The 55,864-nt window shown below is 66.9% G+C and carries 54 protein-coding genes, 1 pseudogene and 2 riboswitches (1 of these 57 running past the window's edge); of the genes and pseudogenes, 28 read left to right on the top strand and 27 right to left on the bottom strand.

The window, feature by feature from the left end; translation table 11 throughout:
* Positions 1–193: 193 nt before the first annotated feature.
* Positions 194–619: pseudogene (locus tag E4P09_RS26790) on the bottom strand (SRPBCC family protein); the annotation flags it as partial.
* A gap of 21 nt (positions 620–640) precedes the next feature.
* A complete protein-coding gene (locus E4P09_RS19600; RefSeq protein WP_170984517.1) occupies positions 641–1,612 on the bottom strand; it encodes a GlxA family transcriptional regulator in 972 nt (323 codons plus the stop codon).
* Positions 1,613–1,753: 141 nt separating this feature from the next.
* Here E4P09_RS19600 and E4P09_RS19595 point away from each other — a divergent pair, with 141 nt between their 5' ends.
* From E4P09_RS19595 to E4P09_RS19570, 6 genes are all read left to right on the top strand, one after another.
* Positions 1,754–2,650, top strand: coding sequence for a beta-keto acid cleavage family enzyme (locus tag E4P09_RS19595; RefSeq protein WP_205042201.1), 897 nt, complete (start codon positions 1,754–1,756; stop codon positions 2,648–2,650).
* Positions 2,651–2,660: 10 nt separating this feature from the next.
* A complete protein-coding gene (locus E4P09_RS19590) occupies positions 2,661–4,163 on the top strand; it encodes a 3-hydroxyacyl-CoA dehydrogenase NAD-binding domain-containing protein (RefSeq protein WP_137391328.1) in 1,503 nt (500 codons plus the stop codon).
* Positions 4,160–4,924 (top strand): SDR family oxidoreductase, encoded by a 765-nt coding sequence (locus E4P09_RS19585; protein ID WP_239025280.1) that lies wholly within the window; start codon positions 4,160–4,162, stop codon positions 4,922–4,924. Before E4P09_RS19590 ends, E4P09_RS19585 begins: the two co-directional genes overlap by 4 nt.
* 44 nt (positions 4,925–4,968) lie before the next feature.
* Entirely contained in the window at positions 4,969–6,132 is a 1,164-nt protein-coding gene (locus E4P09_RS19580; RefSeq protein ID WP_137391327.1) for an acyl-CoA dehydrogenase family protein, read from the top strand.
* Between the two features lie 9 nt (positions 6,133–6,141).
* Positions 6,142–8,205: an acetate--CoA ligase family protein gene (locus E4P09_RS19575; RefSeq protein ID WP_137391326.1), complete on the top strand. Its 2,064-nt coding sequence runs from the start codon at positions 6,142–6,144 to the stop codon at positions 8,203–8,205.
* 126 nt (positions 8,206–8,331) lie between these two features.
* Complete coding sequence (locus E4P09_RS19570; RefSeq protein ID WP_137391325.1) at positions 8,332–8,604, top strand: hypothetical protein; 273 nt, start codon at positions 8,332–8,334, stop codon at positions 8,602–8,604.
* Between the two features lie 53 nt (positions 8,605–8,657).
* Here the strand turns inward: E4P09_RS19570 and E4P09_RS19565 are convergent, their stop codons facing one another.
* The 3 genes from E4P09_RS19565 to bluB form a co-directional block, all read right to left on the bottom strand.
* Positions 8,658–9,359: a CbtA family protein gene (locus tag E4P09_RS19565; protein ID WP_137391324.1), complete on the bottom strand. Its 702-nt coding sequence runs from the start codon at positions 9,357–9,359 to the stop codon at positions 8,658–8,660.
* Between the two features lie 3 nt (positions 9,360–9,362).
* On the bottom strand, positions 9,363–9,560 hold the full coding sequence (locus E4P09_RS19560; protein WP_137391323.1) for a CbtB domain-containing protein: 198 nt from the start codon (positions 9,558–9,560) through the stop codon (positions 9,363–9,365).
* A gap of 34 nt (positions 9,561–9,594) precedes the next feature.
* Positions 9,595–9,795, bottom strand: a riboswitch (cobalamin riboswitch).
* A 26-nt stretch (positions 9,796–9,821) separates the two neighbouring features.
* A complete protein-coding gene (gene bluB / locus E4P09_RS19555; RefSeq protein WP_137391601.1) occupies positions 9,822–10,505 on the bottom strand; it encodes a 5,6-dimethylbenzimidazole synthase in 684 nt (227 codons plus the stop codon).
* A gap of 16 nt (positions 10,506–10,521) precedes the next feature.
* On the opposite strand from bluB, the gene cbiB reads away from it, so the two are divergent.
* Entirely contained in the window at positions 10,522–11,511 is a 990-nt protein-coding gene (gene cbiB / locus E4P09_RS19550; RefSeq protein WP_137391322.1) for an adenosylcobinamide-phosphate synthase CbiB, read from the top strand.
* Here the strand turns inward: cbiB and E4P09_RS19545 are convergent.
* Genes E4P09_RS19545 through cobU form a run of 3 tightly spaced genes read right to left on the bottom strand, consistent with a single transcriptional unit; the run spans position 11,495 to position 14,121 of the window.
* Complete coding sequence (locus E4P09_RS19545; protein ID WP_137391321.1) at positions 11,495–12,961, bottom strand: cobyric acid synthase; 1,467 nt, start codon at positions 12,959–12,961, stop codon at positions 11,495–11,497. The two genes, cbiB and E4P09_RS19545, sit on opposite strands and share 17 nt — an antisense overlap.
* 19 nt (positions 12,962–12,980) lie before the next feature.
* The gene (gene cobO, locus E4P09_RS19540) at positions 12,981–13,595 is read right to left on the bottom strand and encodes a cob(I)yrinic acid a,c-diamide adenosyltransferase (protein ID WP_137391320.1); all 615 of its coding nucleotides are present in this window, start codon (positions 13,593–13,595) and stop codon (positions 12,981–12,983) included.
* A gap of 7 nt (positions 13,596–13,602) precedes the next feature.
* Positions 13,603–14,121 carry a bifunctional adenosylcobinamide kinase/adenosylcobinamide-phosphate guanylyltransferase gene (cobU, locus tag E4P09_RS19535; protein ID WP_137391319.1) on the bottom strand — a complete coding sequence of 173 codons (519 nt, stop codon included), beginning with the start codon at positions 14,119–14,121 and terminating at the stop codon, positions 13,603–13,605.
* 40 nt (positions 14,122–14,161) lie between these two features.
* Positions 14,162–14,365, top strand: a riboswitch (cobalamin riboswitch).
* Between the two features lie 145 nt (positions 14,366–14,510).
* Here cobU and E4P09_RS19530 point away from each other — a divergent pair.
* The 7 genes from E4P09_RS19530 to cobJ are packed head-to-tail and all read left to right on the top strand — an operon-like array spanning position 14,511 to position 22,741.
* On the top strand, positions 14,511–14,921 hold the full coding sequence (locus E4P09_RS19530; protein WP_205042200.1) for a DUF1636 domain-containing protein: 411 nt from the start codon (positions 14,511–14,513) through the stop codon (positions 14,919–14,921).
* Positions 14,918–15,961, top strand: a complete 1,044-nt coding sequence (cobW, locus tag E4P09_RS19525; RefSeq protein WP_137391318.1) for a cobalamin biosynthesis protein CobW — start codon at positions 14,918–14,920, stop codon at positions 15,959–15,961. The genes E4P09_RS19530 and cobW overlap by 4 nt, the downstream gene beginning before the upstream one ends.
* A gap of 24 nt (positions 15,962–15,985) precedes the next feature.
* Entirely contained in the window at positions 15,986–19,372 is a 3,387-nt protein-coding gene (cobN, locus tag E4P09_RS19520) for a cobaltochelatase subunit CobN (protein ID WP_137391317.1), read from the top strand.
* Entirely contained in the window at positions 19,369–20,637 is a 1,269-nt protein-coding gene (gene cobG / locus E4P09_RS19515) for a precorrin-3B synthase (RefSeq protein ID WP_137391316.1), read from the top strand. The genes cobN and cobG overlap by 4 nt, the downstream gene beginning before the upstream one ends.
* Positions 20,618–21,253, top strand: coding sequence for a precorrin-8X methylmutase (locus E4P09_RS19510; RefSeq protein ID WP_137391315.1), 636 nt, complete (start codon positions 20,618–20,620; stop codon positions 21,251–21,253). The genes cobG and E4P09_RS19510 overlap by 20 nt, the downstream gene beginning before the upstream one ends.
* Position 21,254: 1 nt before the next feature.
* Positions 21,255–21,980 carry a precorrin-2 C(20)-methyltransferase gene (locus E4P09_RS19505; protein ID WP_137391314.1) on the top strand — a complete coding sequence of 242 codons (726 nt, stop codon included), beginning with the start codon at positions 21,255–21,257 and terminating at the stop codon, positions 21,978–21,980.
* Positions 21,977–22,741 carry a precorrin-3B C(17)-methyltransferase gene (gene cobJ / locus E4P09_RS19500; protein ID WP_137391313.1) on the top strand — a complete coding sequence of 255 codons (765 nt, stop codon included), beginning with the start codon at positions 21,977–21,979 and terminating at the stop codon, positions 22,739–22,741. The genes E4P09_RS19505 and cobJ overlap by 4 nt, the downstream gene beginning before the upstream one ends.
* On the opposite strand, the gene E4P09_RS19495 is transcribed toward cobJ, so the two are convergent.
* The gene (locus tag E4P09_RS19495) at positions 22,705–23,472 is read right to left on the bottom strand and encodes a cobalt-precorrin-6A reductase (RefSeq protein ID WP_137391312.1); all 768 of its coding nucleotides are present in this window, start codon (positions 23,470–23,472) and stop codon (positions 22,705–22,707) included. The two genes, cobJ and E4P09_RS19495, sit on opposite strands and share 37 nt — an antisense overlap.
* Before the next feature lie 62 nt (positions 23,473–23,534).
* On the opposite strand from E4P09_RS19495, the gene cbiE reads away from it, so the two are divergent.
* From cbiE to E4P09_RS19470, 5 genes are read left to right on the top strand one after another with little or no spacing between them, the layout of a single operon-like run.
* A complete protein-coding gene (cbiE, locus tag E4P09_RS19490; RefSeq protein ID WP_137391311.1) occupies positions 23,535–24,743 on the top strand; it encodes a precorrin-6y C5,15-methyltransferase (decarboxylating) subunit CbiE in 1,209 nt (402 codons plus the stop codon).
* On the top strand, positions 24,740–25,144 hold the full coding sequence (locus E4P09_RS19485; RefSeq protein WP_137391310.1) for a cobalamin biosynthesis protein: 405 nt from the start codon (positions 24,740–24,742) through the stop codon (positions 25,142–25,144). The genes cbiE and E4P09_RS19485 overlap by 4 nt, the downstream gene beginning before the upstream one ends.
* Positions 25,141–25,908 (top strand): precorrin-4 C(11)-methyltransferase, encoded by a 768-nt coding sequence (cobM, locus tag E4P09_RS19480; protein WP_137391309.1) that lies wholly within the window; start codon positions 25,141–25,143, stop codon positions 25,906–25,908. The genes E4P09_RS19485 and cobM overlap by 4 nt, the downstream gene beginning before the upstream one ends.
* The gene (gene cobA / locus E4P09_RS19475; protein ID WP_137391308.1) at positions 25,905–26,714 is read left to right on the top strand and encodes a uroporphyrinogen-III C-methyltransferase; all 810 of its coding nucleotides are present in this window, start codon (positions 25,905–25,907) and stop codon (positions 26,712–26,714) included. Before cobM ends, cobA begins: the two co-directional genes overlap by 4 nt.
* Positions 26,714–28,063 carry a cobyrinic acid a,c-diamide synthase CobB gene (locus E4P09_RS19470; RefSeq protein WP_137391307.1) on the top strand — a complete coding sequence of 450 codons (1,350 nt, stop codon included), beginning with the start codon at positions 26,714–26,716 and terminating at the stop codon, positions 28,061–28,063. Before cobA ends, E4P09_RS19470 begins: the two co-directional genes overlap by 1 nt.
* Here the strand turns inward: E4P09_RS19470 and hpnA are convergent.
* Positions 28,060–29,055 carry a hopanoid-associated sugar epimerase gene (gene hpnA, locus E4P09_RS19465; protein ID WP_137391306.1) on the bottom strand — a complete coding sequence of 332 codons (996 nt, stop codon included), beginning with the start codon at positions 29,053–29,055 and terminating at the stop codon, positions 28,060–28,062. The genes E4P09_RS19470 and hpnA overlap by 4 nt on opposite strands.
* Before the next feature lie 71 nt (positions 29,056–29,126).
* Between hpnA and hpnK the strand changes: the two genes are divergently transcribed.
* From hpnK to E4P09_RS19450, 3 genes are all read left to right on the top strand, one after another.
* On the top strand, positions 29,127–29,996 hold the full coding sequence (gene hpnK / locus E4P09_RS19460; protein WP_137391305.1) for a hopanoid biosynthesis-associated protein HpnK: 870 nt from the start codon (positions 29,127–29,129) through the stop codon (positions 29,994–29,996).
* 64 nt (positions 29,997–30,060) lie between these two features.
* Complete coding sequence (locus E4P09_RS19455) at positions 30,061–30,924, top strand: phytanoyl-CoA dioxygenase family protein (protein WP_137391304.1); 864 nt, start codon at positions 30,061–30,063, stop codon at positions 30,922–30,924.
* A gap of 60 nt (positions 30,925–30,984) precedes the next feature.
* Positions 30,985–33,591 carry an MMPL family transporter gene (locus tag E4P09_RS19450; RefSeq protein ID WP_338049013.1) on the top strand — a complete coding sequence of 869 codons (2,607 nt, stop codon included), beginning with the start codon at positions 30,985–30,987 and terminating at the stop codon, positions 33,589–33,591.
* A gap of 66 nt (positions 33,592–33,657) precedes the next feature.
* Here E4P09_RS19450 and E4P09_RS19445 read toward each other — a convergent pair whose 3' ends face one another.
* Complete coding sequence (locus E4P09_RS19445) at positions 33,658–34,278, bottom strand: ABC transporter substrate-binding protein (RefSeq protein WP_170984515.1); 621 nt, start codon at positions 34,276–34,278, stop codon at positions 33,658–33,660.
* 319 nt (positions 34,279–34,597) lie between these two features.
* Between E4P09_RS19445 and hpnI the strand changes: the two genes are divergently transcribed.
* A complete protein-coding gene (gene hpnI / locus E4P09_RS19440) occupies positions 34,598–35,764 on the top strand; it encodes a bacteriohopanetetrol glucosamine biosynthesis glycosyltransferase HpnI (protein WP_170984514.1) in 1,167 nt (388 codons plus the stop codon).
* Between the two features lie 19 nt (positions 35,765–35,783).
* Positions 35,784–36,776, top strand: coding sequence for a lysylphosphatidylglycerol synthase domain-containing protein (locus E4P09_RS19435; protein ID WP_137391300.1), 993 nt, complete (start codon positions 35,784–35,786; stop codon positions 36,774–36,776).
* Here the strand turns inward: E4P09_RS19435 and E4P09_RS19430 are convergent.
* Positions 36,768–37,928, bottom strand: coding sequence for a DegT/DnrJ/EryC1/StrS family aminotransferase (locus E4P09_RS19430; RefSeq protein WP_137391299.1), 1,161 nt, complete (start codon positions 37,926–37,928; stop codon positions 36,768–36,770). The genes E4P09_RS19435 and E4P09_RS19430 overlap by 9 nt on opposite strands.
* A gap of 258 nt (positions 37,929–38,186) precedes the next feature.
* Between E4P09_RS19430 and E4P09_RS19425 the strand changes: the two genes are divergently transcribed.
* Together E4P09_RS19425 and E4P09_RS19420 are read left to right on the top strand one after the other, a co-directional pair.
* Positions 38,187–38,957 carry an MlaA family lipoprotein gene (locus E4P09_RS19425; RefSeq protein ID WP_170984513.1) on the top strand — a complete coding sequence of 257 codons (771 nt, stop codon included), beginning with the start codon at positions 38,187–38,189 and terminating at the stop codon, positions 38,955–38,957.
* Positions 38,958–38,990: 33 nt separating this feature from the next.
* A complete protein-coding gene (locus tag E4P09_RS19420) occupies positions 38,991–39,590 on the top strand; it encodes a short chain dehydrogenase (protein ID WP_137391297.1) in 600 nt (199 codons plus the stop codon).
* A 98-nt stretch (positions 39,591–39,688) separates the two neighbouring features.
* Here the strand turns inward: E4P09_RS19420 and E4P09_RS19415 are convergent, their stop codons facing one another.
* From E4P09_RS19415 to E4P09_RS19395, 5 genes are all read right to left on the bottom strand, one after another.
* Entirely contained in the window at positions 39,689–40,981 is a 1,293-nt protein-coding gene (locus tag E4P09_RS19415; protein WP_137391296.1) for a multidrug effflux MFS transporter, read from the bottom strand.
* Between the two features lie 241 nt (positions 40,982–41,222).
* Positions 41,223–41,387, bottom strand: coding sequence for a DUF1328 domain-containing protein (locus E4P09_RS19410; RefSeq protein WP_137391295.1), 165 nt, complete (start codon positions 41,385–41,387; stop codon positions 41,223–41,225).
* A 78-nt stretch (positions 41,388–41,465) separates the two neighbouring features.
* Positions 41,466–42,356 (bottom strand): phosphatase PAP2 family protein, encoded by an 891-nt coding sequence (locus tag E4P09_RS19405; RefSeq protein ID WP_137391294.1) that lies wholly within the window; start codon positions 42,354–42,356, stop codon positions 41,466–41,468.
* Between the two features lie 48 nt (positions 42,357–42,404).
* Positions 42,405–43,565, bottom strand: coding sequence for a PQQ-dependent sugar dehydrogenase (locus E4P09_RS19400; protein WP_428977733.1), 1,161 nt, complete (start codon positions 43,563–43,565; stop codon positions 42,405–42,407).
* An 83-nt stretch (positions 43,566–43,648) separates the two neighbouring features.
* Positions 43,649–44,914 (bottom strand): class I SAM-dependent RNA methyltransferase, encoded by a 1,266-nt coding sequence (locus E4P09_RS19395; protein ID WP_137391293.1) that lies wholly within the window; start codon positions 44,912–44,914, stop codon positions 43,649–43,651.
* Positions 44,915–44,964: 50 nt separating this feature from the next.
* Here E4P09_RS19395 and E4P09_RS19390 point away from each other — a divergent pair, with 50 nt between their 5' ends.
* On the top strand, positions 44,965–45,750 hold the full coding sequence (locus E4P09_RS19390) for a pyrroline-5-carboxylate reductase family protein (RefSeq protein ID WP_137391292.1): 786 nt from the start codon (positions 44,965–44,967) through the stop codon (positions 45,748–45,750).
* 19 nt (positions 45,751–45,769) lie between these two features.
* Here E4P09_RS19390 and E4P09_RS19385 read toward each other — a convergent pair whose 3' ends face one another.
* Positions 45,770–47,602: an ABC-F family ATP-binding cassette domain-containing protein gene (locus tag E4P09_RS19385; protein WP_137391598.1), complete on the bottom strand. Its 1,833-nt coding sequence runs from the start codon at positions 47,600–47,602 to the stop codon at positions 45,770–45,772.
* Positions 47,603–47,714: 112 nt separating this feature from the next.
* Positions 47,715–48,836: a GTP cyclohydrolase II RibA gene (gene ribA, locus E4P09_RS19380; protein WP_239025276.1), complete on the bottom strand. Its 1,122-nt coding sequence runs from the start codon at positions 48,834–48,836 to the stop codon at positions 47,715–47,717.
* 143 nt (positions 48,837–48,979) lie between these two features.
* Between ribA and E4P09_RS19375 the strand changes: the two genes are divergently transcribed.
* The gene (locus E4P09_RS19375; RefSeq protein ID WP_205042199.1) at positions 48,980–49,714 is read left to right on the top strand and encodes a RibD family protein; all 735 of its coding nucleotides are present in this window, start codon (positions 48,980–48,982) and stop codon (positions 49,712–49,714) included.
* Positions 49,715–49,779: 65 nt separating this feature from the next.
* Here the strand turns inward: E4P09_RS19375 and E4P09_RS19370 are convergent, their stop codons facing one another.
* The 8 genes from E4P09_RS19370 to E4P09_RS19335 form a co-directional block, all read right to left on the bottom strand.
* On the bottom strand, positions 49,780–50,568 hold the full coding sequence (locus E4P09_RS19370) for a small ribosomal subunit Rsm22 family protein (protein WP_137391289.1): 789 nt from the start codon (positions 50,566–50,568) through the stop codon (positions 49,780–49,782).
* A complete protein-coding gene (locus E4P09_RS19365) occupies positions 50,565–51,620 on the bottom strand; it encodes a glycosyltransferase family 4 protein (protein ID WP_137391288.1) in 1,056 nt (351 codons plus the stop codon). The genes E4P09_RS19370 and E4P09_RS19365 overlap by 4 nt, the downstream gene beginning before the upstream one ends.
* Positions 51,617–52,021 carry a 6-pyruvoyl trahydropterin synthase family protein gene (locus E4P09_RS19360; protein WP_137391287.1) on the bottom strand — a complete coding sequence of 135 codons (405 nt, stop codon included), beginning with the start codon at positions 52,019–52,021 and terminating at the stop codon, positions 51,617–51,619. Before E4P09_RS19360 ends, E4P09_RS19365 begins: the two co-directional genes overlap by 4 nt.
* 13 nt (positions 52,022–52,034) lie before the next feature.
* Positions 52,035–53,027, bottom strand: a complete 993-nt coding sequence (locus tag E4P09_RS19355) for a zinc-dependent alcohol dehydrogenase (RefSeq protein ID WP_239025275.1) — start codon at positions 53,025–53,027, stop codon at positions 52,035–52,037.
* Between the two features lie 62 nt (positions 53,028–53,089).
* Complete coding sequence (locus E4P09_RS19350; protein ID WP_137391286.1) at positions 53,090–53,842, bottom strand: ABC transporter ATP-binding protein; 753 nt, start codon at positions 53,840–53,842, stop codon at positions 53,090–53,092.
* Positions 53,843–54,027: 185 nt separating this feature from the next.
* Positions 54,028–54,615, bottom strand: coding sequence for a glutathione peroxidase (locus E4P09_RS19345; protein ID WP_137391285.1), 588 nt, complete (start codon positions 54,613–54,615; stop codon positions 54,028–54,030).
* Between the two features lie 83 nt (positions 54,616–54,698).
* Entirely contained in the window at positions 54,699–55,829 is a 1,131-nt protein-coding gene (locus E4P09_RS19340) for a glycosyltransferase family 2 protein (RefSeq protein WP_137391284.1), read from the bottom strand.
* Positions 55,830–55,837: 8 nt separating this feature from the next.
* A protein-coding gene (locus E4P09_RS19335; protein ID WP_170984512.1) for a lysophospholipid acyltransferase family protein crosses the window boundary here: on the bottom strand, positions 55,838–55,864 show its end. It continues 771 nt past the right edge of the window; 27 of the gene's 798 nt are visible here — the last part of the coding sequence; its start codon lies off the right edge, out of view; the stop codon is at positions 55,838–55,840.

The raw sequence follows: 55,864 nt of genomic DNA, 5'->3' as shown, positions 1-55,864 counted from the left end.
GCCGGCCCGAATCGAGCGGCGTTGGCGCGGAAGGCGGCGGCCCGGGTTCTGTCGGGGTCTGCGGCGCCGTGGACAGGGTGGTCGCCTGCACCGATCCGGCCGCGAGCGCCGCTTCCGGCGCAGGCGTCGGCACCGTCTGGGCTGGTGCAGCCTCGGCTGGTGCAGCCTCGGCCGGAGCGCGGCCCAGCTTGTCGGCGAAACGGGAGAAGAACTCGTCGGCCATTTTCTTGGCGGTCTGGTCCACCAGCCGCTGGCCGACCTGGGCGAGCTTGCCACCGACTTGGGCATCGACGTCGTAGCTCAGCACGGTTCCCCCGCCATTGCCGTCCGTAAGCGTGACGCGCGCACCCCCCTTGGCGAAACCGGCAGCGCCGCCGGAGCCTTCCCCGCTGATGCGATAGCTGTTGGGCGGGTCGAGATCGCTCAACGTCACCTTGCCCTTGAAGCGGGCGCTCACCGGCCCGACCTTCATCTTGGCGGCCGCCTCCATCTCGGTGTCGCTGAGCTTGGTGATGCTCTCGCAGCCGGGAATGCAGTCCTTCAGCACCTCGGGGTCGTTCAAGGCGCGCCAGACTGTCTCGCGCGGGGCCGCGAGCGCATATTCACCGGTCATCTTCATGCCAACTCTCCCTTCGCTGCGTCATGATTGGACCGAACGCGCCCGCGAGGCAACCCGTCTATGCGCCGACGGGGCATGGCCGTACTCTTCATGGAAGGCGCGCGAGAATTGGGCAAGGCCGGCGAAGCCGCAGGCCAGCGCGATGTCGGTGATGCCCATGCGCGAATAGCTCAACAGGTTTTCGGCCCGTTCGAGCCTGAGCCGCCGGTAGAAGCGATTGGGCGGCATGCCGAGCTCCGCCGCGAACAGCCGCTCCAGCTGCCGCAGCGAAAGGCCGGCCACGGCTGCAAGCTCGTCCAGCGGGACCAGGTCTTCGATATTTCGCTCCATGGCCTCCACCACCGCCAGCAGGCGGGGATCGCTCACCTGGTACCGCACCCGGGCCGGCAGCCGCCCCTCCGGCGCCATGGTCGGCGCGCGGAAATGTACGAGCTGGTCGGCAACGGTGATCGCCAGCCTTGGCCCGTGAATGCGGCCGATATAGTCCAGCATCATGTCGATGGCCGCCGCGCCCCCGGAGCAGGTCATACGGTCCCGGTCGATCTCATAGAGCGTGTGCGTGACATCGATGGCCGGATAGGTCTCGCGAAAGCCGGGCAGGCTTTCCCAGTGGCAGGTGGCGCGATATCCATCGAGCACCCCCGCTTCCGCCAGCAGGAACGGTCCCGTGTCCATGCCGCCCAGCGGAATGCCTTGACGCGCCAACCGGCGCACCTGGGCGACCGTGCTGCGCGAGATCACGTGTTCCGGCTCGAAGCTCGCGCAGAACATGGCGATATCCGGCCGGCCGATCTCGGAAAGCTTGTGGGTGACGGTGACCGGAATCTCGTTCGAGGCGGCCACCGGCTGCCCATCGGCCGAGACGAACCGCCAAGCGAATACCGGCCCGGCGAAGCGATTGGCGACCCTCAGCGGTTCCAGGGCGCCGAACAGGGCGATCATGGAGAATTTCGGGAACAGCACGAAGGCGATCTCCCGTCTTCCCTCGACCATCTTACCCCGCCTCCGAAAAGGGACCTTGGCGGCTCTTATCAAGTGGATGGCGAAAATCGTCAACTGACGGGTTGGCCTTCCGCTATGCTGCGGGCAAAGGCAGGTGCCGAGGCAAACGCACCGGGAACAAGGGGAAGAAACATGATAACGCCGAAGACGATCATCACCTGCGCCGTCACCGGCGCGGGCGATACGGTGGGCAAGCATCCGGCCATTCCGGTCACGCCGGAGCAGATCGCCAATGCGGCGCTCGAGGCCCACAATGCCGGCGCGGCCGTGGTGCATTGCCATGTGCGCGATCCCAAGACCGGCAAGGGCACACGCAACGTCGATTACTATGCCGAGGTGGTCGAGCGCATCCGCGCCGCCAAGACCGACGTGATCATCAACCTCACCGCGGGAATGGGCGGCGATCTCGTCATCGGCGAAGGTGATCGGCCCATGGATTTCGGGCCGGACACCGATGTGGTGGGACCCGAGGAGCGGCTTGCCCATGTGAAGCTGCTCAAACCCGAAATCTGCACGCTCGATTGCGGCTCCCTCAATTTTGGCGACGGCAACACCCTGGTGGTGCAGACGCCCAACCAGCTGCGCGAGCAGGCGCGGCTGATCAAGTCCTATGGCGTCAAGGCCGAGATGGAGATCTTCGATTCCGGCAATCTGTGGTTCGCCAAGCAGCTCTGCGAGGAAGGGCTGATGGACGACCGTCCCCTGTTCCAGCTGTGCCTCGGCATTCCCTGGGGTGCGCCGGTCAGCGCCGCCACCGCCGTCTACCAGTCGCAGATGCTGCCGCCCAACGCGGTCTGGGCGGGCTTCGGCATCGGCCGCTGGCAGATGCCCATGGTGGCCCAGATGGTGGTGCTCGGTGGCCATGTGCGCGTGGGGCTGGAAGACAATCTCTATCTCGACCGCGGCGTCTATGCCTCGAATGGCAGCCTGGTCGAGCGGGCGGTGAAGATCATCGAGCTCCTGGGCTCCAGCGTGGCGAGCCCTGCGGAGGCGCGTGCGATCCTCGGCCTCAAGCAGCCGGCGGCGTGAGGCCTCAGCCATGAGCCAATCCACCCCCATCCGCACCGTCGGCATCATCGGGTCGGGCGTGATCGGCGCCGGCTGGGCGGCCCGCCTGCTGGTGCGCGGCTTCGACGTGATCGCCACCGACCCGGCGCCAGACGCGGAGCAGCGCCTGAACGAGGCGATCGAGACCGCCTGGCCCTCCATGCTGAAGCTGATGCCCGTGGCGCCGGGCCCGCGTGGGCAGCTGCGCTTCACCCGCTCAGTGGAAGAGGTCGCGGCCGCGGCGGACTTCATCCAGGAAGCAGCACCTGAGCGCGAGCAGCTCAAGATTGATCTGTTCGCCAAGATCGACGCCATTGCCCGGCCGGATGTGGTGATCGCCTCGAGCTCGTCCGGCTTCCTGCCCTCCCGTCTGCAATCCGCCTGCGTCAGGCACCCGGAACGGGTGGTGATCGGCCACCCCTTCAACCCGGTCTATCTCCTGCCCCTGGTGGAGCTGGTGCCGGGGGACAAGACCTCGCCTGAAGCCATGGATCGCGCCGCCGCCTATTACGAGCGCATCGGCATGCATGTGCTGCGCCTCTCGAAGGAAATTGACGGCTATATCTGCGATCGCCTGCAGGAGGCCCTCTGGCGCGAGGCGCTGCACATCCTCAACAAGGGCGTGGCCACCACCGCGCAAATCGACGACTCGATCGTCTATTCCGCCGGGCTGCGCTGGGCCTTCATGGGCTCGTTCCTCACCTACCACCTGGCGGGCGGCCCAGGCGGCATGCGCCATTTCGTGGCCCAGTTCGACCCGACCCTCGACCTGCCCTGGACCGACCTCAAATACCCCCCATGGAGCGACGAACTCGCCGAGCGGCTGATTTCCGGTTGCGAGGCACAGGCCGCCGGCCGCTCGGTGCGCGAGCTCGAGACTTTGCGCAACGACGTGCTGGTCGACCTCATGCGCGTGCTGCAGCAGCACAAAATCGGCGCCGGCACAGTGCTCGCCCGCGAAGAGGCCTCAGCCTACCAGTCCCGCGGTACGAAGCGCTGGCAGCCGGGCGATGGGATCGCCGCCCCGCTCGAGCTTTATCAGGGCTATGTCTCGCCGCAATGGGTCGACTACAACAACCATATGAGCGAGAGCTATTATCTCACCGCCTTTGGCGACGCGACCGACGCCCTGTTCCGCTTCATCGGCGATGACGAAGCCTATCGGGCCACCGGCCTCTCCTTCTACACGGTCGAGACCCATATCAACTACCTGAAGGAAGTGGCGGCGAGCGAGCCGCTGCGCTTCACGACCCAGCTCATCGGGCTCGATGCCAAGCGCCTGCACATCTTCCACCAGATGTTCCATGGGCAGAGCGGCGACCTTCTCGCGACCACCGAGCAGATGCTGCTGCATGTGGACACGAAGGCCCAGCGCGCCTGCCCGATTCGCGAGGATGTGTTCGCGGCCCTCAAGGCCATCTGGGCCGTGCACAGAACCATGCCGCAGCCGGCTCAGGTGGGCCGCACCATGGCCGTGCCGGAGCCCGTCTCATGACGGCGCAGCGGGTGATGATCACCGCAGCGGCCGGTGGTATCGGGCGGGCCGTGGCGCTGGCCTTTGCCGCAAGTGGCGCGCGCGTGCACATCTGCGATATCGATGACGAGGCGCTGGAGGAGTTCCGGGCCGAGGCACCGGAGATCGAGGCGGCCTATTGCGACGTCACCGATGAGGACGATGTCGACCGCTGGTTTGCCGATGCGCTGGACGATCTGGGCGGCCTCGACGTGCTGGTCAACAATGCCGGGATCGCCGGGCCAACCGCCGCGGTCGAGAACCTGAGCATCGAGGAATGGCGCCATTGCCTGGCGGTCAATCTCGACAGCCAGTTTCTGTGCGTGCGCCAGGCGGTGCCGGCCATGAAGAAGCAGGGCCGCGGCGCCATCATCAACATGTCGTCCACCGCAGGCCTTTATGGCTATGGCTACCGCACGCCTTATGCCTCGGCCAAATGGGCGGTCATCGGCTTCACCAAGTCGCTGGCGGTCGAGCTGGGGCCGTTCGGCATTCGCGTCAACGCCATCTGCCCCGGCTCGGTCGAGGGCGAGCGCATGGACCGGGTCATCGCCGCCCAGGCTCGCGTGTCGGGGGTGAGCGAGCACGAGATCCGCACCGATTATGCCAAGCAGTCGTCGCTCCGCCGCTTCGTGGACCCGGAGGAGATCGCTGACATGGTCTTGTTCCTCGCCTCGCCCCAGGCCGCCATGGTGTCCGGCCAGGCGATCGCCGTCGACGGGCACACAGAGACCTTTCGCTAACGTTGCTGCGCAAGACAAGCGCGCCGAGTTCGAGGAAACGTCACATGGACTTCTCGCTCACCGACGAACAGAACATGCTCATCCGCACCACACGCGCCTTCGTCGAGCAGGAGCTGTTTCCGTACGAGGCGGAGGTCGAGCGCACCGGCGAGCTCCGGCCCGATCTCGTGGAGGAGATCAAGGCCAAGGCGATCGCCGCCGGCCTCTATGCCGCCAACATGCCGGAGGAAGCAGGCGGCGCTGGGCTCGATACCGTCTCCTGGGTGCTCTACGAGAAAGAGCTGAGCCGCGCCAATTACGCCCTGCACTGGACCTGCGTGGCGCGCCCCTCCAACATTCTCATGGCCTGCACCCCGGAACAGCGGGAGCGCTATCTCTATCCCACGGTCCGCGGCGAGCGCAGCGACTGCCTGGCCATGACCGAGCCCGAGGCCGGCTCCGACGTGCGCTCGATGAAATGCTCGGCGGTCAAGGACGGTGATGACTGGGTCATCAACGGCACCAAGCATTTCATCAGCCATGCGGATGTGGCCGATTTCGTGATCCTGTTCGCCGCATCTGGTGTGGAGGAAACGCCGCGCGGGCCGAAGAAGCTCATCACCGCCTTTCTCATCGACAAGGGCACGCCGGGCTTCGAGGTGCTGCCCGGCTATGAGAACGTGTCCCATCGCGGCTACAAGAATTCGATCCTACGCTTCGAGAATTGCCGGGTGCCATCGTCCCAGGTGCTGGGCGAGGTGCACAAGGGCTTCGAAGTCGCCAATGACTGGCTGGGCCCGACGCGGTTGCAGGTGGCGGCCGGCTGTCTCGGCCGGGCCGAGCGGGCGCTTGACCTCGCGCTGCAGTGGGCGGCCACGCGCAAGCAGTTCGGCCAGCAGATCGGCAAGTTTCAGGGCGTCTCCTTCAAGCTGGCCGACATGGCGACACGCTATAAAGCCGCGGAGATGCTGACCCTGAACGCCGCCTGGAAGGCCGACCAGGGCGCCATGACGGACGAGGATGCCGCCATGGCCAAGCTGTTCGCCAGCGAGATGCTGGCCTTCGTCACCGACGAGGCGCTGCAGATTCACGGTGGCATGGGGCTCATGAGCGAGCTTCCCCTCGAACGCCTGTGGCGCGACGCGCGTATCGAGCGCATCTGGGAAGGCACCAGCGAGATCCAGCGCCATATCATCTCGCGTGCCCTGCTGCGGCCGCTCGGTGCCTGAGGACGCTTGATGGCAGCAGAACACAAGTCCACGGCCGATCGCCTGCATCGCCTGTTCCGCCCGAAGTCCATCGCCTTCATCGGCGGCCGCGAGGCGGAGATCGCCTTGCGCCGTACCCAGGAACTCGGCTTTCCCGGGCGGGTCTATGCGGTGAACCCCAAGCGCGAGGAGATGGCGGGCTTGCGCTGCCTCGCCAGCCCGGAGGACCTGCCCGAGGCGGTCGATGCCGCCTTTGTCGGCGTGCCGCGCGGCCCCACCATCGACATAGTGCGCCGGCTAGGGCGTCTCGGCTGCGGCGGTGCGGTGCTCTACGCGTCGGGCTTCACCGAGACGGGAGACGAGGGCGCGAGCCTCCAGCAGGAGCTGCTGCAGGCGGCCGGCGGCATGCCGGTCATGGGGCCCAATTGCTACGGCTATGTCAGCGCGATGGAGCGCTGCGCCTTATGGCCCGACGTGCACAATTTGCGCCTGCGCGACAGGGGCGTGGCCATCGTGACGCAAAGCGGCAATATGGGCCTCAACTTCACCTTCACCCAGCGCGGGCTACCGGTCGCCGCGGTTTATACCCTCGGTAACCAGGCGGATATCGGCATCGCCGACATGGTGGAGGTGTTCGCCGCCGATCCCCGCGTCAATGCCATCGGCCTGCATATCGAGGGCCTTGCCGATCTTCCGCGCTTTGCCGAAGCGGCAGCCCGCGCCCGTCTCGCCCGCAAGCCCATCGTCGTGCTCAAGACCGGCCGTTCGGATGCCGGCGCGCGGGTGGCCAAGAGCCATACCGGATCGCTGGCCGGCGCCGACCGGCTCTATGACGCCATGTTCGAGCGTTACGGCATCATCCGCGCCGCGAGCATGACGGGTTTCGTGGAGACCCTGAAATTCCTGTCCATTGTCGGCCCCCTGCCCGGCAACCGGGTGGTTTCCTTGTCCTGCTCGGGCGGCGAGGCCGCCTTGGTCGCCGATATGGCGGAGGGGAGAGGCTTGACGTTCCCGCCGTTCGGCGACAGCGCAGCTGCCGTGCGCGCCACCCTCAATGACTATGTCGCGATCGAAAACCCGCTTGATTATCACACCTTCATCTGGGGCAAGCCGGACCAGCAGATGGCAACGTTCAGCGCGGCGCTCGCTGGTCCTTTCGATGCCGGCATCCTGATCCTCGACATGCCCACCGGCAGGCTCGAACGCTCCGATTGGGTGGCGGCGGCGGAAATCTTTGCTGGCGCGTCCGAGGCGACCGGCCGGCCCGCCGCCGTGGTGGCGACCCTGCACGAATGCCTGCCTGAAGAGGTCTGCGAGATGCTGGCCCGTCGCGGCGTGGCGCCCATGCTCGGGCTGGATGATGCGCTGACCGCCCTCGAAGCCGCAGCCAAAGTGCATGAAGCCTGGTTGCGGGAGATGCCCCCTGCCCTGCCCCAGCCGGTGCCCGCTGCTTCCGGCCTGGTGCGCAATATCAGCGAGCAGACCGCCAAGGCGCTGCTCGCCCGCTTCGGCGTGCCAGTGCCCTGGGGAGAGGTTTGTCCGGTAGAGCAGGCTGCTGCAGTCGCGGATCGCCTCGGCTATCCCGTGGTGCTGAAGGCCTCCGGTGACGACCTCCTGCACAAGTCGGATGTCGGCGGCGTTGCCATCGACTTGCGCGACCGTGCGGCGGTGGAAGCGGCGGCACAGCGGCTCTCATCCCTCTCGCGCGAGGTGCTGGTCGAACGCATGGTCACCGGCGCGGTCTGCGAGGTCATTGTCGGCGTCATCGAGGACCCGCAATTCGGCCAGGCCCTGGTCATCGGCGCCGGCGGCGTGCTCGCCGAGCTCTTGCGGGACAGTGCTACGGTTCTGCTGCCGACCAGCCGGCAGGAAGTCGAGCGTGCCCTGGACGGCCTGAAGATCGCCAAGCTCCTCGAAGGCTTCCGCGGCAAATACGGGGACCGGCCGGCACTGGTCGAGACGATGCTGAGGATCGCCGATTTCGCCCGCGCCCATGCCGGCCGCCTGGTCGAGCTGGACGTCAACCCGCTGCTGGTGCTGGCGCCTGGCGAAGGCGTCGTGGCGGTCGACGCGCTCGTCCGCATGCGCGATTAAGTGTTCCTTAAGGGGGGAGTCAGCACTCTACAACCGAACAGCGGCCCAGTTCAATGGGTTAGGACGTGGAACCAACCTCACGACCGAAGTGTTGTCCGTCCACACCGCTCTTCGGAGGACCGTCATATGTCGCAGGATTACGATAACACTCCCCCTAGGACGCCGACGCCGCGTGGCAGCAGCAATCTGCTGATCCTGCTGGGCGCGCTGATCGTGGCAGTGGCTGCTCTGGCCTATTTCGTGTTCGGCACGGACGAGGTCGGCAACCAGTCTGCCGAGACCGGCACCGGCACCACCACCGAGCAGATGGAAAACCGGGCAGAGGCACCCGAAACATCACCAGCGCCGACGTCGCCCGCGCCCGGCTCGCCCGCTCCGGCGCAGGGTCAGGCGCAGTAAAGGGCTGAGCGAACGCGACAGCCGTCCCCGCTCGCGGAGGGACGGCTCGTCGTTCAGTCCGCCGTCATGCGCGAGACGAAGAAACCGGCCAGCACTGCCGGGACGATCCAGACGAGCGCCTGCACGACCAGCGAGGCCGAGGCGAAGGCCGCCGCCAGTTCGGCGGGCACGCGGCTCACCGTCTCTTCGGTATGGGGTGCGCCGATCAGATGCGGCAGCACGAGCAGCATCAGCCCGGCAGCCATCCACAGGCCATTGCGGCCGAAGGCGAAGCAAGCGAGCGCTGCGGCGGTGGCGATGGCGGTGCCGGCCCACCACAGCTGGCGCGCTCCCAGATCGACATAGGCGGCGCCCGGCAGCTCCGGGGCGAGGCCAAGGGCCGGGGCGAGCCCTGTGGCAATGAAGCCGGCAATGGCCCAGGGCACGATCGCGCGGGCGGTGATCGCCTCGCCTTTCACCCACATGGCGGCGAGCAGCATCCAGGCATAGCCCACGGCGACCACGCAGGTCATGATGCTGGTCGAGAATAGCCGGGTCAGGTCGTTGCCTGCGCCCTCACCGGCCGTGCCGTGCGCCGGGCCGTGGGCCAGCCAGAGCAGGCCGCCGTTCAGCGCCGTGTGCACGCCCGATTGGGCCACCTCGAACGTTTCGGCATGCAGGATGAGCGGGGTGGTCGTGACCGCCTGAATCGCGGCAACGGCAATCCCCCCGGCGAGGCCTCCGATCAGGCCGCCGGCTAGTATCTTGCCGAACATGGCTCAGTGACAGGGGTAGGACAGCGCATGGCGCGTGTCGTGGGCCGCGTCATGCAGGCTCTGCGCGTGGGAGAACCCCGCGAGGAACACGAGCCCCGCCCCCATGACGAAGAGCAGCGCCGGGGCGGCCAGGCGCGACAGCACCGACGATGATGTTGAGGGGACGTTCGCAGACGCCGTGGTCTGAACATTTCTTGCCATGACTTGCCTCCTGCCGCTCCACCGGCGGCCTTCCGAACAGCTCCACGAACCGGCAGGTCTACTGGCTCGCATCTCCAGCGCCCCGAACCTCCCTTCCCGGCGGCAAGGCCAGTGGTCAACAGGACGGGGCTCGATGCCTACAGTTGCGGGGACAGCCGCGGCTTCTCCGTATCGGTCGATACGAATCACCGTGTTCCCTGTTCGCCCTTGCGGGACCGGTCCGGCTGCGACGCTACTGCACGCTCAATGCGCTGTCGAGCCTCATTTCACGAAGATGCGAGCGGATCCGTCGGTGCGCGCCTGCCAGCCCGCCCGCTCGAGCTCCGGCACCTCCTGGTCGAAGCGCGGGTGGCCCAGGCAGAGATAGCCGACCAGCCGCCAGGACGGGGCGAAGGCGAGCAGCCGGGTGACCGCGTCGGGGTCGAGGATCGAAACCCAGCCCAGCCCGAGGCCATAGGCGCGGGCGGCGATCCACAGGGTGTGGATGGCGCTCACCGCCGAATAGCGCAGCATTTCCGGCATGGTCTGCCGGCCGAGGCCATGGCCTTGGGCGCAGCCTTCCTCCACGAACACGGCGAGCTGCACGGGCGCATCGTCGAGCCCGGCCAGCTTCAAGCGGGCGTAAAGGGCGGCCTGCTCGCCCTCATAGCCGTTCAGCGCCGCGGCATTGGCCGCCTCGAAGCTCGCCCGCACCGCCTGGCGGGCGGCGGCGCTCTCGACCCGCACGATTCGCCAGGGCTGGCTATTGCCGACGGACGGGGCGAGATCGACGAGACTCAGCAGGTGGTCGAGCAAAGCGCCATCGACCGGGTCGCGCCGGAAGTGGCGGACATCGCGGCGCCAGCGTAGCAAAGCTTCGAGCTCTACGCGGAACGCGTCGTCGAAGGCTGGCGCTAACGAAGACTTGCCGGCCCGCGCGTGCCCACCTACACCGCTCATGATCATCACCTGCGCTGTTCTCATGGCCGTTTCCGACAACCTTACATTATTGCTGGCCGGTTTGTTGATCGAGGCAAGCTTCGGCTACCCTGATCGCCTTTTCCGGGCTGTCGGCCATCCCGTCACCTGGATGGGCGCGCTGATCGGCTGGCTCGACCGCGCGCTCAACCGCGATGGCGCGCCGGACCGGGAACGGCGGCTCAACGGCGTGGTCGCTTTGGCGCTGGTGCTGCTGGTCACGGCGGCGGTGGCGGTTCTCGTCGAGCGCGGGGCGCTCGCCTCTCTCCCATTGTTCGCAGCGGTGCTGCTGCTTGGCGCGCTCGCCTCCAGCCTGATCGCTCAGCGCAGCCTGGACCGACACGTGGCGGCGGTCGCCGAGGCGCTGGAGCGCGAGGGGCTGGCCCGTGGGCGCGCGGCGGTCTCGCGCATCGTCGGCCGAAACCCGGCGGCCCTCGATGAAGCGGGCGTGGCGCGGGCTGCCATGGAAAGCCTGGCCGAGAACTTTTCCGACGGGGTGGTGGCGCCGGCCTTCTGGTGCGCCGTGGCGGGCCTTCCCGGGATCAGCCTGTACAAGGCGGTGAACACGGCGGACAGCATGATCGGTCACAAGACGCCGCGGCATCTGGCTTTCGGCTGGGCGGCGGCGCGACTGGACGATCTGGTCAACTTGCCTGCGTCACGCCTTGCCGCGCTCTGGCTGATCATTGCCGCGGCCCACTTGCCCGACTGCCAAGCGCGCGGCGCCTGGCGGGCGGTGTGGCGCGACGCCCGGCATCACAAATCTCCCAATGCCGGCTGGCCGGAGGCGGCGCTGGCCGGGGCGCTGGGCCTGAGGCTCAACGGGCCGAAGGTCTATGGCGATATTCGGCGGGAGGATGCCTGGATGGGCGATGGCCGGGCGGAGGCTACACCGGGCGACATCCGCCGCGCCCTCTCGCTCTACCGGCTGGCCTGCGCGGTCCAGGCCTTTGCGATCGTGCTCCTGCTGCTGGCGGTCAGCGTGCTCGCGTGAGAATGCCGTCGATATCCACATGGCGCTCCAGATGGGCGGCGAGGGTGTCCAGCGCGTCCTCCACCTCCTGGTCATGAGAATGGTTCGACGGACTGCCCCCCAGGCGGCGAATCCAGGCGGCGCGCTGCTCGTCGTCACCGAACAGGCCGTGGACATAGGTGCCCATGATCGTCCCGTCCGGCGACCGGGCGCCGTCCACCCGACCGTCAGCGAAGGTCAGCAGGGGTAACGACATGGCCGGGCCGGTGGTTCGCCCCACATGCATCTCGTAACCGCGAAAGGGTGAGTCGTCCGAATCACTTCGGCCTTCAACTTCGCGCAGCGTCTTATCGCCGGTGAGCACCGTGTCCACCTCCAGCAGGCCAAGGGCTTGCACCTCGCCGGGCGGCCCCTCGATGCCATCGGGATCGGCGATGGTGCGACCGAGCATCTGGAATCCGCCACAGATACCAAGAACTTGGCCGCCCCGGCGCAGATGGGCCTTGAGATCAGCGTCCCAGCCATTGGCGATGAGCGCCTCGAGGTCGGCAATCGTCGCCTTGGAACCCGGCAGCACCACCAGCCGGGCGTCTGCCGGCAGGGGCTCGCCGGGCTTCACCATCACGAGGTCCACGTCCGGCTCGGCGGCGAGCGGGTCGAAATCGTCGAAATTGGCGATGCGCGGCAGAAGCGGCACGGCGATGCGCACTCGCGCGCCCGGCCTGCCGCCGGAATGCCGTTCCGCGAGATCGAGGGCGTCCTCAGCGGGAAGGCGCGCCGCCTGGGGCAAGAACGGCACCAGCCCTAAAGGTGCCCAGCCGGTGCGGGCGGCGATTTCGCGCATGCCATCCGCGAACAAGGTGGGATCACCGCGCATCTTGTTGACGATGAAGCCTTGGATCGTGCCGGCATCATTCGGATCGAGCACCGCCTTGGTGCCGACCAGGCTGGCAATCACCCCGCCGCGGTCGATGTCGCCCACCAGCACCACCGGCACATTGGCGGCGCGGGCAAAGCCCATATTGGCGATGTCGTTTGCACGCAGGTTGATCTCGGATGCACTCCCCGCCCCTTCCACGAGCACGATATCGGCCTCTGCTCCTAGTGTGGCGAAGCTGTCGAGCACGGCACCCATGAGCTGCTGCTTGACCGTCTGAAATTCGCGGGCGCCAGCCTGGCCCCAGATGCGGCCCTGAACGATGATCTGGGCACCCGTCTCGCTCTGCGGCTTGAGCAGCACCGGGTTCATATGGACCGATAGCCGCATGCGTGCTGCGCGCGCCTGCAGCGCCTGGGCGCGGCCGATCTCGCCGCCATCGGCCGTGACCGCCGCATTATTGGACATGTTCTGCGGCTTGAACGGGGCCACTTTGAGCCCACGCCGCACCAGGGCGCGGGCAAGGCCGGCCACCATGAGCGACTTGCCCACGTTCGAGCCGGTGCCCTGGAACATGATGGCCCGCGCGGTCATGGGAATGAGCCCCGCCCGATCAGAACTCGATGCCGGCCTGGGCCTTCACCCCGGCGGCGAAATGGTGCTTCACCTGGCCCATCTCGGTGACCAGGTCGGCCGCCTCGATCAGGGCTGGCTTGGCGTTGCGGCCGGTGACCACCACGTGCAGGTCTGAACGCCGTCCTTTGAGCGCCTCCACCACCTCGTCCAGCGGCAGGTACTCGTAGCGCAGGGCGATGTTGAGTTCGTCGAGAATCAGCAGCCGCAGGTTCGGATCGGCCATCAGCGCGCGCGCCTTGCCCCAGGCCGCCTGCGCGGCGGCAATGTCGCGGGCCTTGTCCTGCGTCTCCCAGGTGAAGCCTTCGCCCATGCTGTACCACTCGACCAGGTCGCCGAAGCGCTCCAGCACGGCGCGCTCGCCGGTGGACCAGGCGCCCTTGATGAACTGGACCACCCCCACCTTGCCGCCATTGCCGATCATGCGCAGGGCAAGGCCGAAGGCGGCGGTCGACTTGCCCTTGCCCGGCCCGGTATGGACGATCAGCAGCCCCTTCTCCAGGGTCTTGGCAGCGACCTCCGCATCCTGAACCGCCTTGCGCTTGGCCATCTTGGCGCGGTGGCGCGCTTCTTCTTCGGGCGTGATCGTGGTCATGGCTTGCTCATTTCACCTTGAGGGGCAGGCCGGCCACCATGAACAGGACCGCATCCGCCCTCCCCGCCATATGCTGGTTGAGCCGGCCCTGCGCGTCGCGGAACGACCGCGCCAGGGCATTCTCCGGCACGATGCCGAGCCCCACTTCGTTCGACACCATTACCACCGGGCCGCTGCGGGCATCGAGCGCGGCTTCGAGGTCGCGCAAGGCGGCCTGGCGGTCATGCTCGCCGAGCATGAGATTGGTGAGCCACAGGGTGAGGCAGTCGATCAGCACCGGCTGCTCTGATAGCAGCTGACGGATCGCGCCGCCGAGATCGACCGGCGCCTCGATGGTCTGCCACCCAGAGGCACGGCGCTGGCGATGCTGCGCGATGCGTGCGCGCATCTCGTCATCATAGGCCCGGGCGGTTGCCACATAGGCCCAGGGCGGGGGCGTGCTCGTCACCAGCTGCTCCGCATGGCGGCTCTTGCCGGAGCGGGCGCCGCCGAGGACCAGGGTGAGCTTGGGAAGTGCTGTCTCCAAAGGCCTGATGCCCGATGTGATTGACAGGATTCCTCAGAGGTCATAGCTAAATGCGGACGGTTCTTCCACCGTGGAAGATGAAAAGGGAATTCGGTGCGATGCCCCAACGGGCCTCAAAGCCGAAGCTGCCCCCGCAACTGTAAGCGTCGAGACCGGGCGCTGTCCCACTGGCCTTAAGAGCTGGGAAGGGGTTCCGGGCGATGGAGGCGCGAGCCAGGAGACCTGCCGTCGAACATGATCCGGGCTGCCGGGCGGGGTGCGCCGGTTGACGGACGACATGAGGCCGAAGCCGCTCGTTTGGCTTAGCCCATGCCGGGATCTCTCGGGGTCATCATTCCGCAAGCCGCACCCATATCGCCCGCTTATGCGCGGGAGGTGCGAGGCAACGCTTGAGCGAGACCGGCCGACCGAAGCTGCATGTCTGCATCACCTGCCGCATGGCCGGCGAGAATCCGGGGCCTGCCGACCGCGCCACGGGTCGCGCGCTCTATGACACCCTGCGCGATATGCTCGCGGACAAGGGTACCGAAGCGCCGGTGGAGCTCGTGCCGGTGGTGTGCCTGGCCAATTGCGACGAAGGCTGCTCCGCGGCCATTTCGCAGCCGGGCAAATGGACCTATCTCCTGCGCCGGCTTTGCCCCAGCATCGGCGCCGATATTCTCGCCTATTGCCAGGCCTATGCGGCCTCGCCCACCGGCGGGGTGTTCCGCTCCCGCCGGCCGGCGTCGCTCAGCGATGCCATCGGCGGCCGCACGCCCTCTCCCGACCAGATTCTGCCAGCCATGGAGACAATCGAATGAGTGTTGCGAGCGCGAAGGTGCCAGCCACGGTGATCACCGGCTTTCTCGGCGCGGGCAAGACCACCCTGGTGCGCCATGTGCTGGAGAATGCGGGCGGCAAGCGCCTCGCGCTGATCGTCAACGAGTTCGGCACGGAAGGGGTGGACGGCGAGATCGTTCGGGGCTGCGGGATCACCTCCTGCCCCGAGGAGAACATCGTGGAACTCGCCAATGGCTGCCTATGCTGCACGGTGGCGGACGAGTTCCTGCCCGCCATGGAAGCCCTGCTCGACCGGCCCGAGCCGCCCCATCACATCATCATCGAGACCTCGGGCCTCGCCCTGCCCAAGCCGCTGCTCAAGGCGTTCGACTGGCCGTCCATCCGCTCGCGGGTGACGGTGGACGGGGTGATCGCGGTGGTGGACGGGCCGGCGGTGGCCGAGGGGCGTTTTGCGGACAACCCGGATGCGGTAGACGCGCAGCGGCGGGCAGATGACAGCCTCGACCACGACAATCCGTTGGAAGAGGTCTATGAGGACCAGCTGAATGCGGCCGACCTCATCGTGCTCAACAAGGCCGACCTGCTCGATCACAACAAGGTGGAAGCGCTCAGGCAGGAGATTGCCGGGAGCATTTCCCGCGCGGTCAAGGTGATCCCGGCACGGCAGGGCCAGATCGATCCGGCCGTGCTGCTGGGGCTTGGCGCAGCGGCGGAGAATGACCTCGCGGCGCGGCCGTCCCATCATGACGCCGTGGATGGCGAACACGAGCATGACGACTTCGACAGTTTCGTGGTTGCCATCGACGAGATCGACGACCCCTATGCCCTGCTGCGCCGGTTGAAGGCGGCGGCGGAAGCCCATGACATCCTGCGCATAAAAGGCTTTGTGGGCGTCAGGGCCAAGCCCATGCGGCTGTTGGTGCAGGGGGTGGGCAGCCGCTTCAGCCACCATTATGACCGGCCGTGGTCGCCGAACGAGGCGCGTGGCGGCAAGATCGTGGTGATCGGCCAGAGCGGCTTCGACAAGGACGCCATCGCGGCGATGATCAGGGAGGGATGACGGCGGCTGCCGTCCGATTGGCCCATGCATCTTCTGGTCCGCGAGACGCATTCCCTGGATGAGGCCGATGCCGCGGTCGACCTCGACCATGCGCCGGCGGACATGGCCTTTCTGTCGTTTTCCGATTCCGATCTCGGGGCGGTGGCGGCCGCCTATGTCCGCGGGGCCCAGGGTCTTCCCGGCCTGCGCATGGCCAATCTCGGCCGCCTGCGCCACCCCATGTCGGTGGATCTCTATCTCGACAAGACGCTCAGGCATGCGCGGGTGATCATCGTGCGGCTGCTGGGCGGGCTCGACTACTGGCGCTACGGCGCGCAGGAGTTGAGCAGCCTCTGCCGCGAGCGCTCCATCGCCCTTGCCCTGCTCGACGGCGACAATCGAGTCGACGACAGGCTGGAGGCCATGTCCACCGTGTCGCCGGAGGCGCTGGACCGGCTGCGCGACTATTTCCGCCATGGCGGGCCGGACAACATGGCGGCGGCCCTGCGCTTGGCCGCCCATCTCGCCGGGATTGGCGCTGACGATGGACCGTCCGCCACACCGTTGCCGGCGGCGGGCGTCCTCGATCTGGGCCCCTGCCCGCTGCCTCCGGAGGCGGCCAAGGCGGCAATCATCCTCTATCGCGCCTATGTGCTGGCCGATGATGTGGCGCCGGTGCACGCGCTGGCGGCCGCGCTGGTTGAGGCCGGCATCGCGCCCCATGCACTTTATGTGACGAGCCTCAAGGATCCGGCGAGCGCCGCTTTCATCGCTGACGAACTGTCGCGACTACGGCCGGATGTGATCCTCAACCTCACCGCTTTCTCGGCCCGGCGGGACGAGGATGGGGTCTCGCCCCTCGATATGGCTGATGTGCCGGTGCTGCAGCTGGTGCTGTCCGGCGCCGCCCGCGCCGCCTGGGCTTCGTCCAGCCGCGGCCTGTCGGAGGCCGATCTTGCCATGCATGTGGTGCTGCCGGAGCTCGATGGCCGGCTTTTGACCACAGCCATATCGTTCAAGGCGGACCAGCCGGTCGGGGCGGGCGTCGATATCACGCGGACGGTCCATGAGCCGGATAGGGATGGCGTCGCGCTGGCGGTGGCGCGGGCCAAGGGCTGGGTGCGCCTTAGGCGGACGCCCTGGCCTGAGCGACGCATCGCTGTGGTGCTGTCGGACTATCCCGGCGCGCAGGGCCAGGTCGCCCACGCGGTCGGGCTCGATGCCCTGGCCAGCACGGCGGAAATCCTGCGGCTGCTTTCAGATGCCGGCTATGAGGCTGGCGCGGATGCGGAAGTGGTCTGTGCGGCCCTGCGCCAAGGCGAGGCGCGGCCGGTGCTCAGTGGCGCGGATTACCGTCGTTTGTTCGCAACCCTTCCCGCAGCGTTGCGCGAGCGCATCGAGGCCGCCTGGGGCGCGCCCGAGCAGGACCCAGCCTATGGCGACGGTGCGTTCCATTTCGCCGTCCATGCGGTGGGCCGCATCACCATTGCCATCCAGCCCGACCGGGGCCAGGGGCTCGACCGCAAGGCCCAGTATCACGACCCGGACCTGCCGCCGCGCCATGCCTATGTGGCCTTCTATCTCTGGCTCAGGGAGGTCGAGCGGGTGCATGCGATGGTGCATCTCGGCACCCATGGCACGCTGGAATGGCTGCCGGGCAAGGCGGTGGCCCTGTCCCGGCACTGCGCTCCGACGGCACTGCTGGGCGGGCTGCCGGTGGTCTATCCTTTCATCGTCAACAATCCGGGCGAAGCGGCGGCCGCCAAGCGGCGGCTTGGCGCGGTCACCATCGGTCACCTGACACCTCCGTTGCAGAGCGCGGGCAGCCATGGGGCTGCCGCGGAGCTCGAAAAGCTCATCGACGAATATGCCGCTGCCGATGGTCTTGACCGGCGGCGCATGGCCCTGCTCAAGCGCGACATCCTGGAGCGGGCCGCCGATCTCGGCCTTCTGGAGGAAAGCGGCGCGTCGGCCGCGGCCGACGAGGACGAGGCCCTGGCCCGGCTCGATGCCTATCTCTGCGATGTGAAGGACCTGCAGATCCGCGATGGGCTGCATGTGTTCGGCCGAGCGCCCGAGGAAGCGCGGCGCGATGCGCTTGCTTCAGCCATTGCCGCCTCCGCGCCGGGCCTTGCGCCTGACGCGATTGTCCGGCGGCTCGATGCCTGCGCCGAAGCCGAGCGGCAGGCCTTGCTTGCCGCACTTGACGGCCGCTTCGTCGCGCCGGGGCCGGCGGGCGCGCCAAGCCGCGGCCGTGTCGACGTGCTGCCCACCGGGCGCAACCTGTTCACCGTGGACCCGCGCGCCATCCCCACCCGCTCGGCCCTCGTGCTGGCGGAGAAGACGGCGCGCGAACTCATCCGCCGGCACATGCAGGAAACCGGGGAGTGGCTGTGCAGCGTGGTGCTCGACCTGTGGGGCTCGACCACCATCCGCACCGGCGGCGAGGATCTGGCTCTGGCCCTGGTGCTGATGGGCGTGCGGCCCTTATGGGATTCCGGCTCCAACCGGGTGAGCGGCATCGAGGTCGTGCCGGAGGCTCGCCTCGATCATCCGCGCGTTGACGTTACGTTGCGGATTTCCGGCCTGTTCCGTGATGCTTTCGGGCAGCAGATCGCCCTTTTCGACCAGGCGGTGCGGACGCTTGCCGATCGGGCGGACGAGGCGGATGGGTTCAACCCCTATGCCGATGCGGCGCGGGGCCTTAAGGGTGAAGCGCGGCTCAGGGCGCTGGTGCGGGTCTATGGCAATGCACCCGGCGCCTATGGGGCGGGGGTGAGCACGCTCATCGAGCGCGGCGCCTGGGAGGATCGCGCAGCGCTCGGCGGCGCCTACCTGGAGGCGTCCGCCCATGCCTATGGGCTGAGCTTCGCGGGCGAGGCGGACCTTTCCGGCTTCACCGCGCGGCTCGAGGCAGCGCAGGCCTTGGTGCATCTCCAGGACCATCGCGAGATCGACCTCCTGGACAGCCTGGATTTCGCCGGGCACGAGGGCGGGTTTGCCGCCGCCGCGGAGAGCCTTGGCCGCGAGCCCCAGCTCTACCACGCGGACACGGCCGACCCGAATGCGCCGAAGCTGCGGACCGTTGCGGAGGAGGTACGGCGCATCGTGCGCGGCCGGGCGGCCAATCCGCGCTGGATCGAGGGCATGATGCGGCACGGCTATCGCGGCGCGGCCGAGATCGCCCGCGGGCTCGACGGCCTGTTCGGCTTTGCCGCGACCTTGGGCAGCCGTTTCGACCGGCAGTTCGAGCTGATCTTCGACGCGACGCTTGGGTGCGAGCCGGTTGATGCATTCTTGCGCCGGGAGAACCCGCAGGCGCGGGCGGCCATGGCGGCGCGCTTCGCCGAAGCCGTCCGCCGCGACCTGTGGCGGCCGCGGCGCAATGCGGTTGCCACCCTGCTTGCGGAACACGAGGAGCTTCGGCCATGAGCCTTGCTGCAGAGGTGAAAGGCTGGTGCCCGACCGTGCTGCGGCCCATGGCCTCCGGCGACGGGCTGCTGGTGCGGGTGAAACCGAGCGCCGCGACCCTTTCGCTCGACCAGGCGAGGCGGCTGGCCGAGGCGGCGCAGCTTTACGGCAATGGCATCATCGAGCTGACCAACCGGGCCAATCTGCAGATGCGCGGGCTCGACGAGGCGACGGTAGCCCGGTTCGCCGCTGAGATCCAGGCCGCCGGCCTTGCGGCTGACGACCCTGCCCTGGAGCAGACCCGCAACGTGCTCGCCAGTCCGCTTGGGTCGCGGGATCCCACGGCCACGTTCGATGCGCATGCGCTGGCCCGCGCGATCGAGGGCCGGCTTGCGGCCGCGCCGCTTGCGGCCGCGCTGGACCTCAAGCGCCTGCCGGCCAAGTTCGGCTTTGTGGTTGACGGTGGCGGTGCGCTGCCGCTGGCCGGCATTGAAGCGGATATCCTGCTGCGCGGCCACGGAGGCGGAATTGCCGTTCGCCTCGCCGGTTGCGACTTGGCCGCCAGGACCAACCCAGCCGATGCACCTGATGTCGCCATCGGCCTTGCCCATGCGTTCCTGGCGCTGGCCTCCGGACAATCGTCACCACCGCGTCGCATGCGCAATCTGGTGGACCAAATCGGGGCGGCGGAGGTGTTCCGCCGTGCAGGGCTCGAGGCGGAGCATCTGACCTCCCCTGCCCCGGCGGCGGAGCGCCCTTTCCGTGGGCCCGGCTGGATCAGCCTCGGCCTGCCCTTCGGCCAGATCGATGCGCGTCTGCTGCAAGAGATGGTTTATCGCGCCGGGGCTGCCGGTGCCAAGGCGCTTCATGCGACGCCCTGGCGCGCCTTCGTTCTGTCCGGCCTGTCCGATGAAAGTGCTGCCGATCTCCTGAACTGGGCCGCAGCCGCCGGCCTGATCACCAGCAGCGAGGACGCCCGCCTCAACATTGCCGCCTGTCCCGGCCAGCCCTATTGCCGCTCGGCAACGGTGCCGACCCGGCGTGATGGAGAGCGTCTTGCGCGCAGCGGCGCGGCGGCGGACCTCGATGTGCACCTGTCCGGCTGCCGCAAAGGCTGTGCCCGCCGCGGGCCCGCCGATTTCACCCTGGTCGGCGGCTCGCAAGCGCGCTATGCGCTCGTTGAGCATGGCAGCGCCGGAGACGAGCCGCTCCTCACCGGGCTGACCCTGGACGAGATCATCAACCATTTGCGTGAGAAACGGGCCCATGCGCCGCGACATGTATGACTATATCCGCGACGGAGCGGAGATCTACCGACAGTCCTTCGCCACCATAAGGGCCGAGGCGGACCTCTCGGGCTTCAGCGAGGACGAGGCCCGGGTGGTGGTGCGCGTCATCCATGCCTGCGGCATGGTGGACATTGCCCGGGACGTCGTGTTCACGCCTGGCTTCTATCAGGCGGCGCGGGAAGCGCTGCTCGACGGCAGGCCCATCCTGTGCGATTCCCAGATGGTGGCGCATGGCATCACCCGCTCCCGGCTGCCCGCGGAGAACGAAGTGGTCTGTACCCTCGATGCGCCTGATATTGTCGAGCGGGCCCGCGCCATCGGCAATACGCGCTCCGCCGCCGCGCTCGACCTGTGGGTCGACTGGCTGGATGGCGCGGTGGTGGCGATCGGCAACGCACCCACGGCGCTATTCCGGCTCTTGGAGCTGATCGACGAGGGGGCGCCCTGCCCCGCGGCCATCATCGGCATGCCGGTGGGCTTCGTGGGCGCGGCGGAATCCAAGGAGCTGCTGCTTGCCCATGGCCGCATCCCGTCGGTGGTCGTGCGCGGCCGCAAGGGCGGCAGCGCCATGGCGGTGGCCGCGGTGAACGCCATCGCCAGCGAGGTGGAGTAGGTTGGTGGCAACGCTCTATGGCATTGGCTTGGGGCCGGGCGACCCGGAGCTGGTCACGCTCAAAGCCAAGCGGCTGCTGGGCTCGGCACCGGTGACCGCGTTCTTCGCCAAGCGCGGCCGCCCCGGTCAGGCCCGGATGATCGCCGAAGGCCACCTCAATCCCGCGACCCGCGAGCTGCGCTTCGACTACCCGTTCACGGCGGATATGGATGTGCGCGATCCGCGCTATCACGAGGAAATGGAGGCATTCTACGACCGATGCGCCATGGAGCTCGCCGCCTGCTTGGACCAGGGCTGGGATGTGGCGGTGCTGTGCGAAGGCGACCCGTTCTTCTACGGCTCGTTCATGTATGTCTTCGACCGGCTGCATGGGCGTTATGCCAGCGAGGTTGTGCCGGGGGTGACGGGCATGAGCGGCTGCTGGACCCGTGCCGGCGCGCCAATCGCCCATGGGGACGACGTGCTGCTGGTGCTGCCCGGCACCCTGCCGCAGGAGGCCATGGTCGCACGGCTCAGAAACGCGGATGCGGCAGTGTTCATGAAGGTGGGGCGCCATCTCGGCACCATAAGGCGTGCGCTTGCGGAGACCGGACTCATTGACCGCGCGATCCTGGTGGAAGGCGGCACCATGGCCCATGAGCGCGTCCAGCCGCTCGCTGCCGTTCATGATGAGAGCGTGGACTATTTCAGCATCGTGCTGGTGCCGGGGCGGCAGCGGGTCCGATGAGCGGAAGCCTTACCATTGTCGGGCTTGGACCGGGCGCGCCCGAACTGCTCACCGCACAGGCGGGCAACCGGCTGCAGACGGCCACCGACATCGTGGGCTACGGCCCCTATGTGGACCGGGTGCCGGAAAGGCCCGGCCAGGAGCGGCATCGGACCGACAACCGGGAGGAACTCGACCGCGCCCGCCATGCTCTCGTGCTGGCCGAGAGCGGCCGCAGGGTGGCGGTGGTGTCATCGGGGGACGCGGGCGTGTTCGCCATGGCGGCGGCGGTGTTCGAAGCGATCGAGCAAGGTCCCGCCGCCTGGCGCCGGCTCGACATCGAGGTGGTGCCGGGCATTTCCGCCATGTTCGCCGCGGCTGCGGCCATTGGCGCGCCGCTTGGCCACGATTTCTGTGCGATCTCCCTCTCCGACAACCTCAAGCCGTGGCCTGTGGTCCTGGCACGGCTCGAAGTGGCCGCCCGCGCCGATTTCGTCATCGCGCTCTACAATGCCCGCTCACAGGCGCGGCCGCACCAGCTGGGGGAGGCCTTCGAGCGGCTTCGAGCGATCCAGGCGCCGGAAACACCCGTGATCTTCGCCACGGCCATCAGCCGGCCCGAGCAGCGGATCGATATCGTCCGCTTGCAGGACGCAGAGCCCGCGCGCTGCGACATGCGTACGCTCGTGATGATCGGCTCCAGCGCCACACGGCTGATCCCGCGGGAGGGCGATGCGCCCTGGGTCTACACTCCCCGCTCGGTCAGGGAACCCGTCACATGAGCGGCAAGCCAGGCATAGGCTTCGGCGGCGGATGCAACCTCCACATCCGCTCGCGGCTTGGGCGGCCGTTCCACCATGATCACCGGCAGCCCGAGGGCGCGGGCGGCGTCGAGCTTCGCCCTGGTGGCCTCGCCACCGGCGTTCTTGGTGACGACCACCTCGATTTGGTGCTCGCGCAGCAAGGCGCGCTCCGCATCCACTTCGAAGGGACCGCGGGACAGCAGCACGGTGGCGCGCGGCGGCAAGGTTTCGGGCGGCGGTGGGTCGACGCTGCGGATGAGATAGTGATGCTGCGGCGCGTGGCGGGCGATCGCCACCTCCTTGCGGCCGGTGGTGAGGAAGACGCGCCTGGGCGCCTCCCCCAGAGCGGCAATCGCGGCTTCGAGGTTCGCCACCTGTTGCCAGGCATCGCCCGGCTGCGGCGTCCAGGCGAGGCGGCGGATGGCGATCAGCGGCACCCCGGTTTGGTTGCAGGCGGCGCGGGCATTGGCCGACATGGTGGTGGCAAAGGGGTGGGTGGCATCGACCACCAGCGCAAATCGCTCTTCCCTCAAGAACCGGGCGAGGCCGGCGCTGCCGCCGAAACCGCCTATGCGGGTCGGCAGTGGCTGGGCGGCCGGGGCCTTGGTTGCGCCTGCCAGCGACAAGAGGGCATCGAGCCGGTGCTCGCCCGCCAGCAGCCGGGCGAGGGCCGCCGCTTCGCTGGTGCCGCCGAGGATCAGAACCTTCATGGCGTTCTGCTGTTCCACAGGACCGGCCGCCTGCCAAGCCCTTTCCTGGCGAGTTCGAGGCGATGACCGCCTGGCTCAGCGTCATCGGCATCGGCGAGGACGGGCGGGCGGGCCTGTCGAGCGCGGCGCAAGCGCTGATCGAGGGCGCCACGCTGGTGGTGGGTGGGGCCAGGCACCTTGCCATGGTGGAAGGCTTGGGGCGCGGCGAGAGGCTTAGCTGGCGCTCTCCGATCGGCGACACGCTGCCGATGATTCTCGCGGCACGCGGGCAGCCCGTTGCGGTCGTGGCCTCGGGTGATCCGTTCTTCTATGGCATCGGCAATCTGCTGACGCGAGCGATCCCGGCCGGGGAAATGCTTGTCATCCCCGCGGTATCCTCGATGTCGCTGGCGGCTGCGCGCCTGAGCTGGCCATATGAAGAGGCTCACATCATCTCCCTGTGCGGCAGGCCGATCGAGAGCCTCGCGCCGCTCCTCCATCCCGGCCGCCGCATCCTGGCCCTGTCGGCGGATGAGCACACGCCCGCCGCAGTGGCGCAGTATCTTTCGGGCCGCGGCTTCGGGCCGAGCGCCATCCATGTGCTGGAGCGGCTGGGCGGGGCCAACGAGCGGGTGCGGCGGGCAGAGGCCGCCGGCTTCGATCTCAGCGGCGTGGCTCGGCTGAACCTGCTGGGCATCGAGGTTGCCGCCGGTCCGGGCGCGACGATCATCCCGCTCGGGCCAGGGCTTGCCGATGCGCTGTTCGTGCACGACGGGCAGCTCACCAAGCGCGAGATCCGCGCGGTGACCTTGTCCAGCCTGGCGCCACGCGTCGGCGCGCTGCTCTGGGACATCGGCTGCGGCTCGGGCTCGATCTCCATCGAATGGTGCCTGGCCCACCCAGCCAATCGCGCCATTGCCATGGAGGAGGACGCGACGCGCGCAGGCAATGCGGCCGGCAATGCGGCGGCGCTGGGGGTGAGCAGCCAGGTGCGCATCGTGCGCGGGCGTGCGCCGCAAGCGCTCGCTGACCTGCCTGAGCCCGATGCGGTGTTCATCGGCGGCGGCATGCAGGACGGGGTGCTGGATCAGGCCTGGGCAAGGCTCAAGCCGGGCGGCCGGCTGGTGGCCAATGGGGTGACGCTGGAGACCGAGGCGATCCTCATCGAGGCCTTTCGCCGGCTCGGCGGCGACCTTACGCGGTTCTCAGTCGCGCGGCTGGACCGTATCGGCAGCCTGCACGGCTTCCGCCCGGCCATGACCGTGACCCAGTGGCGGGTGGTGAAGCCATGATCATTGCCGGCCTTGGCCTTAAGCCCGATTGCCCCCCGGCCGACCTTCTCGTGCTGATCGAACAGGCACGGCTGGCTTGCGCAGAAGGCCGCATCGATGCCCTCGCCGCGCCGGCCTTCCGCCGCGACGCGCCTGGGCTTGCCGCTGCCGCCAAGGCGTTAGCCCTGCCGCTCCTGCTGATCGACGATGCGGCGCTGGCCTCGGTGCAGCCGCTGTGCCCGACGCGCTCAGCACGCGCCCTTGCAGAGACTGGCTTCGCTTCCATCGCCGAAGCGGTCGCTTTGAGCGCTGCAGGCCCTGGCGCCGAGCTCATTCTGCCGCGTATAGCCGGCGGTGCGGCGACCTGCGCCCTGGCCCGATCGGCGGAGGTCGCCTCACCAAGCGCGAGCGAAGGCATATGACCGTCCATTTCATCGGCGCGGGCCCGGGAGCCCCCGACCTCATCACGTTAAGGGCGCGCGATCTGATCGCCGCCTCGCCGGTGTGCCTCTATGCGGGCTCGCTCGTGCATCGCGAGATCCTCAAGCATTGCCCGCCCGGCGCCCGCATCGTCGATACGGCGCCGATGAGCCTCGACGAGATCATGGACGAGATGGTGCGCGCCCATATTGCCGGCGAGGACGTGGCGCGGCTCCATTCCGGCGACCTCTCGGTGTGGAGTGCCATGGGCGAGCAGATCCGCCGGCTCGACGCGTTGGCCATTCCCTACACGGTCACCCCCGGCGTGCCGGCCTTTGCAGCGGCCGCGGCTGCGCTGAAGGTGGAGCTGACCCTGCCGGAGGTGGCGCAGTCCCTGGTGTTGACACGCACACCGGGCCGCGCCTCGGCCATGCCGGCGCGAGAGCGGCTCGCAAGCTTCGCCGCGACCGGCGCGACCCTGGCCCTCCATCTCTCCATCCATCTGCTCGATGCGCTGGTGGAGGACCTGATCCCGCATTATGGGACGGACTGTCCGGTGGCGGTCGTCTATCGGGCGAGCTGGCCCGACGAGCAGATTTTTCGCGGCACGCTCGGCACCATCCTCGACGTGATCGGCGGGCAGAAGCCCGAGCGCACGGCGCTGATCCTGGTGGGCCGAGTGCTCGATTGTGATGACTTTCGCGACAGCGCGCTCTATGACGCCGCCTATCAGCGCCGTTTCCGCAACCGGAGCCACCAGGGATGATCGGCCGGAGCCTCGATATCTCGCCAGCAAGCCTGCCGGCTTTCCCGCCGGGAACCGTGTGGCTGTGCGGCGCCGGGCCGGGCGACCCCGGCCATCTCACGCTTTACGTGGTCTCGGCTCTGCGCCAGGCGGACGTCATCGTGCATGACGCGCTGGTGGACCCGCGGGTGCTGGATTTCGCCCACCCAGAGGCCGAGATCATCTTTGCTGGCAAGCGCGGCGGCAAGCCTTCCATCGCCCAGGACGAGATCGGCGAGATGCTGATCACGCTGGCCCGGCAGAACCGGCGCGTGCTGCGGCTCAAGGGCGGAGACCCGTTCGTGTTCGGGCGCGGCGGCGAGGAAGCGCTGGTACTGGCGGAAGCGGGCGTGCCGTTCCGGGTGTTTCCCGGCATCACCTCGGGTCTCGGTGGCCTTGCCATGGCCTCGATCCCGGCCACCATGCGCGGGGTCAACCAGGCGGTGATCCTGGCCACCGGCCACAGCGCCGATGACCACACTCGGCTCGACTGGGCAGCGCTCGGCCGGCTGAAGCTGCCGCTGGTGCTCTACATGGCGGTGCGCACCCTGCCGGACATCGCGGCGGCGCTCGTCGCCGGCGGCATGGATGCGGACACGCCGGCAGCGGTCATCGAAAACGCCACCCTGCCGGATGAGCGCATCATGGTCTCGACGCTCGACCGGGTGGCAAAGGATCTCGAACGGCAAGCCTTCGGGCCGCCGGCCCTGGTGGTGATCGGCGAGATCGTGCGCCTGCGCGAAGAGCTGCGGCTGCTCGCGCTGCAGGCGGCGCGCGAGGCGGTTTGATGGCGGCCAAGTCCCTGGCGCGCGGGCTGATGGTGGCAGCGCCCCGTTCCGGCTCGGGCAAGACCACGATCACGCTCGCGCTGATTGCGGCCTTCAGGCGGCGCGGCCTCGTGGTGCGCTCTGCCAAAACCGGCCCCGATTATATCGACCCGGCCTTTCATAGCGCCGCCACCGGGCAGCCCACCTGCAACCTGGACAGCTGGGCCATGCCTGAGCCCTTGCTCGACCAGCTCGCCTATTGGGCGGCGCGGGAGGGCGACCTCCTGGTGGTCGAGGCGGCCATGGGCCTGTTCGACCGCATCGAAGGGCCGGTGGGGCGCCGCGGCGCCCCGGCCGATATCGCCGCCCGCTATGGACTGCCGGTGCTGCTCGTGCTCGACGTGACCGGCCAGGCGCATTCCGCCGCCGCCATCGCCCGCGGCTTTGCCGCCCATCAGCCGGACGTCCGCGTCGGCGGTATCATCGCCAACCGGGTGGGCAGCGAGCGCCATCTCCGCATGATCAGGAGCGCCATCGAGGATGTGGGGCTGCCCTTGCTCGGCGCCCTCCCCCGTGATGCGGCCCTGACGGTGCCGGAGCGACATTTGGGCCTGGTGCAGATCGAGGAGCACGGGGACGTCTCCGGCTATCTCGACACGCTTGCCGGGGTGGCCGAGAAGCATTTCGACCTCGATGGCATCCTCGCCGCAGCATCGGCGGTGACCAGGCCGCAGGCGGTGCCTGCTTCCAGCATCATACCGCTGCCGCCCCCCGGTCAGCGCGTTGCGCTGGCGCGGGATACGGCCTTCAGCTTCCTCTATGCCCATGTGGTGGAGGGCTGGCGCGCAGCAGGCGCCGAGCTGGTGCCGTTCTCGCCGCTCGCCAACGAGCCACCGCCGGATGATTGCGACGCCTGCTGGCTGCCGGGCGGCTATCCCGAGCTGCACGCGGGCAGGCTCGCCACCGCCGAGCGGTTCAAGGCTGGCCTGCGGCGCTTTGCCGAAACCCGGCCGGTGCACGGGGAATGCGGCGGCTACATGGTGCTGGGCGAAGTATTGGTGGATGCGGACGGGACAGCCCACCCGATGGTCGGCCTGCTCGGCCACTCCACCAGCTACGCCAAGCGCAAGCTGCATCTGGGCTATCGCAGCGCCCGGCTGCTCAAGCCATCGCCTCTGGGGCCGCAAGGCGCATCCCTGCGTGGCCATGAGTTCCATTATGCCAGCGTGCTCAGCGCCGGCACGGACGAGCCGCTGGCCGAGCTTGCCGATGGCGAAGGGCGGCCGCTGGGCCTGGGCGGCCACCGCCGCGGCCACGTCTCCGGCACCTTTTTCCACGCGATCGCGGTCGAGGCTGAAGCCGGCGCCTAGACCATCCCGGCGCGCTGGAACCATTCCAGCGCATCGGCAATGGCCTCCTGGGCCGGGCGAGCCTGATAGCCCAGCTCTCGGGCGGCCTTCTCATGGCTGAAGAACATCTTCTTGCGAGCCATCTTTACCCCGTCCATCGTGATGAACGGCTCCCAGCCCTTGAACACCCGCGCGGCGAGCTCGCAGCCATAGGCAATGGGCACGACGGCCCCGTTCGGCAGCTTGACCACGCGCCGCCGCGTGCCCTGCAGCGCGGCGATGGTGAGCAGGATCTTCTCCAGGCCCATGTTCTCGCCGCCCAGGATGTAGCGCTCGCCCAGACGCCCTTTAGCATGGGCCAGAAGATGCCCCTCGGCCACATCGTCCACATGCACCACGTTGAGCCCCGTATCCACGAAGGCCGGGATCTTGCCGCGCGCCGCCTGGACCACGATGCGGCCGGTGGGCGTGGGCTTCACGTCGCGCGGGCCGATCGGGGTCGAGGGATTGACGATCACCACCGGCAGGTCTTCCTCGGCCGCCGCCTTGCGCACGGCCTCCTCAGCCAGGAATTTCGAGCGCTTGTAGTGGCCGATCATATCCTCGAGCGTCACCGGCGCGTTTTCGTCCGACAGGGTGCCGTCGCCCTTGAGGCCCAGCACGGCGACGCTGCTGGTATAGACGATGCGGGCGGCGCCCGCCGCGGTCGCGGCCCGGACCAGGGCCAATGAGCCATCCACGTTCGTCTTGTACATGACCTCGGGGTCGGGCACCCAGAGCCGGTAGTCGGCCGCGACGTGGAAAACATCCTCAACCCCCCGCAGAGCCTGGGCATAGCTCGAAGGATCGCGCAGGTTCCCGTGCACGATCTCCGCATCGATCTCCTGAAGGTTGCGGCGGTCCGATTCCGGTCGGGCCAGCAGCCGCACGGTCCAGCCGCGCTCGACGAGCTTGCGCGCCACCGCCGAGCCCACAAATCCGCTCGCGCCGGTCACCAAGGCGATCCGCGCCATGCCATGTTCCTCCGTGCTTTGGTCCAGGCTGTGCCCTTGCTTCGACCTACCAGTTCCAGTAGCTGAGGCCAATGCGCCCGCTCATCTTCACCGCCGATGATTTCGGATTCAGCGAAGAAATCAACGAGGCCGTGGAACGGGGCCATCGGGAAGGCGTGCTTGGCGCCGCAAGCCTGATGGTCACCGGCCCGGCCGCAGCGGATGCGATCGCCCGCGCGCGTCGTCTGCCCGGTTTGCGGGTCGGCCTCCACCTGGTCCTGGTGCAGGGGAAACCGGCCTCCCCTCCAGATAGCATACCCGCCCTGGTCGACGGGCGCGGCCGTTTCCACGACAACCTCGCCAAGGCGGGGGTCATCTGGTTCTTTCATCCGCAGGCACGCCGGCAGCTTCGGCGGGAAATAGCAGCCCAGATCGCGGCGTTCAAGGCCACCGGTCTCCGCTTGGACCACGTGAACGGCCACAACCACATGCAAGTCCACCCCACGGTTTTCGGAGAGCTGATCCGTCAGCTCAAGGCCGAGCCGAAGATTGGACTGCGCCTGCCGCGCGAGCCCTGGTCGGTCACCATAGAGAATTCACCATTGATGACACGCACGACCAGCGCGCTGAGATGGCTGATTATGACGCCGTTCCTGGGTTTGATGCGCCGGCAGTTGTTGCGGAATGGCATCAGTCACAATGAATGGTTACTGGGGATCAAAGATAGTGGCCGTTTGAACGAGGGGAGGCTTCTCGGTCTCCTTGACAGACTGCCGACCGGGGTGTCAGAGATCCACTGTCATCCAGCAACGCGCCGCACAGCGGCCATCGCCGAGTCGATGCCGGGCTATGACAACGAGGCGGAGCTGGCCGCCTTGCTCAGCCCCCGGATCGGCGAGGCGCTCGCACGGCGCGGTCTGCGGGTCGGGGGATTTTTGGATATCCGCGATGAGGCTCCGTAGAAGAGCTATCCTTTCGCTCGCCTCGAGGGCTGCTGGTCGTTTATCTCAAATTTATTGAAGGCTCATGTTACACGCATCGCTGTCATCCAACGGCATATCTCTCCCGGCGAGCGAGCGATATGTCGGCTATCTCGCGGAAGTGTCCGCACGTTCCGCGGCCGAGGATTTGGCAAAGCGTCAGTTTGTGCAAAATGGCTATTTGCTCATGCGCGATATCGTCGATCGCGAGGCTGTCCTCGATCTTCGCGAGGCTTACTTGCGCATGTTCGGCGCAAGCTTCGTCAAGAACGGCGATTTCCGCCGCGGCGAGTTTTCCGGGCTGACGCCGGAGGGCCTGCCGAAGCACGGCTTTCCCGGCCACCCCGCCCATGATTTCGTCCGCAGCAAGACATTTCTCGATTTCGTCGACCTGCCGGCGTTCCGCAAGCTGGCCGAGGATCTCTTGGGCGGGCCGGTGGTGCGCGTGAGGCGCACGCCGTTGCGCCACTTCATCAAGGGGCAGAAGGCGGCATCGCGCGCCCATATCGACCGCACCTATATCGACAGCAGCAAGGATGATTTCGTCACCTTGTGGATCCCGCTGGGCGACTGCCCGGTGGAAGCCGGCGGCCTGGTCTATCTCGAAGGTTCGCACCAGGACGATTCCATGGCGGCGATCAAGAAGGAGACGGTGCCTACGGACCGCCCCAACGACCCGCGGCCGATCACGCACGACCTCAAGTGGATGTCGGACGTGACGGGCAAGCGGTGGCTGGTGACGAACTACCGCGCAGGCGACTTAATCGCGCACTCCCCGGTAATTGTGCATGCATCGCTTGACTCGGCGTCGGATCTGATGCGGATCTCCACCGACGTGCGTTTTATCCGCGCCGGCGCAGCCTGCGATCCACGCTGGCAGCAGGACTGGTCCGCCGACGACGGTTACTGAGATCCGGTAGGCTGTTTGGCAGGACAACTCTCTCCCGTTGGGTCCTCATGGCTCGTTCGCGTGGTGCGGACGAGCATGGATCATCCCTGGTCGGTCATCGTCGCAGCAGTGGTCATCTGCTGCACGCTGGCCGTTTATGCCTATAACACGCTTGGTATCAACGTTGATACCAACGACCTGTTCTCGCGGGATGCGCCCTTCCTCCAGGCGGAAGACAGGTTCAACGAGCTCTTTCCGAGCGAGGCCGACCAGATCCTGGTCGTGATCGATGGGCCCAGCAAGGCCAAGGCGGACCAGGCGGCCAACCAGCTGGTCGCCAGGCTGGAGCCGCACGACCAGTGGATCCTGTCGATCCAGCAGCCCGGTGGCGGTCCGTTCTTCCGTCGTAACGGACTGCTGTATCTCACGCCTGAACAGTTGGCCGGCTTCATCGACCAGTTGACAAAGGCGCAGCCGATCCTTGGCACCCTGAGCGCCAACCCGTCACTGGTTGGGCTGCTGGACGTTGTGTCGCTGATCTTCCAGGGCGCCAGCATGGGCGAACAGGGGGTGGGACAGTCCCACGCCTTTCTCAACCAGGTGGCCACCGGCATCGAGAGCGGGCTTGCCGGAGAGCCGGCGACCCTGGACTGGGGTGCGCTGCTCGGCAGCTCGCTCGGCCCGGACGTCAAGCCGCGCGCATTCGTTCTGGTCCATCCCAAACTCGACCCTCACCAGCTCATGCCCGGCAAGCCGGCATCGGACCTCATCCGAACCACTGCGCGCGAGCTGGGGCTGACCCCGGAGAATGGCTACAGGGTGCGGCTGACGGGTTCGGTTCCGCTCTCGGACGAGGAATTCGCCACCGTCGAGAGCGGCTCATGGACGGCCATCACCCTGTCCGTCGTGCTGGTGACAGTAATCCTCGCACTCGCGCTGGGCTCGTGGAAGCTCATCGTCGCGTCGCTCTTCACCTTGGGCATGGGCCTGCTTGCCACGATGGGCTGGGCGGCTGCCTCTGTGGGCGTTCTCAATCTGATTTCGATCGGCTTCACGGTGATGTTCGTGGGCATCGCGATCGACTTCGGCATTCAGTTCTGCATGCGGCTCAGGGAGGAGCGCTACCGGGTTGACGACTTCCAGGAGTCGATGGTGTCCACGACCCGGCTGCTTGCCCGGCCCTTGCTGCTGGCCGCGGTGGCGACAGCAGCCGGGTTCTTCTCGTTTCTGCCCACATCCTATCGGGGCGTCGCGGAGCTTGGCGTCATCGCCGGCGGCGGCATTCTCATCGCCTTCCTGCTCACCATGACCCTGCTGCCGGCCCTGCTGTCGGTTCTTCAGCCCGGTCCGGAGGCGAGGCCGGTCGGCTTTGAAAAACTACGCCCTCTCGGCACTTGGCTGGTGAACAGGCGAAAGCCCGTCCTGGCGGTGTTCGCGCTCCTCTCCCTGGCGACCCTGGCGGGACTGTTCATGCTCCGCTTCGATTTCGATCCCCTGGATCTGAAAGATCCGGAGTCGGAGAGCATGTCGACGCTCATGGAGCTGGCGGAGGACCCGCTGGCCACGCCCTATACCCTGAACGTGCTCGTTTCGGGCCCCGACCAGGTCCGCCCAATGGTGGAGCGCCTGGAGGCGCTGCCCGAGGTGCGGAACGTGATGAGCATATTCTCCTTCGTTCCCGAGGAGCAGGAGCGCAAGCAGGAGATGCTGCAGAACGTCGGCATGATGATGGGGCCGGCCATGCAGCCGCCTCAGCAGACGGCGCCTCCTTCGGCTGAGGACATCCGAGGTGCGATCGACAGCACTTTGGCGCAGATCCGCACCTATCTCGAATCCGGCCAGACGGAGGAGCCGATCAGGTCGGACGCCCAGCGGCTGCAAGCGGCGCTCAACAGGCTCAGCGCGGTCGAGAACCCCGACCGCCTCCAGGCCATCTCGGCAGAGATGACCGAGGGCTTTGGCCAGGCGCAGCAGATGCTGGGAGAAATGCTGCAGCCGGAACAGGTGACCGTCGACAAGCTGCCCGAAGATCTCCGCAGCAGCTGGATCGCCAATAATGGCCAGTACCGGCTACAGGTGTTTCCCAGCGGAAATCCGCGACAGCCGGACGAACTCGTGCGCTTCGTGGAGGCGGTGCGCTCGGTCGATCCCCAGGCGACCGGCATGCCCATCACCATCTATGAATCGAGCAGCCTCGTGATCAACGCGTTCATCACCGCGGCGATCCTTGCGGCGATCTCGATCACCATCCTGCTCTGGCTCACCTTGCGCAATATCGGTGATGTCGCGAGAACGCTCACCCCCCTGTTCCTGGCCACGCTCTGGACACTGGGCCTGAGCGGCCTCATCGGCATGGAATTGAACTTCGCCAACATTATCGGCCTGCCGCTTCTGCTTGGCCTCGGCGTTACCTTTCCGATTTACCTCGTCCATGCCTGGCGACGTGGCGAAGGCAATCTGATCGCGGCGCCGGTCGCCCGGGCCGTGCTGTTCAGCGCCCTGACGACCCTGGCGTCGTTCGGGAGTCTCGCCCTGTCGAGCCATCCCGGAACATCGCAGCTGGGCCTGCTGCTCAGCCTCGCGCTGGGCCTGCTGCTGATCTCGACCTTCATCTTCCTGCCGCCCATGCTGGGACGGCCGCCGGAGCACCCGGAAGAGGTGCCGGCCGCGCCTGCGGCAGGCGCGTGACCGGTTCGGCTTGGAGCGGGATGACCCTTCTCAGGTCTGTCATCCCGCGCCGATAGTTGCGGTCCGTCAGTTGGCCAGCTGTCGCTCGCTGGTCTTGAGCTTGGCGGCCAACCCCTGGGCGCCCTGCTGCTTCAACACAGAAGCAAATTCCGAGCGCCACTGGGCAAGCTGGCTGACCGAGCCGCTGAGATAGACGTCGACCACCTTGCCGTTCAGCACGCGGTAGCCGAGCTTTACGTTCTGCGGCCGGATCTCGGTCTGCACCACCACCGTGTTGCGGCCGCCATCGGTCACGCCGGTGGTGACGAAGCTCTCGCCCTCCCAGCCGTTGAAGCGGCTGGCGTAATTGGCGACGACCCAGTCGCTGAACGCCGCCACCAGCGCTTGGCGTTCGGCTGCGCTCAGCTTGCTCCACTCGGGCCCGACGATGATCTGCACCATGGTTTCCATGCCGAAGGTGCGCTTCACCAGCGGCTCGAGCTTCTTGTAGCGCCCGGCATAGCCCAGGCTCGACGCCTGCTTCATGGCCGCCAGCAGGCCGGCGTGGAAGTTTTCCACGAGCGATTCGGCCGCGCTGGCAGCCTGAGCCGGAACTGGCGCCAGAGTGTTGATCGAGGCGCCGGCAATCGGAATGGCAATGGCAAGCGCCACCGCCGTGGCGACGCGGGAAAGGTGTTTGCTATACACAAAAGAACTCCATAGCTGAGACATGCTTCCCCTCTCCCCCTTGGCTGGCAGCCAGCGCCCTGGTATTCAGCGGCTGGCCTGTTGCCCTGGGCGGCGGCCACGGAACAAAGCCCATGCCGCCGCGCCGGAATGATATAGGCCCCCAACCATGACCGGGCAACGCAGCGACCCGCTCGTTTCCGCAACCCGGCCATCACGCCCGCGTGTGGCTGTCGCAAGGCCGCGCCGATCATAAAGCGGGCCCATTGGGGAGATACGCCAGACGGGCGAGACATACAACCGAAGGTTAGAGTACTGTCGAGCGAGGAGTCCGGCGGCCGTGATCGAAAATCTCCATGCCATTCTGCTGCTTCCCGTGGTCGGGGGATCGGTGTTCTCGCTGCTGTGTGTCATCGCAACCGCCAGGCTGCTCGCGACATGGCGCCCGGCAAAGGCCGATTTCACGCCGCCCGTGTCGATCCTCAAGCCGGTCTATGGACTCGACCGGGAGCTGGAAGAAAACCTCGCGAGCTTCTGCCGGCAGGACTATCCCTCCTATCAGCTGGTGCTCTGCGTCCAGCGGATGTCCGACCCCGCCTTGCCGATTCTTCGGCGCGTCGCGGCGGCCTATCCAGATCGGGTGGCCCTGGTGATCCGGGAATGCGAGCCGACCTTCAACGGCAAGATCCAGAACATCGCCAATGGCATGGAGGCCGCCCGCCACGACATCCTGGTGATCAGCGATGCGGATGTGCGCGTCTCGCCCGACTATCTCCGCACCATCGTGGCCCCCCTGGCCGATCCCGCGGTCGGCTATTCCTGCACGCTCTATCGCACCGCCGACGCCCGCACCTTTCCTGAGAAGCTCGAGCTGCTCAGCATGAATGCCGATTTCGTGCCGAGCCTCATTTTCACTCATTGGACCAATTCCGCGATCTTCTGCCTGGGCGCAACCGTCGCCGCCCGGCGCAGCGATATCGAGGCGATCGGCGGCCTCGCCTCGCTCGCCGAATATCTGGTCGAGGATCAGGAGATGGGCCGCCGCCTGATCGAGACGGGCAAGCGCATGGCGCTCATCCCGATGAGTGTCGACATCATTCCCGATTATCCCGATTTCTCGGGGTGGTGGCGGCATTTCGTCTACTGGGACCAGAACACCAAGGCCGCCAACCCGGTCGGCTTTGCGCTCACCGTGCTCACCCGGGCAGTGCCCTTCGCGCTGCTCTTTGCCTGCGCCACCGGCTTCAGCACCACCGGCTGGGCGGTTCTGCTCGCAACCGTTGCGCTGCGCATGGCCAGCTGTGGCGCCATCGCTGGCCTATTGGGGGACCGGGAGGTGCTGAGGGCTCTCTGGCTGCTGCCGCTGCGCGACTGCCTCGGGTTGGTCTCTTGGGCTGCGGCCCTCACCAAGCGCACCTTCGTCTGGCGCGGCCACCGCTTCTCGCTCGACCGGCACGGCCGGATCGCGCGGATGCCGGACAAGGCGGCGTCTGCCAGGTCGACATGAGCGCGGACGGGCCAAGACCATGAGGCTGTTCACTGCCCTGGCGCTCGCGGCCGGCGTCGCGCTGCTGGGCTGGCTGCTCTATAAGACCGACATCGAGGCGGCGCTTGCCATTGCATGGCGCATCGGCTGGGAGGGCGCCGCCGCCGTCCTGGCGGTATTCGCCGTTGGCTTCCTTTTCGAGATCATCGCTTGGGCGTTGACCTTCCCGCGGCCGCTTTCGCTGACGTGGGTCCGCCGGCTCTGGGCTGTCAACATGGTGGGTGAGGCCTTGAGCGTGGTGATGCCGTTCGGGGCGCTGGGCGGCGAGCCGTTCAAGGCGCTGCTGCTCAACCGCTACTACCGCGTTCCCTATGGCGAGTCGACCGCCTCTCTGTTGATCGTGCAGACCATGTTCGCCCTGGCGCAAGCGCCGTTCGTGCTGATCGGGCTCGCGCTGGTGCTGGCCATGGGCCTGTTCAGTCCGGCCGTCGAGCGCGCCATGGCTATTGCCGCGGTGGGGCTCGCCCTGTTCATGGCGCTGGCGCTGGTGGCGGTGCACCAGCGCTGGCTGATGCATCTCGCCGCCCGGCTCCAGCGCTCGCCGCGCGGGCGGCTGCTGGCCGGCGTTCTTGCCATGGCCCAGGAGGTGGAGCAGCGCATCTTTGCGTTCATGCGGCAGAGCCCCGAGCGCTTTGCCGGCGCTCTTGCGGGCTTCTTCCTCAACTGGCTGCTGGGCGCGGTCGAGGTCTGGGTCGTGCTGCGGCTGGTTGGCCATCCGCTCGACTTCTGGGACTGCTGGGTCATCGAGGCCGCCGTGGTGCTGATGCGCTCGGCCACCTTCTTCGTGCCCGCCCATATCGGCTCGCTCGAGGCCGCGACTGTCTATGTCACGGCGGCGCTCACCGGCTCGGCCGATGTGGGGCTTGCCCTTGCGCTCATCCGGCGCGGGCGCGAGCTCATCTGGTCGGCGGCCGGCCTTGCCATAGGCGCATGGTACAGCTGGCGCGGACTGCCCGCCGCCGGCTCATGCTGACGCAAGGCTTGCGGCCGCCTTTCCACGCTCGGCCGCCTTCACGGCCGCGATCACCCGCTCGGCTTCCCCGTCCGTCATGCTGGCGAAGATCGGCAGACAGATATGGCGGCTGCAGAGATGCTCCGACTGACCGAGGTCGCCGGTGTCGAGCTTGTGGAAGACGGGATGCTTGTGCAGGGGCGCTTCATAAACCTCACCGGCGCAGATCACGCCGTGTTCCTCCTTCAGCCAGGCCTTGACGGCGGCGCGATCAACCCCCTCGGGCAGCATCACCGGATACTTGTAGTAATTGGCGAAGCAATCGGCAGGTGGCGCGATCGGCGTGAAGGCGGACCGGCCGTTGCCCAGCTCCTGGTCGTAGAACTCGGCAATGCGGCGGCGATCGGTGATCATCCCGTCGAGATGGGAGAAATGCCTGAGACCGATGATGGCGTGCGGCTCCGAGAGGCGCCAGTTGTTGCCCATCTTCACATGCAGGTTCTGGTGGAAGCTCGCCTTGCCCTGGTCACGGAAGATGCGCGCGGCGGCGGCCAGCTCATCGTCATCGGTGACGATCATGCCGCCCTCGGCGCTGGTCATCACCTTGGTGGGATAGAAGCTGAACGAGCCGGCGCGGCCGAAGGTGCCGGCGTGCCGTCCGGCCAAGGTCGAGCCGTGGGCGTGGGCGGCATCCTCCATGATCCACAAGCCTCGCGCGTCTGCCAAGCGGACGATCTCCGGCATGCGGTCGGTGACGATCCCGGCGATGTGCACGATGACGATGCCAACGGTGTCAGGGGTGATGCGGCGCTCGATCTCTTCCGGTGCGGTCGACATGGTGCTGATGTCGCTATCCATCAGGATCGGCTTGCCGCCCGCAGCGATCACCGCCGCGGCAGTGGCGAAGAAAGTGTCGGCCGGCACCAGAACGGACTTGCCGGCAATATCGAGGCCGCGCAGGATGATCTCGAGCGAGCTGGTGCCGCTGCTCACGGCAATGGCGTGGCGCGCCCCGCAATACTTTGCGAAGGCCGCCTCGAAGGCCTCGGTATACGGCCCCAGCGTCAGCCGGCCGGTCTTGAGCACCTCGGTGATTCGTTCAGCGATCCAAGCGGCGTCCTCATCCGAGAAGTCGATCCGGGTGGGCGGAACCGGCGGGGCGTTGCGCAGCATGGTTGAATTGTCCTGTCCGTTTGGCAATTGAGTCACAATTTGTGCTTTTTATGACACGAAACTCCGTACAGCGATGGCGGAGGCCGTTGTCCTGTTTCGCTTGGCACCTGCTATGGGCTAGAGTGCGGTCAGGGATAAGCAGCAGCAACGGTTTGGCTTGGAATATGCCAAGACATCGGCTACGGTTCGACGCGCTGCATACGGGGTTCATCCTATATGAATTTTTGTCTCAGTGGGCTGTCTGTGAGTGCCAGGCGCTTGCCGCGCGTCCTTTCGTTGTTTTCCCTTCTGCTCGCCGCCGTGGCCGTGAGCGGCTGTGCTTCAACACGCCCCATCGTCACCAGCGGTGACGTTACCCAAGCCCCAGACCCGTTCGAGAACGTGAACCGTGCAGCGCTCCAGGTCAATATGGCCGTGGAGAAGGTGGTGTTCCGTCCGGTGAATACGGTCTATCGCACCGTGCTCCCCGTGCCGGTGCGCACCGCGCTCTGGAATGCCTATGCCAATTCGCGCAGCCCCGTCATCTTCGTCAACGATGTGCTGCAGGGCCAGCCGGCGCGCGCCGGACGGACGCTCCTGCGCTTCATCATCAACAGCACCGTCGGCGTAGGCGGCCTGCTCGACGTGGCCAGCGCCAACGGCATCCCGCGCCATTCGGAGGATTTCGGGCAGACACTCGGCGTGTGGGGCGTGAAGAACGGTCCCTATCTGGTGCTGCCGATCCTCGGGCCGACAACGTTCCGCGATGGCGTGGGCTGGGCCGTTGACGTGGTGACGGATCCGCTGTTCTGGCTGTTCGGCGGCTTCGATGAGACCACCACCGAAGGCTGGGCCTATACCGGCTCCGCCATGGTCATCAGCTATGATCGCGGTCGGGACGATCTCGAGGAGCTGGAGCGCACCTCCATCGATTTCTATGCCGCTCTGCGCAGCGCCTATCTCCAGCATCGGCAGTCGGAAGTGCTCAATGGCGCGACCGATCCCGCCGCCCTGCCCGATATCCTGGATAGTCTGCCGCCGATCGAATAGGCTGCGGCAGTCGTCAACATCGGAGACAGCCCCATGAAGATCCTGGTGGTCGGAGCATCAGGGGTGGTGGGCAAGGCCGTGGTCGCCAATCTCTCGCAGCGCCATCACGTGCTGCAGGCGAGCCGATCGCAGTCGCCGTTCAAGGTCGACATGACGAGCCCCACCTCGATCCGTGCGCTCTATGAAGAGGTCGGCTCGGTGGACGCGGTGGTGGCCGCCACGGGCCACGTGAAGTTCGCGCCGCTGGAGAACATGTCGGATGCGGACTATCGCATCGGCCTCAACGACAAGCTGATGGGCCAGGTCAACCTGGTGGTGCTCGGCATTCCCTATGTGGCAAGCGGCGGGTCCTTCACCCTCACCTCGGGCATTCTCACCGACGAGCCGATCCTGGGCGGCACGTCCGCCTCGATGGTCAACGGCGCGCTCGAGTCGTTCACGCGGGCGGCCGCCATCGAGCTGCCGCGCGGGCTTCGCATCAACATCGTCAACGCGACCGTGCTGGAAGAGGCGCTTGGGCGGTATGGCGAATTCTTCGCCGGCATCGAGGCGGCGCCAGGACATCGCGTCGCCCTCGCCTATCAACGCAGCGTGGAAGGCCGGCAGACCGGGCAGGTCTATTACGTCCGTTAGGAGCATTTTCGAGCGAAGTGGACACCGGTTCGCGTGAAGAAAATGCGACCAGCAAGAATTTAGAGCGGATCCGCGATTCGAAGAAGAGCGGAAGCGCTCTAATCCGCGGGGCTGCCCGCCGAGGCTGTCCGATCCGCCACGTCATGGGGCAGCGGCTGGTTCGGCGGCGCCCAGCGGGCGGCGAACAGCCGGCCGCGTTCCGCGATCAGCGCCGCGATCAGCGTGATCACGCCGAAGGCCACATAGCTCGCGAGCAACGGCACCACGGTGCCGTTATAGGCCTGGCCGACGAAATAGCCGAGGATGCCTGCGCCGCAGGTCTGGACGCAGCCGATGAAGGAGGATGCGGTTCCGCCGATCCGGCCCACCGGCTCCATGGCCATGGCGTTGAAATTGGCCATGATGAAGCCGAAGGCCAGGAAATTGGCGCCGAGCAGAATGCAGAACAGGTAGATGTCCTCCGTTTCGGTCAGCGCGATGCCGAGGTGGACGGCCGCGATCAGAATGAAGGCGAGCACGGCGCCGTGTCCGAGCAGGCGCATCCCCAAGCGCTCGACGAGCCGGCCGTTGAGAAAGGATGCAACCGCGAGCACGCAGGCCACAGCGCCGAACACCAGCGGAAAGGCGTCGGTCACCCCGAATATGTCGGCATAGATCTGCTGCGCGCTGTTGATGTATGCGAGCATGCAGCCAAAGATCGCGCTGGTGCCGATGGTGTAGAACAAGGTCACCCGGTTGGTGATCACCGTCTTGAAGTCGCGTACCAGCGATCCCACCGAGATCGGCAGGCGCAGGGCCTCGGCCCGGGTCTCCGGCAGGCGGAGCCCCGACCAGGCCAACAGCAGCACGGAGGCGCCGAACAGCAGCCAGAATATCCACTGCCAGTGGCCGGCAAGCAGCAGCGCGCCGCCGATGCTGGGCGCGATCACCGGCACGATGATGAACACCATGATGACATAGGACATGATGCGCGCCATGTGGCGGCCGGAAAAGCAGTCGCGCACCACCGCAAGCGCGACCACCCGCGGTCCGGCGCTGCCGATCCCTTGCACGAAGCGGGCGAGCAGCAGCATTTCGAAGCTGGGCGCGAAGACGATGAGCACAGAGGCCACCGCATAGATCAGCAGAAAGACCAGCAGCGGCGACTTGCGGCCGAACCGGTCGGAAATCGGGCCGGGAACGAGCTGTGCCAGACCGAAACCGATGACATAGGCGGTGACGACCATCTGCCGGTCGTTCTCGTTCAGCACGTTGTAGGCATCCGCGATCGCGGGCAGCGCCGGCAGCATGATGTCGATGGAGAGGGCCGTCATGGCCATCATGGCGGCAATCAGCACGACGAACTCGCCAAGGGAGATGTTGCGCAATGCCGCGCTTTGGGCTGGGGTCATGTTCGCATCAAGGTCGGCTGAGAATGGGCTTGCGGCGGTCGGTCGGTGCGCGACCATAGTCCAGTGCGACAGGTCGTCCAATTCTTCCTATGTAGCGACTGAACGGCGCCATGCCAGCTGTGGCCGGGCGGGATATTGCGAAAAAAAGTTTATGGCTCCTGCTGCATCAAAAACCCCCGGCGGCGGCCGGGGGTCTGGTTGGTCGGACGCGGCAGGCGCGCCGCGCTTGGGTGTTGCACGGTCAGGCTCGTCTGAACAGATGCATGACCAGAGAGACAACCAGAGCAATCAGGAAGATGAAAAATAGAATTTTCGCAATGGAGGCCGCCGTGCCGGCAACGCCGCCAAAGCCCAGCGCGCCCGCGATCAGCGCGATGATCAGAAACGTCAGAGCCCATCCCAACATGGATGCGTCCTTTCGAAGTTGTTCCTGGCCAGTGAACGTCCGACTTGAGGAAAAGTTTCTGCATATTGCTGGCGACGGCTATTCCGCCGACGACGGTTTCCCGGATGCGGGCTTGCGCAGATATTCGGCCAGCCCCACGCCGATCAGCAGGAAGAACAGGCCGACCAAATAGCCCATGGCCACGTCGGAGAGGTAGTGGACGCCCAGAACCAGTCGGCTGAACCCCATGAGGGCGATCAGCACCGAGGACCAGAACACCACCTCGAATCGCACGCGCAATGTGGCGCCTTCGCGGCTGCAGACATAGGCGAGAAAGCCGTAGGCCGCCATTGCCGCGGTCGCGTGGCCGCTGGGAAAAGACGGCGAGGCTTCGATGACCGTGGTCGAGACCTCGGGCCGCGGGCGTGCAAGCGCATACTTGCCCGCCCAAGTCAGGGCGGTGGCACAGCCGATGGTAAGCCAGAGGGGAATGACATAGATCCCGCGCTGGAGCGAGACGAGCAAGACGGTGACGAGGACCGTTGCCCCGATCATGAAGGGCACGGTGCCGTAGAAGGTGAGAAAGACGAAAATGCCGAGCACGGGCGGCCCCCGCAGGACCGACAGATGTTCATTCACCTGGCGATCGATATCGACGAGATCCTCGGCATCGAGCAGAGCCTGGAGGAGATCGCCTCCCAAAATCAAGACGTACACCGCCGCGATCACGACAAGGGTGAGCGGCAGCCCGGAAAATCGCGTGAGGTTCAGTCGACGCGCAATGAAATCAGCGGTGTGCGGGTATCTGTCGGCGAGTTGCACGCCTGAATCCTTGAGCCAGCGGTAACCGCGCCACTGCCTGCCGGTCTTGAGGACCTGGGGTATGCGGCTCTGTCCGATTTTCAGGATGATCAGCACGAGGCGATGCAGCAGCAAAAGCCCAAGGATCAGGCCTATGGTGAACCAAAGTGGCGCGTTCTCGATGGTCATGCGGGGACGGGGGTCGAATCGGGCCTGCCAAATCGGACCGCCCGCGACTCAGTCCGCAGGCGATATGCGGAGTATCAACCCGTCATCCTCATCCGTCAGCAGGAAGATGTCGCCGTTCGGACCTTGGCGCACATCACGAATGCGCTTTCGCAGGTCTTCGAGCAGCTTCTCCTGGCCGGTCACCTTGTCGCCATCGAGGGTTACGCGCACCAGCTCGCGCGTTTTCAGCGCGCCGACGAACAAGCTGCCCTGCCACTGCGGGAAGGCATCGCCGGTGTAGAACAGCATGCCGGATGGGGCGATCGAGGGGTCCCAGTAGTAGAGCGGCTGCTCCATGCCGGGCTTGTGGGTGCCTTCGCCGATCTTCGCTCCGCTATAGTGCCGGCCATAGGAGATCACCGGCCAGCCATAGTTCTTGCCCGGCTCCGGTTTGTTGATTTCGTCCCCGCCCCGGGCGCCGTGGTCCACGATCCAAAGCTTGTCCTGCTGAGGATGGATCTGTGCCGCTTGCGGGTTGCGGTGGCCATAGGACCAGATCTCCGGCCGTGCGCCTTCGCGCCCAACGAAAGGATTGTCCTGTGGCACGGAGCCGTCGGAGTTGATCCGCACCACCTTGCCGAGATGGGTGGAGAGGTCCTGTGCCTCCTCCGGGAAGGAGAATCGCTCGCCGAGCGTTATGAACAGGGTGCCGTCGGGCGCGAACACCAGACGCGAGCCAAAATGATTGGTGCTGCTCTTCTTCGGCAGCTGCCGGAAGATGACCTGCGTATCGACCAGCCGGTCATTCTCCAGCCGGCCGCGTGCAACCGCCGTGCCGTTGCCATCCTCGCCACGATCAGCATAAGCGAGGTAGACCAGCCGGTTGTCGCGGAACTGCGGGTCGAGCGCCACGTCGAGCAGGCCACCCTGACCGCGCGCATCGACCTCCGGCACGCCTCCCAGCGGTTTTGACAGGCTGCCGTCGGGCGAAACGATGCGCAGGCGGCCAGGCCGCTCGGTGACCAGCGCGCGGCCCTCATCGTCGAGAAACACCAGTCCCCAAGGGTGTGCGAGCCCCTCGGCATAGATGGTCACCTCGGCATCACCGATACGGGCGACCACCTCGCCCGGTTCAGCGTGAGCCGTCCTCGGCCCGGGCCCTAGGGCAAGCGCCGCGATCGCAATGGCTGCTGCCGTCAAAGCCCAATGCCGTGGCATTCGCGTGTGCATCATGGCCTCGCCTCCTCTGCCGCATCTTGCCGATAAATGACCTTAACGACCGGTCGGGCAAAGCTCGGACGTTCACATTCGCGTCAACGTTCTCTATCGAAGCAGGCGACGGTTTCCACATGGGCCGACCACTTGAACTGATCAACGGGGACCACGCGGCTGACCCGGTACCCGCCGCCGGCGAGGACCGCAGCATCGCGCGCGAAGGTGGCGGGGTCGCAGGAAACGGCGATGACCCGGGGAACGGAAGAGGTTGCCAGCGCCCTCGCCTGTGCCTCGGCACCGGCGCGGGGCGGGTCGAACACCACCGCGTCGAAATGGGCAAGCTCGTCGGCCAGCAGCGGCCGCTTGAACAGGTCGCGCATCTCCGCGGAAATCGGCTTCAAGCCGGAGGTGGCGCGTGCCGCCGCCGTGAGCGCGGCGACGGCCGCGGCATCGGCATCCACCGCATGGATCCGGGCACGCGCGGCCAGCCTGAGAGCGAAGGGCCCGACCCCGCAGAACAGGTCTGCGACCCGGCGCATCCCAGCCGTCAACTCTTCAACCAGGGCGCTGAGCGCTGCTTCTCCGGCCGCGGTCGCCTGAAGGAAGCCGCCCGGCGGCAGCTTCACCTGCGCGGCACCCATGGACACCAATGGTGGCCGCCGCTCCGCGATCAACTCTCGCCCGAAGGTGAGGCGCGCGAGATCAAAGGCTTCCGCGATCCGGGCAACATCCATGCGCTGATCGAGGCTGAGCCCACGCAGACCTTTGACATGGCAGTCCAGACCACCGTCCGTGGCGGTGATCTGCACGTCCAGGCTGCGCGTTGCGCCTTGGAACACCTGTCCGATGGCCCGCGCAAGCTCGGCTGCTCCGGCAAGCGCCGGCACCACGATGGGACAGGCGTCGAGGTCGAGCAGCCTATGGCTGCGCGGCTCCATGAAGCCGGCTTGCGCCTGCCCCTTATGGTAGCGCACATGCAGCGCTATCCGGCGGCGACCCTCCCCTCCCGCATCGATCAGCGGCCCGACCTCGGCAGCGATGCCCTGATGGCGCAACGCCGTCGTCACCAGCGCGCACTTCCAGGCTGCATAAGCTTCATAGCGCCAGTGTTGCAGGGCGCAGCCGCCACAGCGGCCGAAATGGCGGCAAAACGGGTCGACCCGGTCGGCGCTTTGCTCCACCAGGGCGGCCAGGAAGCCCCGATCGCCTTCACGCTCGATCAGCACAGTCTCGCCCGGCAGGGTGAACGGGACAAACACGCGGCCTTCCTCGCCGCGCGCAATGCCCTCGCCACGGCGGCCCATGGCGTCGATATACAGGGGTTGGCCCCTGTGCTTCAGGTTTTTCTCGACAGGGTCGGACATGGGGCGGTTATAAGCATTGCACGCTGAGGAAATATAGGGGCTCTCGGTTCATGGCGGGGACAAGTTCTGTCTTGGGGTTCATCGGGGTTGGCGTGTTCGCCGCCTATACGATCAAAGCATTGCGCCGCAGCGGCATGGATGGCCGGATCGTGCTGTCGCCGCGCGGGCGAGACATGGCCGCGGAGCTCGGCGCGAACTGGGGTTGCGAGATTGCCGGCGACAATCAGGCCGTGGCCGATGCGGCCGACATGGTGATCGTGGCGGTCAAGCCCAAGGACGTCGACACAGCCTTGGCGGGCCTGCGGTTCCACTCGGCGCAGACGGTGGTGTCAGGGGTGGCCGGGGTGTCGCTCGCCCGGCTCAAGTCGCTGATGCCGGAAGCCGGCGCGATCGTCCGCATCATGCCCGCAGCATTCGTCGAGACCGGGCTTGGGCTTTTTCCGATTTATCCGGCGAATGAAGCTGTCGAGCAGCTGTTCGCTCCGGCCGGCACGGTGGTCAGTTTCGACACGGAGGAGCAGTTCGGCACCGCCCTGCTCGGGGCCTGCCTGTCCGGCTGGACCTACCGGTTCTGCGAGGAGCTGGTCAGGGCGTTTCGCGCCTATGGCATATCGGAGGAGCAGGCGCGGCTCCTGGTGCTCGGCAACGTGCGCGGCACCGTGAACTACGTGATGGAAACACCGACGCGGAGCCTGCGGGAATTCTCCGACATGATCGCCGCCGAGGGCACCTATACCAAAGCGGGCCTCGATGTGCTCATGGCGGCGGACCCGATGGCCGGCTGGCGCGCGGCGCTGGAGACCGTGCAGACGCTGCGGCGCAAGAACGAGGGTTAGAGCCGCCCGCCCGGCTGCTTCAGCCCTCGATCTCTTCGCGCAGGATTTCGAGCGCGAGCCAGGCCTCTTCGGCTGCAGCCAGCTCGGCCTGTGCCTGCTCGAGTTTCCTCGCTGCCTCGGCGAAGCCGCCGGGGTCCTTGCCATAGAAATCGGGCGATGCAAGCTTCTCCTGCAGACCAGCGGCTTCCTGCTGCAGGGCCTCGATGCGGGCCGGCAGCACCTTGAGGGCGTGCTGTTCCTTGGGCGACAGGCGCCGCCTGGGCTGTGGAGCGGCCGCCGCCGCTGCCGGGCGCGGCGCCGTTGCGGCCGGCTTTCTCTTCTCGGCTGCCGCGGGGCGGCCGCCCAGATCCTCCCCCCGCTGGGCCATCATGTCGGAATAGCCGCCGGCATATTCGAGCCAGCGGCCGCGCCTGCCCTCGGCCAGTGTTTCCGGGGTGATCACCGAGGTCACCACCCGGTCGAGGAAATCGCGGTCGTGGCTCACCAGCAGCACCGTGCCGTCATAGCCGCTGAGCAGCTCCTCCAGCAGGTCGAGGGTTTCCAGGTCGAGATCATTGGTGGGCTCGTCCAGCACCAGCAGATTGGAGGGCTGGGCCAGGGCGCGCGCCAGCATCAGCCGCCCGCGCTCGCCGCCGGACAGGGCGTGGATGGGCGTACCCGCCTGTTCCGGGGTGAATAGGAAGTCTTTCATATAGCTGATGACGTGCTTGGGCTGGCCACCAACGAAAACCGTATCGCCGCGGCCGCCGGTAAGCGCTTCGCTCAAGGTCCAGCTCGGGTCGAGCGCGGCGCGCTTCTGGTCGAGGGTGACCATCTGCAGATTGGTGCCGAGCCGCAAGGTGCCGCTATCCGGCGGGAGCAGGCCGGTGAGCAGGGAGAGAAGCGTGGTCTTGCCGGCGCCGTTGGGCCCGACGATGCCGACGCGATCGCCGCGGGCGATGCGGGTCGAGAAGTCGCGGACAATGGGCACGCCGCCGTAAGCCTTACTGAGGCCAGTCGCCTCGATCACCAGCTTGCCCGAGACTTCCGCCTCGGCGGCGACCATACGGGCGGTGCCCTGGACCCGCCGCTGCTCCCGCCGCTGCCGGCGCAGCGCTTCAAGGCCGCGCAGCCGGCCCATGTTGCGCTTGCGCCGGGCGGTGACGCCGTAGCGCACCCAGTCCAGCTCCATGGCGATCTTCTTGTCGAGCCGCTCGCGGTCGCGCTCTTCCTGCTCCAGCACCTCGTCGCGCCAGGCCTCGAAATGGGCAAAGCCCCGATCGATGCGCCGGGTCACGCCCCGGTCGAGCCACACGGTGGCCTCCGACAGATTGGTGAGGAAGCGCCGGTCATGGCTGATGATGACGATCGCCGAGCGCATGGCGCCAAGCTCGCCCTCCAACCACTCGATCACCGGCAGGTCGAGGTGGTTGGTGGGCTCATCGAGCAGCAGGATATCGGGGGAAGGCGCCAGCACCCGCGCCAGGGCGGCACGGCGCGCCTCGCCACCCGACAGGCTTGCCGGCGGCTCCCTTCCAGTGAGGCCCAAGGCTTCCAGGAGATATTGCGCCCGATAGAGGTCGTCGGCCGGGCCCAGCCCCGCTTCCACATAGGCGAGCGTTGTAGACGCGCCACCGAAATCCGGCTCCTGCGGCAGATAGCGGATGGTGACGCCCGACTGCACCACGCGGTCGCCCCGGTCTGCCTCCACCAGACCCGCCGCGATCTTCAGCAGGGTCGATTTGCCGGAGCCGTTGCGGCCGACCAGGCACAGCCGTTCGCCCGGGCCAATGGACAGATCCGCGCCGGTGAGCAGCGGCGTGCCCCCGAAGGTCAGATGGATGTTCTGCAGAATGAGCAGCGGAGCGGCCATGGTGCCAAAATGATTCAACAACTTTCGCTAAAGCGCGATCCGCTCGGAATGAATTGGATCATCCCGCCGGCGAGCCGATGGTGCGATGGGCCCGAACCCGCCGGCGTGGGGCTCACTTGCCCGATTTCGTGCTCGCACTCAACAGCGTCTTGTCGATCAAATGGCCGGCGCGGTCGCGCTTGGCCAGCAGATAGCTCCGGTTATAGGTGTTGAGCCGACCGGTGAGCCGCTGGGAGCCGACCACGGTGAGCCCTGATTGCTGGAGAGCGGCAATCTTGGCCGGGTTGTTGGTCAGCAGCGTGATGGTCTCGAAGCCGAGCTGCTTCAGCATGCTGGCGGCGAACTCGAACCGGCGCTGGTCCATCTCGAAGCCGAGAATCTCGTCCGCCTCGAAGGTGTCGTGGCCCTCGGCCTGAAGACGATAGGCGCGCAGCTTGTTGGAGATGCCGTTGCCGCGGCCCTCCTGGTCGAGATAGAGGATCACGCCCCCGCCATGCTCGGCCATATGGGTCATGGCGCCGCGCAGCTGGTCGCCGCAATCGCATTTCAGGCTGCCGAACAGATCGCCGGTGAGGCAGGCCGAATGCAGGCGCACCAGCACCGGCTTGCTCGGATCGGGCTCGCCCGGCCGCGTTCCGATCACGATCGCGATCTGGTCGCGCATGCCTTCGCCGCCGCGGAACACCACGAATTTCGAGTGAGGCGCCATCTCGAGCGGCACGGGCGTTTCGGTGACGATGCGCACTCGGGCTGCGCGCGCGGCGCGGTAAGTTTCGATCGCCACCGCATCCACCCGGCACAAGGCCGCGAGCTTCTGGCGGGTGGCCGAGCTCACCGGCACGCTGACGACTGCCGGCAGCAGCATGGCCAGCCGCACCAGGTCCACGGCGGCGAGTTCGATGGCGGTGGGCGACGACAGGGGCTCGCTGACCTGGGCCGATTGCGCCGTGACCAACTCGCCGATGCGTTTGGTGGTCGGTGGCATATCCAGCACGACGGCGGCCGCGCGATCCACCACGAGGCCGAGATGGCGCCAGCGCGCCGCCGTCATCACCAGGCGCAGCGGGCCCGATGCGATGTTCTCGAGTTTGCGCAGATAGGCATCGTCCAGGGTCTCGACCGCCGCGACGACGCTCACCGCGTCGCCCTGGGAGAGAAGAACGGGACGGCCGGCACGCAGCTCGCCGATCGAACGCTCCACGGAAAGCGTCTCAGTCTCTCCCAAAATGGTCATAAACTGACCATCAGCTCTTTGCGCGGACGACACCATTCAGCATAGCCTCTAGGACGAGGTTCCTCTCATCGAGATGCATTAAAGCGATTACTATAGGGTTCCAACCAGGAAGGAAAATGCTATTGGCGAACAGCAGGTTTACGATGCCGTCATACGAGGCCGTGTTCCGGCCCATTCAGCAGTCCGATCCGGGGAAACCCTTCGTCGTCGCCCAGCTCGGGCAATCCATGGACGGCCGCATCGCCACTGTCACCGGCGCATCCCGCTACATCAACGGTTCGGCGGCGCTCGACCACCTGCATCGTCTCCGCGCCCGGGTGGATGCGGTCATCGTCGGCGTCGGCACCGTCATCGCCGATGATCCGCAACTGACCGTGCGTCGCGTCAAGGGACCGACCCCCACCCGGGTGATCATCGACCCGCGCGGCCGGGTGCCTGCGGGCGCCCGATGCCTCTGCGATGGCGCCGCGCCGGTGCTCATCGTGACGGCGTGCGGCCGGCAAGAGCCGCAAGCGGCGCGTGCGGCGGCCGTCCCCCTTCCCCTATATGGGGGCCAGTTCGATCCGCACCAGATCGTTGCGGCGCTGGCAGCGCGCGGCTTTCGGCGGCTCTTGGTGGAAGGTGGCGCCAAGACCGTGTCGAGCTTCATTGCCGCCGGTGCGGTGGACCGGCTGCACCTGCTGGTCGCCCCCGTCATCATCGGTTCGGGGGTGAGCGGCCTCAATCTGCCGCCCATCGCGACGCTCGAGGAGGCTCTGCGCCCGCATATGGTGGCACATCCGCTGCCGAGCGGGGACGTGCTGTTCGACTGTGACCTCAGGGGCCAGCGAGCCGATAAAAGCGCTCGTCCGTTGAAGGTGTTATCCCAAGCACCTTAGAATTGGAGTCAAGGGCACATGATCGTTGCCAGGTGCGGCCGGGCAGGTCCTTTCATCGCGTGGCCCTACCGGCCACCGCCAGGGACAGCGAAGACGTCCTTGTGACCGATGGCGCAGCCGAGCGCAGTGTTCCGGGCGCTGTGCCAGTCTTCGATATGCTCCGGCGGCAGACCGCCCTCCCGGTGGGCGGCCGCGGCAATCTCGCCTGCAAGCGCCCGGATCAGGGGGCCGTCGGCAGAGGTGAGCTGCCAGTCGCTCGGCCCGATGACGATGTGATAGCCCCGGGCCTCAAGCAGCGTCACCAGCCAGTTCCACGCGTCGGGTCCCAGCGCCGGCCCGAAGCCCTTGTCGCGCCGCTGGTCGCGCAAGAAGGCCGAGAGCATGGCGCCATCGGCGGGGTGCAGCGGCAGCCATCGCTCGGTGCCGGTGTAGATGAGGGTCGCATAGAGCGGCAGCCGGCGCTCGGCGAGGAAGCCCACCAGCTGCTCCAGCCATGGTGCCGAGACCAGGTCGAACAGGGATGAAGCGGTCACCAGGCTCACCGGCGCCCCTGTGAGCACCGACCGGAGGTCGGTTGCGAGATCCCTCTCCTCACGAATGATCTCGATCGTCGAATCCGTTGCGGTGATCCGTTGAAGCAAGGTCGGATCGTTGTCGACCATTATCCACCGTTGCGGCCGCTGCAGCAAAGGCATGGTTGCCCTGAGGTTCGCGCCGGTGCCCGCCCCGAGATCGAGCACGGTGACCCCGCTCTTGCCGCTGAAATGCGCGCGCACGGCATCGGCCACGCGCCTATTGCGTGATCGGTGATCGACCGGTTCCCTCAAGGCCAGCCAGTCCGCCGTGAAGCTCATGGAGCCGACCGTTTCAGCACTTGGGCGATGATCGCAGCGGTATCCTTCCATCTGGGCAATTGCTGGGCGTGGTTCCAGGCTCCATCGGCAAGCCTGCGGCGGAAACCGGGATCGTCGATCAACCGCAGAATGGCGCCGGCCAGGGCATAGGGGTCATCCTTCGGCACCAGCAGCCCGGCGGAGGCGGGCACGACCTCCGGCAGCGCGCCGGCCGAGGCGCCAATGACGGGCAATCCGCGTGCCATGGCTTCGGCGAAGACCATGCCATAGCCTTCGTAGCGGGATGGCAGGACGAACATGTCCGCTTGCTGGTAAACCGTGGCGAGCCGGTCGGGCGTGAAGGCGCCCGGCAGCGCGATGCGGCCCTCGAGGCCGCGCGCCGCAATCTGTTTCCGCAGGGCATTGGCACAGGCCGGGTCGTGCTCCGCACCGCCGATGATCCTGGCTTCCCAGCTGCGGTCCGCGATGAGGGCCAAGGCGTCCACCAGAATGTCGAACCCCTTGCGGGGGATGAGGGAGCCCACGGACAGGATCTTGAGCGGCTGATGGTCCTCCAGAGGCCCGGGAGCGCGAGGTGCAGGGTCGATGCCAGGCGGCGCGATGGTAATGCGCGAGGCCGGCACGCCGAACAACGTCTGCACGGTGAGCGAGGTGGTGCGGCTCGGGACGATCACATGGGCAGCCATCGCCAACGCCTGGCGCTCCGAGATCAGCAGCCGCTGGGCGTCATCGCCGCTCAGGCCATGTTCGAGGCCGAGCGGGTGGTGGATGATGGCGATCACAGGCCGCTGCAGCGCCTTCAGCATGTGGTCGGGCAGCGCGCCGAACACGAGGCCATCGATGAGCAGGACCTTGTCCCGCGGAACGGCGCCGAGCCGTGCCGAGGCTTCCGACAGAGCGGCCTCGGTCGGGTGCGGAAAGGCCTCGGAAAGCTCGAGATATTCGGCCGGCACGCCGTGCTCCGGCAGCAGTTCCACCACCTTACGCGCATAGCCATAGCCCCCGGTCAGCGTGTCTATGGGTGCTGGCAATGCGAAGACGGCGGCGGTCACCGGTTGACGTCTCCCTCGTACCAGGCGCGCGCAAGATGGGTCTCCTGCAACGTGATCCTCACCCGCTCAACCCCCTCCGAGCCCGGACCGAACGCGCCGGCGTTGAGCCGCTTGACGATCTCGTCGAAGATGAGCCGGCATAGGAATTCGGTGGTCGTGATCCGCCCCTTGAGATGGGGCAGCCGGTCGAGGTTCTGGTAATTGAGCGGGGCGAGCACTTCGCGCAGCATCGCGATCGCCCGCCCGATATCGAGGACGACCTCGTCCTCCGTGAGCTCGGAGCGCATGAACGCCGCGTCCACAACATAGGTTGCACCATGCAGCCCCTGCGCCGGTCCGAACAGCGGCCTCGGCAGGCTGTGCGCGATCATGATGTGGTCACGAACCTCCACCGCATACATTCGGCCAACTCCCTCATTCAGCTCGATAGCGCACAGCCGCCATGAGCCCTGGAGCCCCGGGCTTTAGCAGGCCGGCAATCTGCCCGGCAAGGTCATCAAATCCCACCTCATGGGTCACCAGCCGGTCCAGACGGTCGTCCCTGAGCAGCGAGACCGCCTTCTCCAGCCGGCGGCGATGGGTCCAGCGCGCGCGCCGCGCCGTCGCGACCATGCCCACCTGCGACGCGATCAGCCGCAGGCGGCGGCTGTGGAAGGCGGCCCCGAGGGGGAGGCCGACAGTCTGGTCACCGAACCAGCTTGCCTCGACAATGGTTCCCTCGGTCCCGGCCAGCTCCAGCGCCAGGGCCAGGCCCTGGGGGCTGCCGCTGGCGTGGATCACGATGTCTGCCTCGCCCGGGGCATCTTCCGGCGCGGCGAAATGGGCGCCGAACAGGTGGGCGATCTCGGCCCGCCCGGACGCGATGTCGACCAGGGTGACCTCCGCTCCGGGCAATGCTGCCGCGAGGTAGCAGACGAGCAGACCGACGATGCCACCGCCAATGATGGTGATGCGATCGCCCGGGGCAGCGCCGCTGTCCCAGATCACATTGAGCGCGGTCTCCAGATTGGCGCTGAGGATGGCGCGCCGGAGCGGAACGCCCTCAGACAGGGGAACGAGGGCCGCAGCTTCCACCTCGAACTGATCCTGATGGGGATAGAGGCAGAAGACATGGCGTCCGACGAGGTCGGGCGGTCCGCGTTCGACGCGGCCTACGGCGCTATAGCCATATTTCACGGGAAAGGGAAAATCGCCCTCTTGGAAAGGCGCGCGCATGCGCTGCCATTCCGATGGCGGCAAACGGCCCTGAAACACCAGGCGCTCGGTGCCGCGGCTCAGCCCGGACCAACAGGTCCGCACCAGGCAGATCTCGACGCCGGCGGATCTTTTCCTCGGTTCAACCGCACGCAATTCGGCGCGGCCAGGCGCAACATAGAACAAGGCGCGAGGCATCGCCCCAAGCGGCATGGCACTCCCTTAACTCAAGCCAGAGACGGCAGCGTCAGCAATGCCGCCCAGGGGCAGCTTGCTCAGGAATGGCCGGCAGTGGCAACCTTCTGTTTTGCACCGACTGGTTCGTCCTCGTCCTCCTCGATGGGCTCGAGCGCCTGCTGCTGCAGAATCTTGCCGTCTTCCATGACGCAGACGCGGTCGCAGACGGCAGCCGCCACCCGCAGCGACGTCTCGGCAACCACCAGGCTGAGCCCCTCGCCGCGCATCCTGTCGAGCACCCGAATCAGCTCATCCACATCGTCAGCGGGGAGATCATGGGCCGGTTCGTCCAGCAGCACGACCTCCGGGCTGCCCATGAGAGTGCGCGCGATGATCAGCAGCCGCTGTTCGCCCGGGCTCAGATCCCCGGCAAATCGGTCCTTCCGTGCCGCGAGCCGCGGGAAGAGATGGAAGACCTTGTCGAAGGTCCACTCCACCTTGCTTCTTTGCGGCGCTTCGAGCCGGCGGCCGATCTCCAGGTTCTCGTAAGCGGTCATGCGGGCGAAGACCCGCCGCTGCTTGGGCACGAAGCCGATGCCGAGCCTCGCGATCTCGTTGGCCGGTCGGCCCTCGATCTGTTGTCCCCTGAACAGAACCTCGCCGGCGCTCGGCATCACGAGGCCAACCAATGTGCGGAGTAGCGTTGATTTCCCCGCCCGATTTGCACCGGTCAGCGCCACGCCGTCGCCCTCGTAGATCGAGAGATCCACCCCCCGCAGCACATGTGCACGGCCCTGGTGAGCATGCAGGCCCTTAGCCTGAAGAACCGGGCCAATGGCTTCTCCGGTCATCGTTCACACCTCCATCCGCCTCGGCCGGCGCATGCACGCGCGGCGGGCACCACGGCTTATTTCGCAATTGGCCTTTTCTGTCCGCACCACACACTCACATTGCCGGATACAGTACGGTGAGTCGCATTCCTTTCGCGAGTACAGAACGCAAGTTGCATCTGGTGGTTGCGTTGCCGTTTGGAACGCTAATGGGCCGGCATCTCCTGCTTGGGTTCAGCAAGCGCCGCCTCAATGGTTTTGATCAGCTTCTCGGATTGCGGGTCGGTCGTGGTCGCGAACCAGTCGAGGAACCGGCCGTCGCTGCCGATCAGGTATTTATGGAAATTCCACTTCGGCCGCCCGACCAGACCGGCCTCGTCGCCAGCCCACTTGTAGAAGGGATGGGCGTTGTCGCCGGAGACGGCTGTCTTGTCGGTCAAAGGAAAGGAAACGCCATAATTGAGCCTGCAGAAGTCGGCGATCTCCTCCCGCGAGCCGGGTTCCTGCCCGCCGAAGTCGTTGGAGGGGACGCCGATCACCACCAGGCCCCTGTCCTTGTAGGCGTTCCACAGCATCTCCAAGCCGTCGTACTGGCCAACGAAGCCGCATTTCGAAGCGGTGTTCACCACCAGCAGCACATTCCCCTTGAAGCGAGACAGGGGCATGGGGCTGCCGTCTATGGCAGTGAAGCTGAAGTCATAGGCCGTCTGCCCGGGGGCAGATTGGGCCGCCGAATGGATCCCGGCGAGACTCAAAACGGCCGCAAGCACCGCGCCTGTGAGGCCTTTCCACATCGTTCCAGCTCCAGAGGGCTGTGATCTCCGCCATTCTATGTCGGCTCGGGCGCGCCGAACAAGGTGGCCTCGATGCGGCAAACTCACGAACGCGAATAGGCACGGCCACGCCAGCGTACTTCCTTGCCGCCGTGCCAGCGCCACAGCGCCATCCATTGCAGGGCCAAGGTGACGAGAATGCCGAAGGGATGCAGCAATGCGCTGAGCCAGGATTGATGAAAGCGAAGCGCCAAAGCCAGCCGCATGGCCCAGGCGCAGCCTATGGCAGCAGCGAGCGCCCAGCGCGCCACGGGATCGGCGGATCCGAACCAGGCCACCGGCCACAACAGGAACGGCAGCACTTGGCCACCGAACAGCAGTACCGTCCAGATGGGCAAGGCGACAGGCGTTGCCATCCCCTCGTGGGCATTCTTGGAGAAGCCCGCCCACAGGTCGCGGAAATTGCCGTACATCTGGGTGGCCGCCAGGGTCTCCGCGTCGAAAAGATCGGTTCTCAACCCGTGGCGGCGGAAGAGGCGCGGCAACTGCACCCCGTCATGGATGAGGCCGCGGATGGCGCCATGGCCCCCTATGGCGCGATAGTCGGACAGCCGCACCGCGATCAGCTGGCCGCATCCGGTGGCGAAGGCGGGCCAATTGCTCAGCCGCGCGCCGATCATCGGCAAGAAGCCCAGGAGGACGAAATGGATGAGCGGCACCATCAGCTTCTCCCAAAAGCCTCTGGTGATCTGGTGGGGAAAGCCGCTGGCCAGGCTCAGCCGGCGCCGGACGAGACATCCGGCAATGCGCGCAACGGCATCGGGCGCAAGGTGCACATCCGCATCTACGAACAGAGCGATGTCGTGGCGGGCAGCCGCGGCAAGTGTCTGGCAGGCATTGTTCTTGCCCATCCAGCCGGGCGGCAGCGGCGGCGTGGCAATCAACCGGACGCGGGGATCGCGCCTCACGAAGTCCTCGACGATGGCGCGGGTGTGGTCGGTGGAGGAATCATCCGCCACGACCACCTCGAAACTGCAGCCGCGGTTGGCGAGCACGGCCTCCAGGGTGCGTGCGATGCCCGCCTCCTCGTTGCGGGCGGGTATCAGCACCGAAACCGGTGGAATGCCCGCCGGCGCAACGGCTTGCGGCGGCCTGTACAGAAACAGATTCATCAGGCACAGCAGGAAGGGAATGAGCGCCAGCACGAGACAGGCAATGGCCAGGGCGGGAAACATGGCGTCGCTCAATCCTCGTGCGCGGCGGAGAAGCG

The organism is Rhodoligotrophos defluvii, assembly GCF_005281615.1.
GTDB lineage: Bacteria > Pseudomonadota > Alphaproteobacteria > Rhizobiales > Im1 > Rhodoligotrophos > Rhodoligotrophos defluvii.
This window is presented reverse-complemented; position numbering and strand designations above follow the sequence as displayed.

Bases quoted from the DNA above. Each gene is read 5' to 3' on its own strand.
- E4P09_RS19600 (WP_170984517.1), bottom strand. From the start codon at position 1,612: ATGGTCGAGGGAAGACGGGAGATCGCCTTCGTGCTGTTCCCGAAATTC.
- E4P09_RS19595 (WP_205042201.1), top strand. From the start codon at position 1,754: ATGATAACGCCGAAGACGATCATCACCTGCGCCGTCACCGGCGCGGGC.
- E4P09_RS19590 (WP_137391328.1), top strand. From the start codon at position 2,661: ATGAGCCAATCCACCCCCATCCGCACCGTCGGCATCATCGGGTCGGGC.
- E4P09_RS19585 (WP_239025280.1), top strand. From the start codon at position 4,160: ATGACGGCGCAGCGGGTGATGATCACCGCAGCGGCCGGTGGTATCGGG.
- E4P09_RS19580 (WP_137391327.1), top strand. From the start codon at position 4,969: ATGGACTTCTCGCTCACCGACGAACAGAACATGCTCATCCGCACCACA.
- E4P09_RS19575 (WP_137391326.1), top strand. From the start codon at position 6,142: ATGGCAGCAGAACACAAGTCCACGGCCGATCGCCTGCATCGCCTGTTC.
- E4P09_RS19570 (WP_137391325.1), top strand. From the start codon at position 8,332: ATGTCGCAGGATTACGATAACACTCCCCCTAGGACGCCGACGCCGCGT.
- E4P09_RS19565 (WP_137391324.1), bottom strand. From the start codon at position 9,359: ATGTTCGGCAAGATACTAGCCGGCGGCCTGATCGGAGGCCTCGCCGGG.
- E4P09_RS19560 (WP_137391323.1), bottom strand. From the start codon at position 9,560: ATGGCAAGAAATGTTCAGACCACGGCGTCTGCGAACGTCCCCTCAACA.
- bluB (WP_137391601.1), bottom strand. From the start codon at position 10,505: ATGATCATGAGCGGTGTAGGTGGGCACGCGCGGGCCGGCAAGTCTTCG.
- cbiB (WP_137391322.1), top strand. From the start codon at position 10,522: ATGGCCGTTTCCGACAACCTTACATTATTGCTGGCCGGTTTGTTGATC.
- E4P09_RS19545 (WP_137391321.1), bottom strand. From the start codon at position 12,961: ATGACCGCGCGGGCCATCATGTTCCAGGGCACCGGCTCGAACGTGGGC.
- cobO (WP_137391320.1), bottom strand. From the start codon at position 13,595: ATGACCACGATCACGCCCGAAGAAGAAGCGCGCCACCGCGCCAAGATG.
- cobW (WP_137391318.1), top strand. From the start codon at position 14,918: ATGAGTGTTGCGAGCGCGAAGGTGCCAGCCACGGTGATCACCGGCTTT.
- cobN (WP_137391317.1), top strand. From the start codon at position 15,986: ATGCATCTTCTGGTCCGCGAGACGCATTCCCTGGATGAGGCCGATGCC.
- cobG (WP_137391316.1), top strand. From the start codon at position 19,369: ATGAGCCTTGCTGCAGAGGTGAAAGGCTGGTGCCCGACCGTGCTGCGG.
- E4P09_RS19510 (WP_137391315.1), top strand. From the start codon at position 20,618: ATGCGCCGCGACATGTATGACTATATCCGCGACGGAGCGGAGATCTAC.
- cobJ (WP_137391313.1), top strand. From the start codon at position 21,977: ATGAGCGGAAGCCTTACCATTGTCGGGCTTGGACCGGGCGCGCCCGAA.
- E4P09_RS19495 (WP_137391312.1), bottom strand. From the start codon at position 23,472: ATGAAGGTTCTGATCCTCGGCGGCACCAGCGAAGCGGCGGCCCTCGCC.
- cbiE (WP_137391311.1), top strand. From the start codon at position 23,535: ATGACCGCCTGGCTCAGCGTCATCGGCATCGGCGAGGACGGGCGGGCG.
- E4P09_RS19485 (WP_137391310.1), top strand. From the start codon at position 24,740: ATGATCATTGCCGGCCTTGGCCTTAAGCCCGATTGCCCCCCGGCCGAC.
- cobM (WP_137391309.1), top strand. From the start codon at position 25,141: ATGACCGTCCATTTCATCGGCGCGGGCCCGGGAGCCCCCGACCTCATC.
- cobA (WP_137391308.1), top strand. From the start codon at position 25,905: ATGATCGGCCGGAGCCTCGATATCTCGCCAGCAAGCCTGCCGGCTTTC.
- E4P09_RS19470 (WP_137391307.1), top strand. From the start codon at position 26,714: ATGGCGGCCAAGTCCCTGGCGCGCGGGCTGATGGTGGCAGCGCCCCGT.
- hpnA (WP_137391306.1), bottom strand. From the start codon at position 29,055: ATGGCGCGGATCGCCTTGGTGACCGGCGCGAGCGGATTTGTGGGCTCG.
- hpnK (WP_137391305.1), top strand. From the start codon at position 29,127: ATGCGCCCGCTCATCTTCACCGCCGATGATTTCGGATTCAGCGAAGAA.
- E4P09_RS19455 (WP_137391304.1), top strand. From the start codon at position 30,061: ATGTTACACGCATCGCTGTCATCCAACGGCATATCTCTCCCGGCGAGC.
- E4P09_RS19435 (WP_137391300.1), top strand. From the start codon at position 35,784: ATGAGGCTGTTCACTGCCCTGGCGCTCGCGGCCGGCGTCGCGCTGCTG.
- E4P09_RS19430 (WP_137391299.1), bottom strand. From the start codon at position 37,928: ATGCTGCGCAACGCCCCGCCGGTTCCGCCCACCCGGATCGACTTCTCG.
- E4P09_RS19420 (WP_137391297.1), top strand. From the start codon at position 38,991: ATGAAGATCCTGGTGGTCGGAGCATCAGGGGTGGTGGGCAAGGCCGTG.
- E4P09_RS19415 (WP_137391296.1), bottom strand. From the start codon at position 40,981: ATGACCCCAGCCCAAAGCGCGGCATTGCGCAACATCTCCCTTGGCGAG.
- E4P09_RS19410 (WP_137391295.1), bottom strand. From the start codon at position 41,387: ATGTTGGGATGGGCTCTGACGTTTCTGATCATCGCGCTGATCGCGGGC.
- E4P09_RS19405 (WP_137391294.1), bottom strand. From the start codon at position 42,356: ATGACCATCGAGAACGCGCCACTTTGGTTCACCATAGGCCTGATCCTT.
- E4P09_RS19400 (WP_428977733.1), bottom strand. From the start codon at position 43,565: ATGCACACGCGAATGCCACGGCATTGGGCTTTGACGGCAGCAGCCATT.
- E4P09_RS19395 (WP_137391293.1), bottom strand. From the start codon at position 44,914: ATGTCCGACCCTGTCGAGAAAAACCTGAAGCACAGGGGCCAACCCCTG.
- E4P09_RS19390 (WP_137391292.1), top strand. From the start codon at position 44,965: ATGGCGGGGACAAGTTCTGTCTTGGGGTTCATCGGGGTTGGCGTGTTC.
- E4P09_RS19385 (WP_137391598.1), bottom strand. From the start codon at position 47,602: ATGGCCGCTCCGCTGCTCATTCTGCAGAACATCCATCTGACCTTCGGG.
- ribA (WP_239025276.1), bottom strand. From the start codon at position 48,836: ATGACCATTTTGGGAGAGACTGAGACGCTTTCCGTGGAGCGTTCGATC.
- E4P09_RS19375 (WP_205042199.1), top strand. From the start codon at position 48,980: ATGCCGTCATACGAGGCCGTGTTCCGGCCCATTCAGCAGTCCGATCCG.
- E4P09_RS19370 (WP_137391289.1), bottom strand. From the start codon at position 50,568: ATGAGCTTCACGGCGGACTGGCTGGCCTTGAGGGAACCGGTCGATCAC.
- E4P09_RS19360 (WP_137391287.1), bottom strand. From the start codon at position 52,021: ATGTATGCGGTGGAGGTTCGTGACCACATCATGATCGCGCACAGCCTG.
- E4P09_RS19355 (WP_239025275.1), bottom strand. From the start codon at position 53,027: ATGCCGCTTGGGGCGATGCCTCGCGCCTTGTTCTATGTTGCGCCTGGC.
- E4P09_RS19350 (WP_137391286.1), bottom strand. From the start codon at position 53,842: ATGACCGGAGAAGCCATTGGCCCGGTTCTTCAGGCTAAGGGCCTGCAT.
- E4P09_RS19345 (WP_137391285.1), bottom strand. From the start codon at position 54,615: ATGTGGAAAGGCCTCACAGGCGCGGTGCTTGCGGCCGTTTTGAGTCTC.
- E4P09_RS19340 (WP_137391284.1), bottom strand. From the start codon at position 55,829: ATGTTTCCCGCCCTGGCCATTGCCTGTCTCGTGCTGGCGCTCATTCCC.